The following is a 57,671-nucleotide window of genomic DNA, read 5'->3' as shown; positions in this document are numbered from 1 at the left end:
CCGTATCGATGGCCCATACTTCAGGGGTCAGTTCAATTTTTTTGATCTTTTCCCAGTTTCCGAGATGCTCATTGATGTTTTCTATCTCCTTTTCAATTCTTTCCTTTAATTCAGGGCTTTTGGCAATTTCTGCAGGAGTGGAACCAATATTCAGGTTATTTCTCATTGCCCAGTTTTTAGCAAACTCAAAATCAGGCTGTACCAAAGCACACGGCATTTTTTCACCGTCTCCCACTACCATGATCTGTTCAATGAATTTTGAAGCTTTTGCCTGGTTTTCAATTGTTTGAGGAGCAATGTATTTCCCGCCTGAAGTTTTAAACATCTCTTTTTTACGGTCAGTGATCTGCAGGAATCCTTCACTGTCAACGTGTCCGATGTCCCCTGTTTTGAAAAAACCATCCTCCGTAAAAGCTTCCTTGGTTAAATCTTCGGCTTTAAAATATCCTTTGAAGATAGAAGGTCCTTTTACTGTAATTTCGCCATCTTCCTGGATCTTTACCTGGAGATTGTCCAACGGTCTGCCAACGGTGCCGATCTTCATTTTATCAAAGCTGTTTACAGAAATAACCGGTGAAGTTTCGGTTAAGCCATATCCCTCTAAGATAGGAATCCCCGCATTCTGAAACATCAGGTTTAATCTTGTGGACAGCGCTGCAGAACCGGAAACCAAGGTAATGATTTCCCCACCCAGACCTTCTCTCCATTTAGAAAACACCAGTTTATCTGCAATAATTCCCTGCAATCCTGAAGGTTTCGTAATTTCTTTTTTCTTGCTGATTAAATTTAATGCCCAGAAGAAGATTTTTGATTTCAGTCCGCCGGCTGAAGAACCTGTGTTATAGATCTTGTCATATACTTTTTCTACCAGTCTGGGAACAACACTCATATAGTGTGGTTTTACTTCTTTTACGTTTTCACCCATTTTTTCAATGCTTTCGGCGAAATAAACAGAAAAACCGTTATACTGGAAAAGATAAAAAAGCATTCTTTCAAAAATATGACAGATCGGAAGAAAACTCAGGACTCTTGTATCCTTATAATCCAGGCTTTTTTTCTTAGGGATTCTTGGAAGAGATCCCAATACATTAGAAACAATATTATGGTGGGTAAGCATTACTCCTTTTGGTCTTCCCGTTGTTCCGGAAGTGTATATAATGGTCGCCAGATCCTCAGAATTAATGGCATTGGAAAGATCTTCCACTTCAATCTGAGTGGAGTCGTCCTCCCCAAGATCCATAATTTCTTTCCAGTTGGCAGCTCCGCTTATCGTGTCAAAAGTGAAAATTCCTTGCAGTGAAGGGATATTGTGTTTTACCTTCATCACTTTATTAAGCAATTCTTTATCAGATACAAAACAATACTGTATTTCAGCATTATTAAATATAAACTCATAATCTTCAGGAGAAATACTCGGATAAACCGGAACGGAAACAACACCGATTTGGGAGAGTCCAAAATCCATAACCGCCCATTCCGTACGGGAATTGGTGGTGATCAGAGCAATTTTGTCTCCAGGTTTTATCCCCAGTTTTAAAAGTCCTCTGGATATTTTATTTCCCTGATTGATAAATTCCAGTGTTGAAGTTTTTTTCCACTCACCCTGATACTTAGTCACAAACATATCTGTTTTAGGAAATTTTTCCAAAGCATAGCGTGGAATATCGAATAATCTTTTGATTGTCATGATTTTTTAAGCAATTTTTAAAGAATTTTAAATATAAGCATTTTTTTTAATTGTAGTAATCAGAAATCACTAATTGACAATTAATTGAATGCCTGCCATAATATCAGGGACTTTTAACGATTATTTCTGTGAAAGTTTGAAACTGGCCACCTCTAACTTCCAATTCTATTTTCAGATTTCGTTAAAAAGTGTAAATTTACGGCTATCTAATTATTATTTTTTATGGACTTTAATTTATCGGAAGAACAGCTGATGATTCAGCAGGCTGCAAGAGATTTTGCACAAAATGAACTATTACCTGAAGTTATAGAAAGAGATCGCGATCAGAAATTTCCTACAGAACAAGTAAAGAAAATGGGTGAAATGGGGCTTTTGGGAATGATGGTAGACCCTAAGTACGGAGGTGCAGGAATGGATAGCGTTTCTTACGTTTTGGCAATGGAGGAGATTGCAAAGATAGATGCCTCTGCAGCTGTGGTAATGTCCGTAAATAACTCTCTGGTATGTGCAGGTCTTGAAAAATTTGCTTCCGAAGAACAGAAAGTGAAATATCTTACTCCTCTTGCCAGCGGAAAGGTAATTGGCGCTTTTGCATTATCTGAGCCTGAAGCAGGTTCTGATGCTACTTCCCAAAAAACAACCGCTGAAGACAAAGGAGATTATTATCTTTTGAACGGTATCAAGAACTGGATCACGAATGGAGGAACAGCTTCTTATTATATTGTAATCGCACAGACAGATCCGGAGAAAAAACATAAAGGAATCAACGCTTTTATCGTTGAAAGAGGATGGGAAGGTTTTGAAGTTGGAGTAAAAGAGGACAAACTGGGAATCAGAGGAAGTGATACCCATTCTTTGATCTTCAATAATGTAAAAGTACCGAAAGAAAACAGAATCGGAGAAGACGGGTTCGGATTCAATTTTGCAATGGCCGTATTGAACGGAGGAAGAATAGGTATTGCTTCCCAGGCTTTGGGTATTGCTTCAGGAGCTTATGAATTGGCTTTAAAATATGCTAAAACAAGAAAAGCTTTCAAAACTGAAATCATCAATCACCAGGCAATTGCATTTAAATTGGCAGATATGGCTACCCAGATTACTGCAGCAAGAATGTTATGTTTCAAGGCGGCGTTCGAGAAAGATTCAGGTAAAGATATCTCTGAAAGCGGTGCAATGGCTAAATTATACGCTTCCCAGGTGGCAATGGATACTACTATTGAAGCAGTACAGATTCACGGTGGATACGGATATGTGAAAGAATATCACGTAGAAAGAATGATGAGAGATGCGAAGATCACGCAGATCTACGAAGGTACTTCTGAGATTCAGAAAATTGTGATTTCCAGAAGCATCGCAAAATAAATTTAATATAAAAACGCACTCCTATGAAAAAAACTTTGTGGATCAGTCTCGGTGTAATTCTTCTTCTGATAGGTGTAACAGTATGGTATAAATACTATTTCGTCTTTGGAGAAGGGGTAAAATCCGGCTATCTGAATTATGCCATGAAAAAAGGCTATGTTTTCAAAACCTACGAAGGGAAACTGATCCAGGAAGGTTTTGGAAAAGGAAAAACAGGAACCATTACAAGCTATGAATTTGAATTTTCTGTAGAAGATCCTGAAATTTTTAAACAGCTGGAAACCAACAGCGGCAAAACTTTTGATCTTCATTACAAAGAATACAATGGAGCGCTTCCATGGAGAGGAAACACAAAGTTTATCGTAGACAAAGTAGTGAACATGAAATAGCGAAAGGCTCCCGATCGGGAGCCTTTCTTTTACAAACTACTTTTATAATAATCAAGCTGAATACATGATGCAGTCCTGCTGATAAATACAAGCTGTTTTAAATATACAAAGAAGAAGCTCCGCAGGGACCTGACTTTTATTAAAATAATATTAAAAAGCATCTTCAATGACCCTGTTTTATTGGGCATGATTATCCGTATTTTTTTTAGTCTTCTTTTTGTAAAAGTAATATCCTATTCCGCCGATCAGAAATAAAGGCCATAACGGAAGAATAAAAAGAAAGACCGAAGTAATCACATCCCAGCCCGATGAAACTGCCGCCAGTGATTTTTCGCCGAAAGTTTTAGGTTCTTTTTCATACGCTGACTTATCAGTAAGAGTTACGGTTATAGTGCACAAAGTATTCTCTTCGTAGCTGTTTCCGGAAACCTGTATATTTTTAGTCTCAACATCACCAATTTCACTCAGGTCATTCATTAAGCTGTCAAAATTACGGATAGGAACTTTAATGTCCATATAATATACCCTTTGGCTGTTTTCTTCGTAAGATGAGCTCCTGTTAGCAGCTTCAGCAGTATTATAAGAAAGCTCTTCACTTTTTACATAGCCATTGTTTTTTACAGTTTCTTCTTTGACAAGTTCTTTTACCGTTTCCGCGTTATCCGCTTTTACAGAAAGAATACCTGTTTTTACCATTTTATTTTTAAGCTCATAGCTGTCATTCCGGGGCTTGTCTTTGTACACGATCCTGGTTTCTTTGATCACTTTCGGAGCCGGGACATGAACAACGATCTTCTCAGCCTTTTTCTCTGTTGAATCTTTTTTCTCAATCTTCGATTCCAATTTTGTTGAGGCAATTTTATCGGTTAAAGAATCTACCATCTTAGAAGTATTTTCTATTTTCTGCTGAATTTCGCCTTTGGCATCCTCAAAATCTTTTATTCTGACGTTGGCCGAGTCCAGAACTTTATCCGCGGTATTGTTGATAGAATTGACGGTTTCATTCACCGCTGCGGCAGTGCTGTCTGTGGCATGTAAAGTGTCTTCTATCCTGGATGTTGCCGCTTCCCCTTTTTTACACATAATAAACGTGCCTGACACGGCAAGAAGTAATATGAACTTTTTCATAACATTAATTTTTTTGATGAAGTAAAATTAGTGGCGGATGGAGCCATACTTTTGTAAATAGAAAGTATTCTTCTGGTAAAAATTTAAGAACTTAAAAATCAACACTTTGTAATTGTTTTACAAAAGATTTACAAATGAGTGTTATTTTAAATTTGTTTCTGAGATTATATTTTATAATTGCGAGTCTCCAGAAGATTTAGAATAAATGAGCTGCTTATTGTCTCGTTTTAAGAATTGTAGGTGTGGAAATGATAACAGAAAATAGTGTGTTTATGCCTGAAAAGTTTTTATATTTGTTATTATGGGTCTATTTATTAAAAGTTTTCTTTTTTTGAATTTTTTCGATTTTTTGCTGATTAACTGTGCTGATTACAAAAATATGGCGCAGATAAATTATCAGAATAAAAATCAGGATAAAGTAGAATTTACTGAAATCAGACGGCTTAATCTTAAAACGGATCTGAAAGAATATACAGTCATTACTTCCACAAAAGGAATTAAAGATCTGTACATGAACCTCAATGATTCAAAATATTCCAGATCAGCTCCGATTCCTGTTTTAGAAGAGGGAGAGTACTTTTTAGTCTTAAAGCCTACACTGAGAAAAATAAAGAACGGCGATATTGAAATTGAAAAACTGGAAACGAACACTTCCACACTTACCGTTTTTTATAAGGAAGTTGAAAGTCAGGAATACAAAGAGAAAAAACAATCCGATCCTATACTGATCGTGAAAATTACGGGGAGTCCCAAAAAAATCAAATTAACCATACAATAATATTATATAATGAAAAGAAAATTATTATTTCTGACAAGCCTCCTGGTCCTTTCAGGAACAGCCGCGGCACAGCAGAATACCTGGAACAGGGCCTCACAGAAAAGCGTAAAAGAAACAAGAGAAAGAGGCGTACGAACTGTAGACTATCAATTGGTCAGCCTGAATACTGAGGAGATGAAACATCAGCTTTCTCTGGCTCCGGACAGAAGTAGCCTTTCTTCAGAGAAAGGAATTCTTGTAAAATTCCCCAATGATCAGGGAACATTTGACACCTACGAAATATTTGAAGCATCTACAATGCATCCTGAACTTCAGGCAAGATATTCCGATATAAAGTCATATTCAGGGCAAAAGGTAGGGGACCCCACTACAAACATAAGATTTACTTATGATCCATATTTTGGACTGAATGCGGTAGTGAAAGGAATAAAAGGAATGTACTATATAGATTCGTATTCTCAGGATAACAAAGTTTATATGGTATATGACAGAAAGAATGCACTTTCTCAAAACCGTTTCGACTGTCTGTTTAAAGGAGATTCGCCTTTAATTGATCTCGCTCCCGACGTACATGGTAAAACAGTTGTAGACGGATTGATGCGTAAATACAGATTGGCTATTACTACAACCATAGAATATACAGCCTATGCTGCACAACAGGCTGGCGTAAGTAATGGAACGGATGCCCAGAAAAAAGCAGCTGTACTTGCAGCAGTTAATCTAGCAGTAGCACGTCTTAATCAGGTATTTGAAAATGAAATTTCAGTGTCTTTACAACTCGTTGCTAATACTGATCAGTTGTTTTTTATTGCTTCAGATACTTTTGATGCATTGGATGCCTATCAGATGATTGATGAGAATATTACGGTGACTAATAATGCAATTGGCGTCAATAATTATGATATTGGGCATGTATTTTTCCAGGCTGGTCAGGGTAACGATAATGGACTTGCTTATACACCTGCAATTTGTGGCAATGAGAAAGCCGGAGGTGTTACAGGTTCATCGGCGCCTGTAGGGGATCCTTTTGTTATTGATTTTGTTGCGCACGAAATGGGACATCAGTTTGGGGCCAATCACACTCAGAATAATGGCTGTAACAGAAATACAGCAACATCAGTAGAGCCGGGAAGTGCAAGTTCCATCATGGGATATGCAGGGATCTGTTCTCCAAATGTACAGAATAACAGTGATGCTTATTTCCATGCCGTAAGTATTCGTGAGATGTATACCAGAATTACAGGATCAGGAGGAAACTGCTCAGTGAATACAGCAACAGGAAATAGCGAGCCTACCGCAAATGCCGGGCCGGACAGAACAATTCCAATAGGAACTCCATTTGCTTTAACAGGCGTAGGCTCTGATCCGGATGGTGATGCCATTACCTATAACTGGGAACAAATTGATACCGGTGCTGCAACAATGCCTCCAAGACCTACAAATGCAATAGGACCTATGTTCAGATCGATGTGGGCAACAACATCTCCTACAAGATATTTCCCAAGACTTTCAACGATTATAGAAGGATATGATCCTACTATTATTATAGCTGCAAACTATAGATCGTGGGAAAAACTATCGACCGTAGCAAGACCTTTAACTTTCTCTTTATTGGTGAGAGATAATAAACCGGTTGGCGGACAGACTGGGCGTGATGATGTCCAGCTTACAGTATCTACAGCTGCCGGGCCATTTACAGTAACTTCCCAGAATGCAGGAGGAGTTGCCTGGAATGTAGGAGCCTCGCAGACAATTACATGGAACGTTGCCAATACCAACGCAGCTCCCGTAAATACAGCAAATGTAATGATCCTGCTTTCCAAAGACGGAGGACTCACGTTCCCTCATACACTTGTAGCGAGCACACCAAACAACGGTTCTTACACATTCAATGTTCCGGCCGGTTTAGGGACCAGTTCAACGGCAAGAATAATGATTAAAGCAATTGATAATGTGTTTTTAAATGTGAATACAACAAATTTTACCATCAATTCTACATTAGGAACCAGTGAAACTGAAAAAGCTGAAGAAGGAATAAAAATTTATCCGAATCCTTCAAAAGGAATCTTTACTATTGAAACCGAAGCAGGGAACGGTATTTCGTACACGGTATATGCAATGGACGGAAAACTGGTCAAGGCGGCTAAAGAGGTAAAAGGAAGTAAGATTCACGAAGAAGTTAACCTGTCTTTCCTTCCATCAGGGGTTTATATAGTTCAGGTAGAAAAAGACGGCCAAAAAATTTCTAAAAAGTTGATTATTAAAAAATAATTTAAGCTTTTGCTATAAAAATAAACCGTTCAATAATTCCATTGAACGGTTTTAATATTTACATTTGCTTATTAATATTTTCTGATGAAAAGAGTATTTTTGTTAATCTTTCTGTTGTTTCTGTTTGGATTTGGAGGCGGATCAGCCTGTACAAACCTTTCTGCCACAAAAAATGTTGTAGAAACAGAATCGGTAATGAGTAAAAATAATAATGAAATAAAATTTTCAGAAGTACGGAGACTGAATAAAAATATACCATTAAAAGAGTATACAATTTTGCAGTCTTTTGAGGAGACACTAAAATTATACAGTGTAATGCAGGATGAAAGGTTTTCCCGGTCACAACCAATTCCTACACTGTCTGAAAATGAGTTTCTTCTTGTGCTGAAACCTACATTGAAAACACAGCAATACGGTGATATTGAAATAGAGAAGCTAGAAGAGGAGAAATCTGTTTTAAAGGTTTATTATAAAGAAATTAATAACGAAGAATATTTATTGAATAAAGAAAAGAATCCCATACTGATTCTTAAAATAGAAGGGAAAGTTCCTTCAGGTGTTAAACTGATAACCTCTTAATTTATAAAAAATCAAATGAAGAAAAAATTACTTGTTCTGGGTACCTTACTCATGTTTTCGGCAGTGGGGTTTGCTCAAAAAAATCATTGGAAAAAGCTTGACTCAAAAATCACCACTGAGATTCGTGAAAGTAATGTAAGAATTACAGATTTTGTTTTGTTTAAACTTAATGTTAGTGAGATTCAAAGTCAACTTAAAAATTTGCCGGACAGTGACCTGCATTTGTCCCGAAAAGGAGTATTGCTGAACTTTCCCAACCTTGAAGGAGGTTTTGATACCTATGAGATTTTCGAATCATCAACGATGCATCCCGACCTTCAGAACAGATATTCTGAAATTCGGTCTTATACTGGCTTCAAAAAAGGGGACAAATCAGCAAGTTTAAAGTTTACCATAGATCCTTATTTTGGATTTAACGGTATGATCAGAAATAATCAGGGAATTTATTATATTGATTCTTACACAAAAGATAATAAGGTTTATAAACTTTATGACAGGAAAAATGCTTCATCTCCCGGTCAGTTTGAATGTCATTTTAATGGAGACAGCGAACAGAATGAATCAGCCTTAAATGTCCAGAAAACAGTTATTGACGCATTACATAGAAAATACAGGCTGGCTATTACAACAACGACAGAATATACTGCTTATATTGCAGGGCAGGCTGGTGTAGGTTCAGGAACGGATGCTCAGAAAAAAGCGGCGGTTCTTGCTGCTGTTAACCTGGCTGTAACAAGATTAAACGAAGTTTTTGAAAAAGATATTTCAGTAAGACTGCAGCTTATTCCAAATACAGATGCTTTATTCTTTATCAGTACAGATACTTTTAATACCCTGAATGCAGGCCAGATGCTTAACGAAAATATCACGGTTACGAATACCATTATTGGTGCTGCCAACTACGATATCGGACACTTATTCTTTCAGGCCAATGCAGGAAATGATAACGGTTTAGCAGCCACTCCTTCCATTTGCGGAAACAGTAAGGCGGGTGGAGTTACAGGGTCTGCAGTTCCGGTAGGTGATCCTTTTGTCATAGATTATGTAGCCCATGAAATGGGACACCAGTTTGGGGCAAACCATACCCAAAATAATAGCTGTAACAGAAACACACCCACATCAATAGAGCCGGGAAGTGCAAGCTCTATTATGGGATACGCCGGTATATGTCCTCCAAATGTACAGGCCCACAGTGATGCTTATTTCCATGCAGTAAGTATTGCAGAAATGTATACCAGATTAACTACAGGTTCTACTTCTAACTGCGGCGTTAAAACGCCAATTGCAAACGCAGAGCCAATTGTAAATGCCGGCACAGATAAAAGCATACCGAAAAGTACACCCTTTATGCTGACAGCAACTGCAACAGATGCGGATAATGATGCTCTTACGTATACCTGGGAACAAATTGATTTTGGGGCTGCAGCTATGCCACCCCAGCCGGTAAATGGAGTGGGGCCTCTTTTTAGATCTGTAACGCCTACAGCATCACCTTCAAGATACTTTCCCAGACTGTCAACCATTGTTTCCGGCTATGATCCTGCCATTGTAACTCCTACAGATGTAAAAGCATGGGAGAAACTTGCTTCCAGAGGGAGAGATCTTAATTTTTCGGTTCTTGTAAGGGATAATAATTCTCTGGGAGGGCAGACAGGACGCGATGATGTGAAACTTACCGTTGTGGATACTGCGGGACCTTTTGTGGTTACCTCACAAAACACAGCAGGAGTTGTTTGGAGTGAAGGTCAGTCCTATGCAATTACATGGGATGTTGCCAATACAACAGCTGCACCGGTTAGCACTTCTAATGTAACGATCCTGTTGTCAAAAGACGGCGGTCTTACTTTCCCGACTGTTTTGGTCCCAAGCGCCCCTAATAATGGTTCTTATAATTATACTGTTCCGGGCGGCCTTGGAACAATTTCTAATAATGCCAGAATCATGGTGAAAGCTGTGAATAACGTATTTTTAAATGTCAATTCGCAAAATTTTACAATTAATTCATCAGCGGTAGTAAATCCCGGAGGTGGTACCCCAGGAACAGCTCCTATAAGAATATACAAGGGTCTGATGATATATCCGGTACCTTCAAATGATGGTTATGTTTACATTAAAGCTGATTTTCCTAGGCAGATCCCACTGCGTCCTTACGTGATTACTTACGAATTATTTTCAATGGATGGAAAACTGATTGTTCCTAAAAAAACCAAATATATATTTGACCAAGATCTGGAACAGATTAACTTAAAACATTTGCCTACTGAATCCTATATGATTCATGTTACTGTAGATGGAGAGAAAATTGTTAAGAAATTAATGATGATACCTAAGTAGTTCATTCAAATAGATTCTATAAAAAAACCGTTCAGATGAACGGTTTTTTGTTTTTTATTCAATTAGTCTTGTTGAAATTCACTGATAAAATGCAGTTTTACATTCGGGAATTTTTCCTGTGTCATATGAATCGTAAATGAAGAATCTGCCAGGAATACAAGCTGATCATATTTATCTCTGGCAAGGAATCGCTGTTTCAATCTTGCAAACTCCTTAAACTCATCAGATTTTTCATCGGCTTCCACCCAGCATGCTTTGTGCATTGAAAGAGGCTCATAGGTACATTTTGCACCGTACTCGTGTTCCAGACGGTATTGGATAACCTCATACTGAAGTGCTCCGACGGTTCCAATGATCTTTCTGCCGTTCATTTCAAGGGTGAATAGCTGGGCAACACCTTCATCCATGAGCTGGTCAATACCTTTGGCCAATTGCTTAGCTTTAAGCGGATCACTGTTGTTGATATAACGGAAATGTTCCGGAGAGAAGCTTGGTACCCCTTTGAAGCTCAGCTTTTCACCTCCCGTTAACGTATCACCGATCCTGAAGCTTCCTGTATCATGAAGACCTACAATGTCTCCGGGGAAACTTTCATCTACAACCTCTTTTTTATCAGCAAAGAATGCATTCGGGGAAGAGAATTTCATTTTTTTGCCTTCTCTTACCAACAGGTAATTTTCATTTCTTTTAAATGTTCCCGAAACAATTTTTACGAAAGCAAGTCTGTCTCTGTGCTTCGGATCCATATTCGCATGGATCTTAAAAACGAATCCTGTAAAGTTATTCTCTTCCGGTTTTACAAGACGTGTATCGCTTTCTTTAGGCTGTGGCATAGGAGCAATTTCAATAAATGCATCCAATAATTCACGCACTCCAAAATTATTCAAAGCCGAACCGAAGAAAACCGGCTGTAAATCACCGTTCATATATTCTTCACGGCTGAATTCAGGATAAACAGATTGTACAAGCTCAAGCTCATCTCTTAGGTTTTGGGCTGCTTTTTCACCAATCACTTCATCTATGGAAGGATCATTGATGTCATCAAACTTAACCGTTTCACCGACTCTCTGTTTCTTTTCTTCCAGGAACAGCTGAATGTTGTTTTCCCAGATATTATAAATTCCCTGGAAATCACTTCCCATACCAATAGGAATAGACAGTGGAACCACTCTTAATCCTAGTTTCTGCTCAACTTCATCCAAAAGATCAAATGCATCCTTACCTTCACGGTCAAGTTTATTGATGAAAACAAGCATCGGGATGTTTCTCATTCTGCAGACCTTAACCAGTTTTTCAGTTTGTTCCTCAACTCCTTTTGCAACGTCAATTACGACGATCACAGAGTCTACGGCTGTTAAAGTTCTGTAAGTGTCTTCAGCAAAATCCTTGTGACCCGGTGTATCCAGAATGTTGATCTTGTGGTCTTTATATTCAAAAGCCAATACGGAAGTCGCAACGGAGATCCCTCTCTGTCTTTCGATTTCCATAAAGTCGGAGGTAGCTCCTTTTTTTATTTTGTTGGACTTTACTGCACCGGCTTCCTGGATAGCGCCCCCGAAAAGAAGTAATTTTTCCGTAAGGGTTGTCTTTCCGGCATCCGGGTGGGAAATGATTCCGAAAGTCTTTCTTTTTTGTATTTCTTTGATTAAGTCTGACATAGTGTATTTTGAAGTTGCAAAAATCGGGATTTTTTATGAGGTTTCAAATAAATTACAGGAATAAATGGATGATAGTTGGCTGAAGACAATCTAAGTTATTTATCTATCCTGTGAGTTTCCAGGTTGAAGTACTCGGCCGTACGTTGCCCTATTGTAAGTTCCGGACGGAAGGTTTGGATGCCGTATAGAAAATGACGGTAGAGTTCAAATTTGTTTTTGATGTTGAAAGAATTGTTATTCAGATCAATACTTTCTTCCATAATTTGACCTGTTTTATTTTTTTTAAAGATCCTCAATGTTATTCTGAAAGAAGGCTGGGAATGAATTCTGTGGCTGATATCAGGGAAATATATATCGTTGGAGTGATGCAGCTCAGAATACAGTGTTTGGTGAATCATCTCATGCTGTATATTATAAACAGATACACCGTTTTCATCGATGATTATTCTTCGGAAATACTTCTTCTTGAAATTGACCATTAAATAAATCAAAAAAAGACAGCAGAAAACGAGGCCGATTTCAGTAAAAAGGAGAATGAAAAAACGGGAAGGTCTATATTCCAGATCATTCATAAAACCAGATCCGGAAATTTCACTGAAGAGAAGAAAGATGACTACAGCTACGGAAATAATGACCAGCCAGATCAGACTGCCGGCTAAATACATCATTGGCCGGTTGATCTCGGATTCCATTACTTTAAATTTCTCTTTCATACAGAAGGGTTGAAATAAAATTCATTTTTGCGGTGATTCAGATGAACAGGCGAAAATAAGTATTTCCTTTTTTAGTTGCTTAAGGCTTTCAAAAAAATTATCTTTGTTTTTACAAACTTACAGAGAAAAGTATGGAGAATAGCAGGTATCCGAAGTTTACCTTTACGTGGATCGGCGGTCTTGTTTTACTGGCAGGATTATTTATAGGAACAATGGCTGTTTCTTTTTTCGGCAGTTTCTGGAAAATTGCTTTTAAGATAAACCTCGAACTGAAAGACTGGTTTCTGATGGTAACTAATGCAGCAGGTTTTTTGACTGCTATTGCTTTTTTCGATTTTTTCATCGTCAGACCTTCAACAGGAAAAAAACTGAACTTCAGCTTCTCTCCGACGAATTTTTCTACCTACCTCCTGATATTTCCTATGATGTTGGGAATGATGTTCATTTCAGAATTTATAACATCGCTTATTCCTACCACAGGGCCGTTTTGGGGAAAATACTATGAGTTTTTCTCAAAGCTTATGGAACAGCTGACCTTTGAGCCGGTTATCATGATCATTATGACGGTGATTATGGCCCCTGTTTTTGAAGAGATTATTTTCAGGGGAATTATTCAGAAAGGGCTTATCAATAAAGGAGTAGATCCTCGGAGAGCTATTTTTTATGCGTCCATTATCTTTGGACTGGTTCATGCCAATCCATGGCAATTTGTAGGAGCAGTATTGCTGGGAGGCGTACTGGGACTGGTATATCATAAAACAAAATCCCTGTTGCTGCCAATGCTGTTGCATGGGTTCAATAACCTGTGTTCTTCATTGCTGGTTACTTATACCAAAAGCGAAAGTTTTGCAGATGCCTTCAAAATTTCCGAATGGGTTATTCTGGCTGTTGGCATTGTACTTTTTTCTTTATTTTACTATCTTTTTATGAAAAAGTATAAAGTACATTACGCTGAAATTTAATGAAAATTTGTGATAGAAATCAGCCGTAGTAAATGAGACGGACAAAATGAATATAGATATGGAATTATTAGTTGCCACACACAACGCACACAAAAAAGAAGAGATCCAGCAGATCCTGGAAAATAATTTTACAGTAAAAAGCCTTACCGATTATAATATTCATGAAGAAATTGTAGAAGATGGCGACTCTTTCAACGCAAACGCATTGATCAAAGCAAAATACTGTTTTGAAAAAACCGGGATTCCCAGTTTAGGTGATGACAGCGGCCTTGCTGTTGAAGCTCTGGATGGCAGACCCGGAATTTTTTCCGCACGTTATGCAGGAGATCATGATTTTGCTAAAAATATCGAAAAGGTTTTAGGCGAGCTCGAAGGTCAGGAAAATAGAAAAGCCTATTTCATTACGGTTCTATGCTATTATGATGAAAATGGAGCCCGTTATTTTGAAGGAAGAGTGCACGGAAATTTACTCACAGAAAATAAAGGACACAAAGGCTTTGGATATGATCCTATCTTTGTTCCTGAAGAATATGACAGGACTTTTGCAGAAATGAATCCTGAAGAAAAAAACAGAATCAGCCACCGCAAACAGGCATTGGATCTGTTTCTGGACTTCCTTAAAGTAAAAGACTAATTAATTCTATGTTGGTCAGTATTTAAACTTAAATCTAAAAGATATGTTTAAATTTTCTGTCGTACATTTGTTACAATAAACTATTGATTTGAGTACTTATTTAACGATATTAGGCTTTAATTCAGCTATTCCGACCATTAATTCTTCACCCACGGCACAGCTGCTGGAAATGGAAGAAAGACATTTTCTGATCGATTGCGGAGAAGGAACCCAGGTACAGCTGAGAAAAGCAAAAGCGAGATTTTCAAAGATCAATCATATCTTTATATCCCATCTTCACGGCGACCACTGTTTCGGTCTTCCCGGTCTTATTGCCTCTTTTCGTTTGCTTGGAAGAGACACTCCTCTGCATGTTTATGGTCCGAAGGGAATCAAAAAAATGCTGGAAACCATCTTTACCATTACAGAAACACATCGTGGTTTTGAAGTGGTTTACCACGAGCTGGACAAAGATTATTCAGAAAAGATCTACGAAGACAGCAGGGTAGAAATATATACCATCCCACTGGATCACAGGATATACTGCAACGGTTACCTTTTTAAAGAAAAACCGAAAGACAGACACCTGAATATGAAGGAAATCGCCAAATACAGCGAAATAGAAACCTGTGACTACCATAATATAAAAGCAGGAAAAGATGTTGTGCTGAGCGATGGGTATGTCCTGAAAAATGAAGTACTGACCCTGGATCCGGCGCCTCCTGTTTCCTATGCTTTCTGCAGCGATACCCGGTATCTTGAATCGGTGCTCCCGATCATTAAAAATGTAACGGTTCTGTATCACGAATCCACCTTCCTGCATGATCTGAAAGAAATGGCAGACTATACCGGACATTCAACGGCACTGGAAGCGGCAATGATTGCCCAGAAAGCCGAAGTGGGAAAACTGATCTTAGGACATTTTTCAAACCGGTATGCAGACCTTACCGTATTTACGGATGAAGCCAGAAATGTTTTTCCCAATACCTTCCTGCCAAAAGCATTGGAAAGTGTAAAAATTTAAAACCGGTATGCTTAATTTTGAAGAATTAAAAAGCTTTTTGAATGAAAAAGCGGATCAGTATAACAGCCTGGATTTTATTGAAGATGATCCTATACAGATCCCGCACCGTTTTACTCTAAAGCAGGATGTAGAAATTGCCGGATTTCTGGCAGCCACTATTTCCTGGGGTAACAGGAAATCAATCATCAAATCTGCAGATAAGATGCTTGATATCATGGGGAATTCTCCATATGATTTTGTAATGAATTATTCTGAAAAAGATCTGGAGATTCTTGACGACAAAAGTATTCACAGAACTTTTAACGGACAGGATTTTGCTTATTTCATCAGGCAGTTCAACAAGATTTATAAAGAAAATGAGAGCCTGGAAAATTTATTTACAGTAAAAGATCAGGAAACTAATTTTCAGCATGCTATTGAAAGATTCAGAAGCCGTTTTCTGGAACAGGAGAAGCACAGAAGCCACAAACATATCAGTTCGCCGTATAAAAACTCTTCCTCCAAAAGAATTATTATGTTTCTGCGGTGGATGGTGCGAAAAGATAAACATGGCGTAGATTTTGGTATTTGGAAAAATATAGATCAGAAATATCTTTCGATCCCGTTAGATGTACATACGGGAAATATTTCCAGAAAGCTGGGGCTGGTTTCCAGAACACAGAACGACTGGAAAACCGTGGAAGAACTGGATGTAGCCATCAGAAAATTTGATGAAAAGGATCCGGCTAAGTATGATTTCGCTCTGTTTGGGCTTGGGGTGACCAAAGAACTCTTATAAACAACACTAAGAAAGGATGAAAAAAGAAACTGAAAAAATAGACGCTTTAGAAAAAATTGCGAACGGCATTACGTGGTGGGTGGGCTCTATCCCGTCACTCATCGCTCATACTTTATTTTTCACCACCTCATTTCTTTTACCAATGCTCAATATTGTTGAGTTTGATAAAATGCTTCTGATCCTTACAACGGTAGTTTCTCTTGAGGCCATTTATCTGGCTATTTTTATTCAGATGTCTGTGAACAAGAGTCACGAAAAGATTGAAGACATCCAGGAAGACATCGAGGAGATCAGCGAAGATATTGAAGACATCCAGGAAGACATCGAGGAAATCAGTGAAGACATTGAAGAGATCAGCGAGGATATCGAAGAGATTAATGAAGACATTGAAGATATCCAGGAAGATATTGAAGAAATCAACGAAGATGAAGATGAGGAAGACCATAATGAAAGAGCCAAGAATGTGATTCTGAAGAGTAATGTCAATTCCAATAAGAATGAAATCAAGGCGTTAAAAGATATCATCAGCCAACTTCAGACAGAGATAGACCAGCTGAAAAAGGAATAACATCAATGATAACTGAGAGAAGTTTTCAAAAAAATAAAGGCAGACTAATTTTAGATCTGCTTTTTTTATGCTTACTGCCAGTTTGTAAAATTAAATCCTACTAATTTTGTGGAATATGTAATTATAAAATAAATTTATTATTAATATAGGTGTTAAAATTATTGAATTGACTTTAAAAGAGTGTTTTTTATTGATATTTTTGTTACATTTGAACAAATAAAAATAAAATGTTCAATTATAGACTGAATAATTACTTTTTAGTTACGATGTTTCTATTGGCTTCTGTTTCCGCATTTTCCCAGAAAGTGAACAGAAAGCCACAACCCGAAAAGTTTAGTGCACAGAGTAAAAAAGCCGGGGCATTTATTGATGTAAATGTACCTACTTATGCACCTTCCGCGTTTACCATAGATCAGCTGGTGAAAAACGTACTGATTTCCGGAGGGTCTGTCTGCTCGGCTCCCAATGTGAGCAATGTAACCATATCCCCCAACCAGCCGCCAACAGATACGGAAAGAGCATGGGGATATTTTCATAAAGGAACGACTAATTTTCCTTTTACTGATGGAGTGGTGCTTGTTTCCGGTAAAGCGCGAAGAGCTGGAAATGCCCTGGAAGCATCCACATTAAGCGATATTGTTCCGGGAGCCGGGATGAATGATCCGGATCTGGTGGCTGCTATCAATCCGCCGGATGACCTTAAAGATGTTGTGTCTCTGGAATTTGATTTCGTTCCGAACAGCAATCAGGTGAAATTTAATTATTTATTTGCTTCAGAGGAATATACAAGCGGATTCCCATGTGGTGACTTTGCAGACGGCTTTGCGCTTCTTCTGAAAAAAGTAGGTGATCCAACCTATGAAAATTTAGCCGTTCTTCCCAACGGAGCAGGACCGGTAAGTGTTCTTAATATTGTACCCCTGGGAGTAGGATGTGATGGTGAAACCATTAATGAGCAGTACTTCGGCGGATTGAATACCACGAATATTGAAACCAATTTCATAGGGAGAACAATCCCTCTTACAGCAGTGGCTACGGTTATTCCGGGAGAGACCTATCATTTTAAAATGGTTATGGCAGATGCCGTTGATAATAGTTATGATTCTGCCGTATTTCTGCAGGGAGGGTCATTTGACATCGGAATGACCATCGTAGACGGTAACGGAAATCCATTGGGGGAAACCCTGAATATGTGTGATAATACACCACAGACTTTAAAGGCACAGGTATCAGCGGTGCCGGGAATGACCTACAAATGGTACAAAAACGGCGTAGTTATTCCTAATGCAACCAGTGCCGTATATATTGCCACTTCACCGGGAGTATATGAAGTAAGAACTTTTGTGGGTGGAACAGAATGTCAGAAAGCCAGCATTACCATTATAGGAGGAACCTCTCCAACGGCTCAAAATGCAACACTGAAGCTCTGTGCTACTCCTACTCTGAGTACATTTAACCTGGAAGACGCTAAACCACAGATAAGCACAACACAGGGGGCAGTATTTAGTTTTTATGCCAATCAGGCAGATGCACAGGCCCAAAACAATAATTTCATCACGAATCTCACCAATTATAATGGTACCGATGGACAGGTTATTTACGTAGTTGTTTCCAATGGTGCATTTTGTAGCAAAATAGTGACTCTGACGTTAAGAAGAGAAGAGACACCTGTTGCCCAGATTACCGCTCCAAGAATGAGGATCTGCGAAGGAGAATCTCTGATATTAACCGCTGCAGGCGGGGTAACCTATCAGTGGGGAGATACTTCTTCTACAGGAGGAGTAAGAACGGTAAGCCCAACCCAGACAACAACCTATACAGCATATGCCATTGGTGCACAGGGCTGTAAATCTCTACAACCTGCATCCATTACCATTGATGTAGTTCCGGCTATCGTATCCACACTGAAAGGAGGGCAGATCTGCGAAGGAGATATGATCCTTTTAGACGCCGGATCCGGACCTGGATATACCTATGAATGGAGTACAGGTGAGACTACTCAGGGTATTACCGTATCAACTCCGGGTGAATATACCGTAATGATCAGTAATGGAGTTTGTTCTAAAGAGTTTAAAACCCAGGTAATACGTGCTGTAGTTCCCGAAATCATAAAAGTTGAATACAGCGACAACGGAACCATGGTTCTTACAGCAACCAATCCTAGTAATGGGGTATTGGAATATTCTGTAGATGACGGCTTTACATGGCAGTCTTCCAATGTATTTTCCAATGTTCCTAAAAATACAGTAATATCTATCCGTGTCAAAGTGAAAAATACCAGCTGTGTAGGATTCCTGGAGTATTTTACATTTGTCATGAAAAACGTGATCACACCAAACGGAGACAATGTAAACGATATCATTGATTTTAGCGGAGTAAGCAGTTACAAAGATTTCCAAGGTTTTGTTTTTGACCGTTACGGAAGGGAAGTGTTTAAAGCCGGAAAAACAAGGCCGTATTGGGATGGCTATTTCCAGGGGAAACGTCTTCCTACGGCATCTTATTGGTATCAGGTAACCTATCAGGATCCTGCCAGTAAACAGACGGCAGTGAAAACAGGATGGATTCTTCTTAAAAACTTAGAATAATCTTTTATAGAATTTATAGAAAGGCTGGCATATTTGTCAGCCTTTCTTATTATTTTCAAATAAAGCAAATTTATATTGCAGAATAAATAAACTTGTATTAGTGATAATGTAAATTGTGTTAAATTAAGTTTCAATCAAAAAAAATAGTATTTTTGTTTAAAATACTATAAAATGTTAAATAGGAGGATTGGAAATTTATTTTTGGCGTTATTTTTTGCATTCATCGGCAGTTTGGTTTTTGCTCAAAACACAGACAGAGCAGCGATACCTGCAAAAAAAGCTAACGCCTCCTCTATGAAAGCAGGTGTTTTTATAGATGTAAATACACCCAATTATCCGGAGTCCAGCTACAGCATTACACAGCTCGTAAAAGATGTATTGATTTCCGGAGGAGCATGTTCTACGTCCAATGTAAGTAACGTTACTGTTGCTCCCAATTTATCAGTAAATGATCCTGGCCGAAGCTGGGGATTTTTTAATAAAGCAAACACAGCTTTTCCTTTTGCAAAAGGAATTGTTCTTTCCACAGGATACGCTGCAAAAGCAGGAAATAGTTATCAGGGAGTTTTAAGTGACAATCTGAATACTTTAGGAGATACAGATCTGGCTACGGCTTTGGGTATCAATAATGGTGAACTGAGAGATGCTACCTACATAGAATTTGATTTTGTTCCGGCTTCTACAGAGGTTACATTCAGATACCTGTTTGCTTCCAAAGAATATGCTCCCGGGTTTCAGTTTGCTTGTACCAAATCAGACGGATTTGCTTTGCTGTTAAAAAAAGCGACTGATCCTACCTATACCAATCTGGCAGTACTTCCCGGTGGAGCAGGCCCTGTGAGTGTGACTAACATACATCCTGCAATTTCTGGAACTTCTGGCTGTGGCCCTATAAACGAACAGTATTTTGCAGGAATAAATAATCCGATTGTTGAAACTAATTTTGACGGACGTACCATTCCTTTGACCGCAAAAGCGACTGTAATTCCCGGTCAGACCTATCATTTCAAAATGGTCTTGGCAGATTTTAGTGACAGGAGTTATGACTCAGCAGTATTTCTGGAAGCGGGCTCATTTGATATTGGTGTGAAAATTCTGGATCCTGCCGGAGTGCAGCTTCCTGATACGGTTTATATGTGCGATAATGCACCTCAGACATTTACAGCCTCTGTTCAGGTTCCTAACGTTACTTATCAGTGGTTTTTAAATAATATTCCTATTCCTGGCCAAACCGGACCTAGTTATACCGCTACGCAGCCGGGAGTATACAGTGTTCAGGTATTTATCCAGGGAAACACATGTCCGGGAACAGGAACCATTACAGTAGTGGGAGGGACTTCCCCTACTGTACAGAATGCGACCCTGACGGCCTGTTACGCTCCTGGAAATGCAACCTTTAATTTACCTTCTGCGGAAGCTTCTATAAGTACAACGCCTGGTGCAGCATTTACATATTACTTAAACCAGGCAGATGCACTTGCCGGAAATGCAAATACCATTCCCGGCCCTACAGCCTACTCAAGTCCGGGAGGACAAACAGTATATGTTCGCGTTAAAAATGGCTTCTGTTTCAAAGTAGCTGAATTACAGCTGGTAAAAGCACCCCAGATGACTGCATCAATTTTGCCGCCTGCGGTATTAACGTGTGCCAGCTCGGAGACTACTTTAGATGCTTCAGCTTCTGTCTATCCTGCAGGATCTACTTTTAACTGGACTACCACGGGAGGAAATATCGTTTCAGGAGGAAATACATTAAATCCGGTTATCAATGCTCCGGGAACGTATACTTTAACAATATCAAAAACTTATCAACCGGGACCCGTTACCTGTACCGCTGTTGCCAATGTTACCGTTACAGGAGACAGTGCTCCGCCTGTTACAGGACTTACAGCAAGTAAAATACAGATATGTAGTGGTGAATCGGTAACTTTAACAGCATCAGGAGGTGCCACCTATACTTGGACGGGCCTTCCCGGGACAGGTAATACTCAGACGGTATCACCTACTGCAACTACCACATACACCGTAACTGCTGTAGGGGCCAATGGATGCGTATCGCAAAACCCGGCAACAATTACGATTGAAGTTTCGCAGCCAATCACTGTACAGAACGCCACCTTGCATAAATGTTATGCTCCGGGACTTACCTATGACCTGACAACTGCCCAGAGCCAGATCACTTCTGCAGGAGCAGGTGTTACTTTTACCTATTATGTCAATCAGGCTGATGCTCTTGCAGGAAATGCTAATTTTATTGCAACGCCAACAACCTATTCACCACCGGGAAATCAAACTATATATGTATTGGTGAAAAACGGAGGATGTCATTATGTGGTTTCCCTTCAGTTACTGAGAACAGCTGAAACAACACTTACGATAGCAGCACCGCAGGAAATAACCTGTACTACACCTCAGGTTACACTAAATGCCTCAGCATCTGTAGTGCCAGCAGGATCTACTGTTGCATGGACAGCAGCGGGAGGTGGAAATATAGTTTCAGGGGCCAATACGCTTAACCCTGTAGTCAATGCAGGAGGAACTTATACACTTACAGTGACCAATGTATCCCAGCCGGGAAATCTAAGCTGTACTTATACGGCAACAGTTACTGTAACACAAAATACAACATTACCAACGGCTAGCGTTGTATCCTCACAACCTAGAATATGTCTTGGCGAGTCAGTAACATTGACTGCTTCGGGAGGTGTCACCTATAACTGGACAGGCCTTCCAGGGAACGGAAATACTCAGGTAGTTTCGCCAACGGTTACTACGGTATATGAAGTATTTGCAGTAGCGGCTAACGGATGTGTTTCTGCAACTCCGGCAACAGTTACTGTAATAGTTGGACCGCCAACGGCAGGTATATCTGCATCCAAATCAAAGATATGTGTTGGAGAGTCTGTTACCCTTACAGCTACCGGAGGAATTACCTATAATTGGGTAGGCCTTCCCGGAAACGGAAGTACTCAGGTGGTTTCGCCAACAGTTACTACGGAATACTCAGTGTATGCATTGGGAGGTAATGGCTGTAGCTCTGTACTGCCTGCAAAAGTAACCATCGAAGTGGTGCCGGCTATTGTATCTACATTAGAGGATGTATATGTGTGTGCCGGAGATACAGGCGTTCTAGATGCCGGTGCTGGTACTAACTATACTTATCTGTGGAGTACAGGAGCAACGACTCAAACTATATCTACGAATGTTCCCGGAACGTATACCGTTACCATCAGTAATGGAGTGTGTTCTAAAACGTTCACTGGAAAATTATTAAATCCTGATCTTCCTCAGTTTACAAATATAGTATATGATAATCATGTGCTTACCCTTACAGCAAGCAATCCTACAGGAGGTGAATTGGAATATTCAATAGATGGAGGTGTGGTATGGCAGTCGTCCAACATATTTTATAATGTCTTAAATAATACAAATTACCATGTGATGGTAAGGGTAAAAGAGGCCAATTGTAGTACTTCACTGGATTTCTTCACGTTTGTAATCAGTAATGCTATAACTCCTAATATGGATGGAGTAAATGACACAATAGATTTCTCAGGACTCAGAGGCTATAATAATTTTGCGGCATCAGTTTTTGACCGGTATGGGGCAGAACTTTTCAAAGCCACTAAAACCGATGCTGTCTGGACAGGTTCTTTAAAAGGAATGAATCTGCCTACAGGCACTTACTGGTATAAAGTACAATGGGAAAATCCTGCCAGCAAAAAACTCGAACAGCGATCAGGCTGGATATTGCTAAAAAACAGAAACTAATAGATAAACCTTCCATATTTGGGAGGTTTGTTTTTTTTATGTTAAAAAATTTATAAAAAATATAGGATATATTTAGAAATAAATTAAATTTGTTGAAACAAAAGTATTATGCGAAGAAATCTACTATTCCTTTTATTTTTCTTAGTCGTTTCGACATTTTTATATTCACAAGCAGACGGACCCCGGAAACCTCCCAAAGACAAGCCAGCCGGATCAGTTACTCAAAAAGCAGGTAATTTTATTGATGTAAACACTCCCGGATATGCAGAATCCAACTATTCCATTACGCAGCTGGTAAAAGATGTTTTGATCTCTTCCGGAACAAATACTTGTGTAACACCTACTGTATCCAATGTAAAAATTACACCCAACCATGCTGTGACAGATGCCGACAGATCATGGGGATATTTCCATAAAGGAACTACCAATTTTCCTTTCAAAGACGGAATTGTACTTTCTACGGGAAAAGCCAGACGGGCAGGAAATGGATCTGAAACCAACCTGAGTGACAATAATGGCGGAGGTACAGATTCAGACCTTGCACAGGCTATCGGATCTACCGGAACCCTGACTGATGGCGTTCTTTTGGAATTTGACTTTGTCCCAACAACATCACAGATCAAATTTAATTATATTTTGGCTTCGGAGGAATACTCCGGCTCATTCCCATGTCAGTATGCAGATGCTTTTGCCATTTTGCTTAGGCCGACTTCAGGAGGACCTTACCAGAATATGGCAGTGCTTCCGGGCGGTGCCGGTCCTGTAAGTATTACCAATATTCACCCGTTAATTCCTGGAAGTAGCGGCTGTGCAGCGGTTAATGAAATGTATTTTGGAGGATATAATACAGCCAATATTGAAACCAATTTTGAAGGAAGAACAGTTCCTCTTACTGCAACCGCAACTGTAGTGGCAGGGCAGGAATACCACTTTAAAATGGTTGTTGCCGATTATGCACCGGGAAGCTTTGAAGACCATGGGTGGGATTCTGCTGTATTTCTGGAAGGAGGATCATTTAATATCGGTGTAGAGCTTCTGGATCCCAGCGGTGCTACATTACCCTCCGAAATCAATGTTTGTGATAATGTACCACAGGTGATCACAGCGTCAGTAAGCGACCCCAATTTACTATATCAATGGTACTTAAACGGAGCTCCGGTAACTGGTGCCACTACGAATACGATTACGGCCGTACAGCCCGGAACATACACCATTGAAGTAAGTGTTCCCGGAAATCCTTGTCCGGGTAAGGCAAGCATAGAAATTCATGGGGGAACCACTCCGCAGGCCCAGGATGCTACACTTTTACTGTGTTCTACACCGGATATTACCACTTTTGACCTGACGAATGCTATGCCGTCAATAAGTCCGACACCGGGCGCTGTATTCAGATTCTATGTAAATCAGGCGGATGCTGTGGCTCAGAATGCTAACTATATTCAGAATATTTTAAATTATAACGGTACAGACGGGCAGATTCTTTATGTGGTAGTGTCAAACGGAGGCTTCTGCAGCAAGATGATAGAATTGACTTTACAAAAGGAAACTACGCCTAAGGCAGGTGTGAAATCTTCCAGAATTAAAATATGTCCGGGAGAAACAGTAACCCTGACGGCTGAAGGAGGTGTAACGTACCAGTGGGTTAATTTCCCGGGGACAGGCAATACACAAACCGTAACTTTACATCAGACGACAACATTCTCTGTTTACGCAGTGGGAACAAAAGGATGCCGTTCTTTAAACCCTGCTACCATAACAGTAGAGGTTACACCGGAGATCACTTCTCCCTTAAAAGATGTGGAAATGTGTCTGGGTGACCGTGTTACTTTAGATGCCGGGGCAGGGCCTAACTATAAGTATTTGTGGAGTACAGGAGCTACAACGCAAACCATTACTGCAGACAGCTGGGGTATTTATACTGTGGAAGTGGATAATGGATTCTGTAAAAAGATCTTCACCGCGAAAGTAGGAGGTGCTGCTACTCCTTATGTGACGGCAGTGAACTATGAAAGTGCTAAAAAAACAGTGACGATTATTGCCGAAAATCCTATGATGAACAATACTCCAAGTACTTTAGAATACTCTATCGACAATGGAATCATCTGGCAGGAGTCTAATGTTTTCACAGGCCTTTTAGACAATACAAATTATACCGTATTGGTGAGAAGAGTGGGAACCCATTGTGTAGGAACCTTTGATTTCTATACCCTGCAGATCAATAATATCATTACGCCTAATGATGATGGTATAAATGATGTTCTGGACCTTACAGCATTGGTTGGATTCAAAAATTTCACCGGATCTGTTTTTGACAGATATGGTGTGGAAATGTTCAGATTCTCTAAAGAAAAACCTGTATGGGACGGAACAGTAGGTGGAAAAAGACTTTCTACAGCAACTTACTGGTATAAATTTAATTTCGAATATCCTAAATCAAAAATTCAGATGAACTGGTCCGGATGGATCATGCTTAAGAATCGTGAGTAAGATAAAATCATATATAAAAAGCCTTTCAAGTGAACTTGAAAGGCTTCTTTATTTTTTTGGAATGATTACTTATTGATTTTGTTTCCAGAGATTGGCAAAACCTATAAAATCCAGGACACTCAGCTCTTCTGCTCTTTTGTCTAAGAATTCATGGGTCTTTAAAGCTTCAGGAATATTCAGTACTTTCAATGAGTTGGAAAGCTTTTTTCTTCTTTGGTTAAACCCTGCTTTTACGATCTGCTTAAAAAGAACCTCATTTCCGGCCAGGCCTTCTTTTGGATTCCTTGTCAGCCGGATGACTCCTGATTTTACTTTCGGAGGCGGATTAAACACATTCTCATGAACTGTAAACAGGTAAGATACATCGTAATATGCCTGGATCAGGACAGAGAGAATACCGTAATCTTTAGTTCTGGGCACTGCCGCTGTTCTTTCTGCAACTTCTTTCTGGAACATTCCCACCATCTCAGGGATCTGCTGATAATAATCAACGATCTTAAAAAGAATCTGTGAAGAAATGTTATAAGGAAAATTGCCAATAATGGCAAGCTGCTCACCATTGATAAAATGGAAGTCCTGTTTCAGAAAATCTCCTACAAAAGTATTTTCTGTAATCTTTGAATAATTCTTTTTCAGGTATTCAATAGATTCGGTGTCTATCTCTGCCAGATAGATGGTCTGTTCTTTTTCAAACAGATATTTGGTAAGGACGCCCATTCCGGGACCTACTTCCATGACATTTTTATAGTCTTCAAAACTAAGACCTTCCACGATTTTTCTCGCGATATTTTCATCTGTCAGAAAGTGCTGTCCAAGATGTTTTTTTGCTTTTACACTCAAAGTTTTTTATGATTTTATTAACAATGATTTTCTTTATTTCGTCCCAAATTTCGGAAGATTTTTTCTAATTTAGCCAAAAATTTTAATATTAATGGCTAAATCTGTAGATGAGTTTAATAAGAAAAGGCTTCGGTCAAGCAATATTACAGTCGTAATAAGTATCGCATTAGTGTTATTTTTGTTAGGGTTGATGGGGCTTATTTTAATTAATGCCCAAAAGTATTCTGACTATATTAAAGAACAGCTGGTGGTGAATGCTTATTTTGATGAAAACTACGATGCAAAAGATTCTGTAAAGATTGCAAAACTAGAGGAGGAAACTTTTAAAAAGGTACAGACCTTAGCTCCTGTGAAAAAAGCCACCTATATCTCACGGGACATGGCGGCTAAAGAAGCCAAAAAAACAATGGGGATAGACAGTGATGCGCTTTTTGAGGAAAATATTTTCCCTTCGTCTATCGAAATTGCACTAAAGCCTGAATATGTGGATCCGGCAAAAATTGACGGGGCAATTAAAGTAATTAAAGCTGTTCCTGGTATTATAGATGTTAAGAACGACAGTACTTTGATGGTGGATGTTTACAATAACCTCAGCCGAATTCTGAAATGGATCCTTGGATTCTCTATTCTGTTTCTTGTCCTGGCAGTAGTGCTGATCAATAACTCCATCAGACTCAAAATATTCTCCAAAAGATTTATCATTAAAACCATGCAGCTTGTTGGAGCAAAAAGAAGATTCATCCTTAAGCCGTTTATCATTGAAGCCATTATTTTAGGGGCTATCGGATCTGTAATCGGTCTTCTGGCACTGGGAGGAGTCTGGTACTATTTTACGAGCCAGATTGGTTCCGCCTTCGTACAGGATAACACCCAGTACTTCTGGCTGATTGTTTTAGTGCTTGGTGTAGGAATTTTTATTTCTGTTTTAAGCACCATTTTCGCTACTTGGAGATTCTTAAAATCAAACGTTGACGATCTATATTATTCTTAATAATGAGCAAAAAAACAAATAAATTTGCCGCTTCAGAGTTTGGCAATGAAACCGAAGTACCACAGGAAGGTACCTTTTACTTCGGACAGCAGAACTTCAAGTGGATGCTGATAGGGCTGGCTTTTATCGTAGTAGGTTTCCTGCTGATGATGGGGCCGGATGCTAATACAGTAGATGGTAAATTTGATCCTAATTCATGGAATGACGGTATTTTTTCCATCCGCAGGATCAGAATTGCACCACTGTTCATAGTGATAGGCTTTGGAATAGAAGTTTATGCTATTTTAAAAAGAAAATAAATCAATACATTCTTTATTTAGAGATTAAAGGGTTAAGGAATTTAGAAAGACTTTCTACATTTCAGAATCTTTTAATCTTTAAATTTTTTATATACACAAAATATGGATTTAATTAAAGCAATCATTATTGCTATTATTGAAGGGCTTACAGAGTATCTTCCTATTTCTTCTACGGCACACATGGGATTTGCAGCGAACCTTTTGGGTCTGCAGGATGATGAATTTCTGAAAATGTTTCAGGTGTCCATTCAGTTTGGTGCTATTTTATCCGTTGTAGTAGCATACTGGAAAAAATTCTTTGATCTGAAAAATCTCCAGTTTTACTATAAACTTGCTTTTGCAGTAGTTCCGGCACTGGTGCTGGGCTATTTATTTGATGATAAAATTGAATCTGTCCTTGGAAATCAGATTGCCATTTCTTCAGTACTTGTATTGGGAGGTGTGGTGCTGCTTTTCGCAGACAAATGGTTCAAAAATCCTACCATTGACGATGAAAAAGGGATTACCATAAGAAAAGCAATCACAATAGGCTTCTGGCAGTGTCTTGCGATGATGCCGGGAACCAGCCGCAGTGCAGCTTCTATCATTGGAGGAATGTCTCAGGGATTAACAAGAAAAGCCGCTGCAGAATTCTCTTTCTTCCTGGCGGTTCCCACCATGCTGGCAGTAACGGTATATTCTGTTTTCCTGAAAACATGGGGTAAAGAAACCGGAAATCCTCAGAAAGGATATGAAATGATTATGGCATCTCAGGATCACATTATGATCTTTGTAGTAGGAAATATTGTTGCCTTTATCGTGGCGTTGATCGCTATTAAGGCATTCATCGGAGTACTCAACAAATATGGCTTCAAGCCTTGGGGCTGGTACCGTATCTTTGTAGGAATTGCTTTATTGATCTATTTCTATTTCTTTAAATAAACCTATGAAAAGTAATATTTTAAAGATACTGGCTTTTTCCGGCCTGATTGTTTCCTGCGCTCCGGCACATACGCTGTTCGTAAAAAATAACACAGGAGAAAGAATAGAATTTTTCGTTGAACTGAAAGAGAAAAACCTTGCTGAAGATCTATTGATCTGTAAAGAGCTTGTCCCGGACGAAAAACTGGATCACAAACCTTTTATGGAATATTCCAGAGAGGGAAAATGTTACCGTCAGAAAATTACAACTCTTAGTAAGACCAGCTATAAATTTAATTTACCTGAAAATTATACAGTGAATATTGCTCCCAATAATTCGGTATATCCTTTTCAGAATATATACTACTTCATTGGTGATAAAAAATGCTTTGTCAATGTAGAAAACGGGCCTGATTGCAAGCAGAAGGTCAATAAGCTGCCAAGCTTGGTAAGTATCACCGAAATTTTAGAATAATGACAGCTGAAGAACTGCAATCAGGATATGTATTTTTATTGGACAAACCTTTGGACTGGACTTCTTTCCAGGCTGTCAATAAAATGAAGTATAAGCTCAAAAGAGAGTTTAACCTTCCCAAGAAATTTAAAATAGGCCACGCCGGAACTTTAGATCCGAGAGCAACAGGCCTGCTTATTGTCTGCTGTGGAAAATTCACAAAGAAAATTCCTGAGATCCAGGATGCTCCGAAAGAATACTGGACAGAGATCAAAATAGGAGTTCAGACCGAATCCTATGATACGGAAAAGCCTGAAATTCTTCATCAGGATATTGCTCATATTACGGAAGAGCAGATCAAAGAAGCTCTTGAAAAATTTGTTGGGGAAATAGAGCAGAAACCACCTGTGTATTCAGCAATAAAGATAGATGGACAGAGAGCCTACAATCTGGCGAGAGCAGGAGAAGAAGTTGAAATGAAATCCAGGAAGACGACAATCTTCTATCTCAAGGATATTAAAATTGATCTCCCTTTGGTCAGCTTTACAGTGGGATGCTCAAAAGGAACCTACATCAGAAGTCTTGCTCATGATATCGGGCAGGAGCTGGGAGTGGGGGCTTACCTTACACAGCTCAGGCGGACAAAGATCGGTGAGTATACCATTGAAAATGCAACAACTGAGTTTTTAGAGAATGAATATAAATTTGAAGGTTTATGATAAAAAATTTCTTCTTGTTTTTAGGGCTCTTATCTTCTGTTACCTATTTCTCACAGGAAACAGAGACTAAAAAAGCTAAAATGGATTTTTACTTCAATCCTTCACTCAATATCGGCTATAATCTTCAAAACAGAGATAATCAGTTTACGAATTCACAGTATATCGAACCGAAACGGATTGGCAAAATAACATACGGCATGACGGCGATTGGAGGTTACAATTTTCTTCCTAACTTTGCACTCGGGACCGGATTAAAATACAGCTTTATAGAAGATAATTACCATCTGGTATACTGGATGATCCAGCCGAAGATTATATTCTCTCCCGGTGACCGTCCTTTTTATATTGATTTAAATTATGGAAAGCAGCTCAATCATTCGGCGATTTCTGATTCCGAATTTTGGGGAGCAAGATTGGGAATTATGGTTTCTTACTCAAAAAGACTGAGCCAGGAGGGTGGGATTACTTTTGAAGGATATCAGTTGAATGGTAAGTCCAATGGTTTCTTCATCGGATTGAGTTATGGAATTACTATTTTCAGCAATAAAAATTATACAGGTTACGGAGAAGATTAATGGAAAAAACACGCATCAATAAATATTTATCAGAAGTCGGCTTTTGTTCAAGAAGAGCTGCTGATAAACTTTTGGAAGAAGGAAGGATCACAATTAACGGCAAGGTCCCGGAAATGGGAACAAAAGTTTCTGATGAAGATCTTGTGGAGGTAGATGGAAAACCGATCCGCGAACCTCAGGATAAGCCTATTTATATCGCTTTTAATAAACCTGTGGGCATTGTCTGTACTACAGATACCAAACGCGAGAAAAACAATATCGTTGACTATATCAATCATCCGAAAAGAATTTTCCCGATCGGAAGACTGGATAAGCCCAGTGAAGGACTTATTCTTTTGACCAGTGACGGTGATATTGTGAACAAAATCCTCAGAGCAAGAAATAACCACGAAAAAGAATACATTGTACGGGTAGACAAACCGATTTCGCCCAAATTTCTTGATAAAATGAGAAATGGAGTGCCTATCCTGGATACCGTCACCAAAAAATGTGAAGTGGAAAGGATAGATGATATGACTTTCCGGATTATCCTTACGCAAGGACTGAACAGACAGATCCGCAGAATGTGTGAATTTCTCGGTTATGACGTAAAAAAACTGAAACGTATCCGTATCATGAACATTAAACTGGATCTTCCGGTGGGAAAATGGCGTGATCTTACGGAAGAGGAATTTAATACCCTCAACAACCTTCTTTCTGATTCTATCAAAACAATCGATTAAGATAATATCATTAATAATAAAAGTAAGCAGGAAATATTTTCCTGCTTACTTTTTTATATCTTTTTTGTTAAACAAATTACAACTTCTATTTCCGGATAATCTATCTGAAGAAAAATAATAGACAATATTTAAAATGTTACTGTTTAATAATACTCACACATTGGTGTAATATTTTTAGTTTGTTAGTGAAAATATATTATATTTATAATAATAACTATTAAAACTAAAAAACCATGAAATTAAAATTTAATCTGCTTTCTCTTGTTATTTTAATAGCATTTTCTAATTGTCAAAATGATAACCATAATTCAGATCTTCCGCATGATTCTTCTTTTTACATTGACTATAGAAGTTTGAAAGGATTACCAGATGGAATAGCCGTAATTGAACTGGATCCTGAAGCCCCAAATTTTGGACATATCAGCAGCAAACTAGAATTGGGCGTAGGTGTCCTGCCTCATCATCTTTATTATAATCAGGGTGCAAACAAACTATTTACCACTGCTTTAGGAGGGAGTTATCTTTACCAGATAAAAACGGAAAAAGATAAAAACGGACAACCCAAATTAGTTAATGCAACGCCTATTGATACAGGTGAGAATACAGTAGGCGAAAATTTGTTTTTTACCAATGATGGAAGATATTTTATGACTTTTATGGGAGGGGCAGGAGGACCAAAAGATGGGAGTATAGGTGTTTTTAACGCCAATAACAACCAGCTTATCAAAACTATTAAAGCACCGGTTCAAAGCAATCCCAATCAATTTATTATGTACCCGCATGGTATTTCTGTTAATGAGGAAAAAGGAATCATGATGGTCACCTCAACCATTCACCCGGATCTTACTACCGGAATGGGAAATACGTGTACTTTATTAGATATGAATACCTATGAATTAAAAGAGACCTATCTGGTAGCAGACTCACAAACGGATATGTCAAGTCCTGTCGAGGTTCTGTTGCTGCGTGGAAAATTTCCACAATATGCCCTTGCAACGACAATGCTAGGTGGTGATATCTGGATTGCTCCATACAATGCTGCCACCAAGAAGTATGATGCTTTTAGTAAAATATTTGAAGGAAGTACACAGGGATTAGGCTGGGCACTCGAAATGTACATTGATGATAACAGCAAGCTTTATGTAAGTTTTGCAGATCCTGGAAAAGTTTTGGTTTTTGATATCAGTAATCTTCCCCAACTAAAGCTTTTAAAAACCCTTACCGCAGATAAAGGAGCACATCATATGGTTTTCTTTAAAACCAAAAAAGGAAAAGAAGTTGTAGCAGTCCAAAATAACCTGTTGAATATTCCTAACTTAAACTCCGGCACCATCAGTGTCATTGAAATCGAGACCGGAAAAACATTGGGTACCGTCGATTTACGGACAAAATATGGAATACTACCCGAATCAATTGAAGGAACCAATGGTCCCGGCAGCTACATGCATCACTAAAACTTAAGTAATATGTCTGATCAGAAACTATCCAAAACTGCCGTTATTGTTTTGGGTAGTTTTACTATAGGTTTCCGCTTATTTTAAATATAATTTCATTCTCTCTTCATACTCAGGCTTTAATTTTAAAAGCTTGAGTATTTTCTTATCATCCGTGTAGGTAGTCCGGTAGAATATGATCTTATCCGCAGAATATTTGAAGTAGGGATGATCTTTCAGCCATTCTTCAGGGGCTTCTGTTAAAGAATATTTAGGAACATTTGAAATATCCAGCGGAGCAATAGAAATTAATTTTTGAACCAAATTTTTATCAATATTATAGGTGTCTAAAATTTGTTGTTTATTGACAAAACCTCTCAGCTTTCTTCTGAAACCGATCATAGATCCGGCACTTTTTTCATCCAGACCAAATTCCAGCAACTGCTTGAATGTGATCATATTTAAATCAATTTTTGAAAAATCAGTTTCCTGTTTTTGAACCAGATTCGTATTCGGATTGAGTTTTATATAAGGACTTAATTCCTGAAACTTTTCCGGAGAAATAACAAAACATTTCTTTATATCTTCAGGTGATTTGAAGCTTCCTCTGAGATTTCGGTCCCTGTAATTGATAATCGTATTGGCCTGTTTTTCAGAGAACCCTAAACCTTTCCATCCATCCAGATCTAAAGTATTAGGGTCAAATGAATGGTATTGAATGGTGGGTTTTATAGCGTACTGATGACCGGACTTTCTAAAATTATCAGGTGTTTTTACCGGAAGCAGTATATAGGGCTCCAGCTTGCTGTAATTTTCTGAAGAGATGATAAAACATTCCTTGAATTTTTCCTTACTTACGAAACTTCCGCCCAGATAATTCCTGTATTTTAATATAGCTTCAGCCTGCTTTTCACTGAAACCCATCTTCATCCATTCCGAAGCAGAAAGACCATCAGGATTGAATTTTTTAGAAACATAAATTTCCTTTTTATCATTAGTTTTAAACTTTTCAAAGTGGCGGTCTTTACCGTTTTCAGGAAGTAGAATGAAAGATTTCAGCTCAGTGAATTTTCCCTCAGAAATTGCATAGCATTTTTTGAGCTGCTCTTTTGAAGTAAATTCACCTCCCACAATTTTTTTGTAATTCAGGATCGTAGAGACCTGCTTTTCAGAAAATCCTAAATGCATCCACTGTTTTGCATCCAGATCATTAGGATCAAAATCAGTCAGGTTGAGAGTGGCAGAACTTTCCGTAATGAATTTTACCTCAGGAAAATCTTCTTTCCCCCGGCTGGTATATTTCTGAAAAGCCAAAAGGACGATCAAAAGCATTCCCATGAATGCCAGTTTCTGGTAATAATTTTTTCTCATCATCAAGTAAACTTATCAATAAAAACAAGCCGAAGCAATGATGAAAAGCAGAAACGGTAGTTTTATCAAGTAAATTCAATACAATTACTTGATAAAATAAATTGAAATATATTCTATGCTAAAATAATTTTAAGGATACTTAAAATCAACAAGTTACATTGTTGTGGAAAGTACTATAGCGAAATGCCGAAACAGGAACAGAATCTGCTCCAAAATAGAAATTCTAAAAAAAATATAAAATTATTCGGAATCTCTGTCCGCCAGTGAAGCCTTGAGTTTCTGAAGTTCAGCTTTTATAAATTCAAGACGGTCAATGATGGTAACGGTTTCAGAAATTTTACTGTTGGTCGTCAGAGCAATCCTTGCTCCATCCAGCGTATAGCCTTTTTCCTTGACCAGATGGTAGATCATCTGCAGGTTTTTGATATCTTCAGGAGTAAAGTAACGGTTTCCTTTTTTGTTCTTTTTAGGCTTGATAATAGGAAATTCCTGCTCCCAATAACGTATTAATGAGGTGTTTACATCGAAAGCTTTTGCAACCTCTCCAATGGAATAATACAGTTTGTCAGGTAAATTTATTTTCATTGTTACAAATCCTAAAAGCCAAAGATAAAAATTTTTTAACCTCGGATGCAAATTATACAGCTTCTATTCATCTATTCCAGATAATATCAAAAATTTCCGGATAAGGAATTGATTAAAACCTGTCTTTTTATGAAACTTGTTTTTTTTCTCTTTTTACAGTACTTTTATACAATAACTACGCCTGCATATTATCAGTAATGAATTCTATCTCCGTTCTTCATATTGACCTTTTCCAATCCGGCAGAAATACTTCCCATTTTTATTTCAATACGATGAAAGAACATCTGGTGGTAGGGCACCGGCATATTGAAAAGCCCCACCGGCACGATTTCTATGCTGCTGTCCTTTTTACCAAAGGCCAGGGGATTCATGAGATCGATTTTCAAAAATATGATGTTTCTGAAGGTAGTCTTTTCTTTCTCTCACCCGGACAAATCCACAGCTGGGAGCTTTCAGAAGATATTGACGGGTATATTTTCTTTTGTTCGCAGGAGTTTTACGAAATGCATTATGTGAATCAGAAACTAAGAAACTTTCCGTTTTTCGGTTCCGTGTCTTTTCCCAGGAAACTGCAGCTGGATCCTGATGAACGGATAAAAAACAAAGCATTATTTCACGAGTTGGGAAGAGAGCATCAGTCACAGAACCTTATGAAAGAAGGATTGATTCTTTCACTAATGTCTCATATTTTTATTAACTCAGCAAGGCTGTTTTCAAAAGAAATTGACCGTCATGATTCTTCCGCGAGTCTTTCTTATTTTAAACATTATCAGGATTTTGAAAACCTGATAGAACAGCATTTTACTGAACAGAAATCAATCTCTTATTATGCATCATTGTTAGGAATTACGCCCAAACACCTGAACAGAATAGCACAGACCGTGGTTCAGAAAACAGCAACCGATGTTATTACAGAAAGAGTTGTACTGGAAGCGAAAAGAATGCTGATGTATCTTGATGAAAGCCTTGTGGAAATTGCTTTCAGACTAGGCTATGAAGAATATTCCTACTTTGTAAGAGTATTCCGGAAATGCTCCGGAATGACTCCTACTCAGTTTATGAGAAAATACAAGGTTTAAAATTTTAAATTTAAAAGAAAGAGAGATAACGACCGAAGCTGGGAGTTTAGCAAAATCCTTAATATCAATTTCATATCGCCTGTCTCCAGTCTGAAATCTGAGTCTAGATTCTCCCTACAACAAAAGTTTAAACGGTCCTTCAAATGTTGTCTCAAAAGAATCCAGCATTTCTCCTTTTTCATCAAAAACACCAATCACCATATTCTGTTTCGAAAATTTAATATCATCTTCCGGGAATGTAATATTGATATTTCCTTTCAGGATCTCGTCACCTTTCAGAATGATCTTTTCAGAGCCGAAATGAGTGATCTCTGCATGAGCAGGACTCATTACTTTAATAGTCAGGGTCTTCTTCTCGTTGGATTTATTTAAAAGCGTATAAATAAACGTATTCGTGATCTTACCGTCTTTAATAAAGAACGTGGAGCCTGCCGGTTTGATGAATTTAGCTTCCATAGATCCGCGGTCATACATTAAGAATCCCAAAAACCCGATCAGCAGAGCTAAAAATACTGTGGTAGCTTTCATTCTTGAGGTAAACTTAAATGTTTCCCGGTTTTCAATTTCTGCTTCCGTTGCATAGCGGATCAGTCCCTTTGGAAGACCTACTTTCTCCATTACCTCATCACAGGCATCGATGCAGGCTGTACAGTTGACACATTCCAGCTGCTGTCCGTTTCTGATATCGATTCCTGTAGGGCACACCACAACACACTGATGACAGTCTATACAGTCTCCTTTTCCTGTGGCTTTACGGTCTTCATTGTTTCTCCATTTTGAGCGGTTTTCACCTCTTTTGAAGTCATAATAAACATTAATGGTCTGCTTGTCGATCAATACGCCCTGAAGTCTTCCGTACGGACAGACCAAAGTACAGACCTGCTCGCGGAGCCATGCGAAAACAAAGTAAAACGTCACCGTGAAAAATATCATCACAAGGAATTTCATAGAATGCTCTTCCGGTCCTTCCAGCATGATCCGGAATACCTGTTCGTATCCTACAATGTACATGAACATGAAATGGGCAATGATTAGTGAGATTAATGCAAAAACAGACCACTTCAGGATTCTTTTTCTGATTTTTTCAGCATTCCATTCCTGTCTGTCCAGCTTCATCTGCTTATTTCTGTCACCTTCTATCAAATATTCAATTTTTCGGAATACCATTTCCATAAAAAGTGTCTGTGGGCACAGCCATCCACAGAATATTCTTCCGAAGACTACCGTAAACAGCATAACGAAGATCACGGAAGTTACCGCTCCCAATGCAAGAATAAAGAAATCCTGCAGGTAAAAGGGCTGTCCGAGGATGAAAAACCTCCTGTCGATCACATTGATCAGAAGAAAAGGATTGCCGTTGATCTTTACAAATGGAAGTCCGAAAAATATAGCCAGCATGAGAAAACTTGCGTAGTTCCTGTAGTTGGTATACTTTCCTTTTGGCTTCCGGGGAAATACCCATTTCCTTTTCCCCGTTTCATCCATGGTTCCTACTGAATTTCTAAACGTCTCATTTTCAAATTCTACAAATTTGTCGCTGCTTGATTCTGCACTCATTGCGGTACTTTTGTTAAGTTAAAAAGTATTAAGGTGATATTTTGAGGCTGGATCAAACTGTTTTTTCAGTCAGTTTTTAAGAGGAGAAAATAGTGTTGATCTTACCTTAGCAAAGGTCCGGATAAAACTATTTTTCAACTAATACCATCTGCTTCAAAAATAGGACAATTAAGACATTTTTGTTTTGGATTTTATTATATCAATTTGAGTAAATATATTGGGAGGTTATAACTGATATTGTAACTTGCAGTGTTTAAATAAATGGAGAATGAAAAAGATAGGTCAGATAAGCGTAATTGGTTTGGTTTTCGCATTGGTAAACTGTCAATCAGTAAATTATAACAAAATGTTTTATGAAGGTGTACACCCGGAGAAGATTTCGGATCAGTTCAGTTTTACAGAAGGACCGTCTTCGGATCAACATGGAAATGTTTATTTCACTGATCAGCCCAACGACAAAATCTATTATTGGGACTGGAAAACCAATAAAATTATAGAGTTTTTAGAAAAAACGGGCAGGGCAAACGGTACTCATTTTGATAAGGACGGAAATCTCATTACCTGTTCTGATGATCAGGGTGAGATCTGGAAAATTTCAAAAGATAAAAAAGTAGAAGTGATCCTGAAAGGTTTCCAGGGAAAAAGACTGAACGGACCTAATGATATCTGGAATGATTCATCCGGCGGAATGTATTTTACAGATCCTTTGTATGAAAGGGATTACTGGGAGGGTTTTAAACAGGAAATTTCTCATAAAAGCCTTTATTACAGGTCCAAAGAAGGCAAAACGGTTAAGCTTGAAACTTTTGTACAGCCCAACGGAATAGTTGGAAGCGAAATATTTAAAAAGCTTTATGTTTCAGATATCGATGCCGGGAAAACCTACGTTTATGATATTCTTGGTGAAGGAAAGCTTTCTGAGAAAAGACTGTTCTGTGAAATGGGCTCAGACGGTATGACCCTGGATAAACACGGAAATCTTTATCTGACAGGAAAAGGAGTTCATATTTTCAACCGCCACGGGAAAAAGCTTTATCATGTTCCTATTGAAGAAGACTGGACGTCTAATGTAACTTTTGGAGGGGAAAATAATGATATTCTGTTTATTACGGCCTCTAAATCTGTTTACAAGCTGCCTACTAAAGTAAAGGGAGTGAAATAAATGTCATGGCGACGCCGTAGCGACGAAGCAATAACTAATAAATAAGAGAAGTCCAAAACGGGCTTCTCTTAATATTCTTAAAAGCTTAAATACTAACTTAATGGTTCACATTAGTAAGCCACTTCCATTTTTACTTTCTTGCCCTTCAGTTTTTCATTGCTTAATTTCTTCAGAACAAAGCTTACTTTATTTCTGGAAACCGCAACATAAGAAGTAGTGTCTTTCACTTCAATGATACCGATATCTTCTTTCTGAAGTTCACCTTTTTTAATAAGATACCCTACAATATCCACTTTATTCACTTTATCTTTTTTTCCGGCACTGATATAAATCGTCTGGAAAGGCGTTTTCTCCGGAACTTTATTAAATCCTGCTACGCTCTCTTCCGGTGTATTGCTTTTAATGAATGGGAAATTTTCGTCCTCAGTCATGATCAGGTAAGCAAAACCTTTGGCATTCATTCTTGCTGTACGGCCGTTTCTGTGGATGAAAGCATCTTCTTTCGGAGGAAGCTGGTAATGAACAATGGATTCTACTTCCGGAACATCAAGACCACGGGAAGCCAGATCTGTAGTGATTAAAATTCTCGCAGAATCATTCCTGAATTTCAAAAGGGCACGTTCCCTTTCATCCTGTTCCATTCCGCCGTGGAAGGTTTCTCTGTCGATTCCTTTTTCAGCTAGAAGGTCAGAAATACGGTCTACAGCTTCACGGTGATTGCAGAAAATCAATGTTCTTTTGTTCCCGATCTTGCATATTAAATTAAAAAGGGTGTCCAGCTTCTCTTCAGAAATGGTCATTACTTTTCGTAACTGAATATCCGGTTTTACTTCGCTTAATTTTAGAAAATCTATGATCTTTTCATTTTTTAAGCCTGTAAATTTTGGAATTTCATCCATCGCTGTTGCTGAGGTTAAAATTCTTTGGGAAAGGCCCGTCAGTGAACCGGAAATGTATTCCATATCTTCATGAAAACCTAATTCCAAAGCCTTATCAAACTCATCCAAAACCAAAGTTTTAATCGTTTTGGGATCAAAGTTGTTGTTTCTCAAATGATAGGTAACCCTGCCAGGGGTTCCGATCAAAACTGCCGGAGCTTCAATTAAATTATTGACTTCAATTTTTTTATCATGACCGCCGTAGCAGACAGAAACTTTAAAATCTGTTCCCATTGATTTAAAAACCTGTTCAATCTGTAATGCCAGTTCTCTTGCCGGAACTAAAATCAATGCCTGGATTCCTGAAGCATCCTTTTTAAGGTTTCGAAGAACAGGAAACAAAAAAGCAAGTGTTTTTCCTGAACCGGTAGGAGACAGCAAAACAACATCCGTATTGTTTTCAGTCGTTTTATATGTTGATTTCTGCATCTGATTCATATCCTGAATCTGCAGCTTTTGATAAATTGATTCTAATTCCATTTTGCAAAGATAATGAATTTAGAGAGCAAGTTTGGAGTCGGGAAGTTTGAGGGTCTTAGAGTGGGAGAGTTATTGAGTTACGGTTAGGAGTATGAGAGTGAAAGAGTCTTAGAGTTAATGGGTTTGAGGGTTTCTGGTTTGGGAATTCAAGTTCGAGTTTTAGAATTGAAGGATGTACATCCAGAAATATTGAATAAAGGACAAATATCTGGTGGCTGAGGCACCCGAAGCCACCAGTAGTCATATGTAGTATCTCATGTCTGAAATCTAACGTCTAGCTGCCATCTATTTCAATCTGCTCAGCATCTCTTTTCCCCTTAATAAAGTCACAGGATAAGCTTCATCAGGATTGGTTATAGCTTTTTCATAAAGCCCCTTTGCTATACTTTTATTTCCTTGAGTCATATTAATAAAACCTGACATTTCGTACATAAAATTACGGAGTTTGAGATCTTTTTCTTCTTTGGCTGACAGATATTTTAAAAGTTTTTCAGCGGAGGTGAGCCTGTTGTCTTGGTATGGTTGGATATCGTATCCATTAGGTTTGCTGAACCAGTAATCCCACATGGCGCCATTATTGTGCTCGTTCCATGAATATTTAATAAGCTGAAGGGCAACTTCCAGTAAAGCGGGATCCAGGTTTTTATTTTTCGGATCTGCTTTTTCGCTTTCTGCAATATACCGGTCGATTGTGCTTTCCGTGCCTTTATCCTGCATTTCCTGAAAAATAGATTCTTTAAGATATAAGGAATGATTCTTGGAAAAGCTTTCATAGGCAAATGAAGCAGGAAAATGATCGGCAAGATTTTCTATGTGGTAGCCTTTTTTCAGTTCAGATTTTAAATCAATTTTATAGGCCGTATTGTAATCGTGAAAGAGATAAACATAAATAATTCCTTTTTTGAGATCGCAGATCATAGAATATAAAGTGTTCAATTCTCCTTCCTGATGGGTTTTGTCCAAAATGTTTTTCAGGAAATCGATATTGTTTTCCTTAGAACCGGAAAGCATTTCATTGGCAATATCAGGTCTTCTGCATGAAAGTTTTCCATTGATCATATTACAGTTTGAATTCACCTGGAAATCGCCTTTCTTTTCTATGATGCCTCCGGGAGTGATGACGATAGAATTTCCCTCTTTATCGGCTAATAAAACTTTAGCAGATATTGCATAATCGTATTGCTTAAGGATGACCATAGCTTCTTTTACCGTTTTGCATTTCCCTAGTATTTCCCACATCAGATCGCCTTTATAAGGGTTTTTCAGATTTAATTTACTTAGATCATAGTTAGCCGCAGCAAAATCATAAAAAAGTCCGTATTCGTTCATTGCAGCAGCAGCCTGCATATCGGGAGCTCCAAAACAAACGGATCCGTAACGGTCTTTGGTAGCAGGATTGTACCAGATCCTTGTAAAAGGAGTAACATCATCTTCATTAGCGGCTGCAAATGTTTCTCCTCCTCTTGAGCAGGAAAAAATAGTACAAGCTTGTATGGTGTTGTGATATGAAAGCAAAATGATTAAAACTGAAAGAAATATTTTATACATAACTTTGACTGTTAGAGAGTTTGATTTATCTCAGGCTCTTCTGTTAAAACAATTCAGCTGGCAAATGTATTACACCAGGCTTGGATTTCTATTTGATTTTTACAATAAGAAACTACGGTGAAAATCCATTGTTAATATTAAAAAATAGTTGTATCTTTGCACCCACTTTTTGTGTGAAAGGTTTGAAAGGTAAATTATTAAAAATTAATTACTTCCGTATTTTTTAGATCCACATTTATTCAGACCATTAAAAAAGAAGGAATACAAATTTTATTAGAAAATGTCAAAAGAGACAAATTCAGCAGAGGTTTTATTAAACCAAAACGTAGCACCGGAACAATTTGATTGGGATTCATTCGAATCAGGTCTTGATGCAGATGCTAGAAAAGAAAAGAGCGATTTAGAAGAAATCTACAACGGATCTCTTAGCAGTTTAAATGATAACGACGTTATCACTGGTAAAGTTGTAAGATTAACGGATAAAGAAGCTATCGTAGACATCGATTTCAAATCAGAAGGTGTTATTTCTCTTAACGAATTCCGTTACAACCCAGGCCTGAAAGTAGGTGATGATGTTGAAGTAATGGTAGACAGAAGAGAAGACAAAACTGGACAATTACAGTTATCTCACAGAAAAGCTAGAACGCTTAAAGCTTGGGATAGAGTAAACGAGCTTCACGAAACTGGAGAAATCGTTAACGGTTTTGTTAAGTCTAGAACTAAAGGAGGTATGATCGTTGACGTACACGGAATCGAAGCATTCTTACCAGGTTCTCAGATTGATGTTAAGCCAATCAAAGATTACGATCAGTTCGTAGGTAAAACTATGGAGTTCAAAGTTGTGAAAATCAACCCAGAGTTCAAAAACGTAGTAGTATCTCACAAAGCATTGATCGAAGCAGATATCGAAGGTCAGAAAAAAGAAATCATTGCTCAGCTTGAAAAAGGTCAGGTTCTTGAAGGTACTGTTAAGAATATTACTTCTTACGGTGTATTCATTGACTTAGGAGGTGTTGATGGATTGATCCACATTACAGACCTTTCTTGGTCTAGAGTGAACCACCCATCTGAAATCCTTGAGGACGGACAGACTGTGAAAGTTGTTATCCTTGATTTCGATGATGAGAAAACAAGAATCCAGTTAGGTATGAAGCAATTAGAGGCTCATCCTTGGGATGCTCTTTCTGCTGACATGAAAGTTGGTGACAAAGTAAAAGGAAAAGTAGTAGTTCTTGCTGACTATGGTGCATTCGTAGAAATCGCTCCAGGTGTAGAAGGATTAATCCACGTTTCTGAAATGTCTTGGTCTACTCACTTAAGATCTGCAGGAGACTTCGTGAAGGTAGGTGATGAAGTAGAAGCTGAAGTATTAACACTAGACAGAGAAGAAAGAAAAATTTCTCTTGGTATCAAGCAGTTATCTAAAGATCCATGGGAAAATATCGAAGCTAAGTATCCGGTAGGATCTCAGCATGTAGGAACTGTAAGAAACTTCACTAACTTTGGTGTATTCGTAGAGTTAGAAGAAGGTATCGACGGATTAATCTACATCTCTGATCTTTCTTGGACTAAGAAAATCAAGCATCCATCTGAATTCTGTGCAGTTGGTGATAAATTAGATGTGGTAGTTCTAGAACTTGACATCCAGGCTAGAAGATTATCTCTAGGTCACAAACAACTTCAGGAAAACCCTTGGGATAAATTCGAAACTAAATATGCTGAAGGTACTATCCACGCTGGTAAAGCTGTAGAAGTTCACGATAAAGGAGCTTCTGTACAGTTTGAAGACGTAGAAGTAGAAGCTTTCTGCCCATCAAGATTATTAGAGAAAGAAGATGGATCTAAAATCAAGAAAGGTGAAGATGCTCAGTTCAAAGTAATCGAATTCAACAAAGAGTTCAAAAGAGTAGTAGTATCTCATACTGGTATCTTTAGAGACGAAGAGAAGAAAAACGTAAGAGAGTCTTCTAACAACAGATCTAATAATACATCTTCTTCAAACAACGAAGAAAGATCAACTCTTGGAGATATCGATGCATTAGCAGAATTGAAAAGAAAAATGGAAGAAGGTAAATAATCCTTGATTCATTTATAATATTGAGCCGCTCATTTGAGCGGCTTTTTTTTGTTTTAATTTAGATTTTCAGCTCAAAATTAATCCTGACGATACCAGATGCTTTTGTAAGAAGATTTACAATAGCCAATTACGGAAATGATAAAAGCTGTTGATAATGGGTTTTCTTGAATATTATTTTATTCGTTAAATAATTTTCAAAAAACAGAGTTTATTACGAATTATTTGTGAATTAGCGGCTTTATTAGTAAAAATGAAAAAAATAACTCTACCTCTTTTATTTGCTGCATTCGCAGTGTTTCCTTCTGCTTTATTTTCACAAGATAACGAGAAGCTGGTTAAAGATTATATTTCTCAAAATAAGATCAGGGAATATAAAAAGAACGACCTTACCAATTTCATCATTGATAATATTGATCATTCAAAATCAATGAATGGAGAAGTTGTGAAGTTCTTGCAGACCTATAACGGCCTTCCGGTATACAGTTCTGTAGGAACAGCTCTGGTTCAGAATAACAGGATTGTCTATTATACAGATAATTTTGTAAAGGATTATACTGCATCTACATCACAAAACGCTGTAATCACAAAACATACAGCCCTTCAGAAAATCGCTGAAGAACTGAAGAATCCTGACATTGCTGATTTTACTATCCTGGAATATCTTGAAAAAAGTAATAAACGGGCAACATCAGCAAATCAGAGACTGGTTTATACCAATGACGGAAGTGGTAATTACGTCTGGCGTATGAGTATACTCTGGCAGAACCTAAATCCCCGAATTATTGGAACATTTTAGTGGATGCAAATGACGGAAAGATATTGGTGAAAAATAATCTGACTTTATCATGTAATTTCCACCCTGAAGCGTTCTCTTCAGACGCCAATCATAACCATGCTGATCATTTTGAGAATACACTGATGGGTCCTCAGAATCATATAGCTCAAAACAACGCGCCTTTATTTGTTCCTGATAATGCATCGTATAATGTATTTCCTATGCCGACAGAAGCACCTACTTTTGGAGCAAGATCAATTATCAGCAATCCATGGGTACTGAATGCTTCTCCTGAAGGATGGCATTCCGACGGGACTACCCATTATACGGTTACAAGAGGCAATAATGTTTTTGCATATGAAGACGTTGCAGGAACAGCCTTAACGATAGCCCCTCTATATTTGCCGGGAACTCCTGCAGAAGGTGGAGCAACAAGAAATTTTAATTTCCCTTTCAATATTAATGACCTGCCTGTAAACAACAGGAATGCTTCCATTACCAATCTGTTTTATCTGAATAATAGAATTCATGATGTTTTCTACCAGTTTGGATTTACAGAATCTGCCAGAAACTTCCAGCAGAATAACTTTGGAAAAGGAGGAGTAGACGATGACTCCGTGTATGCTGAAGCTCAGGATGGAGGGGGTACAAACAATGCCAACTTCTCTTCACCTCAGGAAGGTTATAATCCAAGAATGCAGATGTATCTTTGGTCATCTGTAGGAAGAGTGTTTTTTTATAATGCACCGGGTGCAGCTGTTACCCGTACGCCGGGAGCAGGAACTGCACAGTTTGGCAACCCACTTACTTTTACCGGAACTACCGGAAATGTTAAGTTGTCACCGGTTTTGGACGGTTGTACAGCCTTACCGGCAGGATCACTTGCGGGAAATATAGGCTTGGTGGAAAGAGGAACATGTGCTTTTGCCATTAAAACAAAAAATCTTCAGGATGCCGGTGCTGTCGCAGCTGTGATTTATAATAATCAGGCCAACGGTGCTACTTTGAGTAATATGTCAGGAACAGATGCAACAATTACTATTCCATCAGTACTTATTGCTTATTCAGAAGGAGAATATATCAAAACACAGCTTTCCGCAAATACAACGGTAAACGTTACATTAAAATCGAATATGACACCTGATGGAAGTTTTGATAACGGGATTGTAACCCATGAATACGGTCATGGAATTTCCAACAGAATGACAGGTACAGGATATGCATGCTTAAATTCAAATGTAAGTAAAGAACAAATGGGAGAAGGATGGTCGGATTTCTTTGCATTGATGCTGACCAACAAGGCTGGTGATAATGCAAGTGTGGCCAGAGGTATGGGAACTTATGTAGGCGGACAGGCAATTACGGGTTCCGGAATCAGGCCTGCTAAGTATTCACCGGATTTTACAGTCAACAATTATACTTACGGAAGAACAAATGGTATGGAATATACCAATCAAGGCAATCTCGTACCGGATGTACACTCCATTGGATTTATCTGGGCAACGATGCTTTGGGATCTTCATTGGAAATATGTTGCAAAATATGGTTATTCTTCAGACGTACTGGCCAATACAACGAACGGAAGTTCAAGAGTATTACAGCTTGTTACGAATGCTTTGAAACTCCAGGCATGTAATCCTAGCTTCGTTGAAGGTAGAGATGCTCTCCTGGCGGCAGAACAGATAGTTACCCAAGGACAGGATAAATGTATGATCTGGCAGGTTTTTGCCAAAAGAGGCTTAGGTGTGGGCGCATCAGCAGGGCTTAAGAACAATATCAATGATCAGGAGGAAAGCTTTGCTTTACCAGCTGAATGTGCAGTGCTGGGTACCGAAGAAGTAAAGTCTGCTAAGGAAAATCAAATTTCTATCTATCCAAATCCTACTAAAGATGAGTTTTACATCAAATTCCCAAGCAGTACTATTGGAAAAGTAAGTCTGGAAATTTACGATATGTCCGGAAAATTAGTGTCTTCAGAAGATAAGATTTCACCGGATGCTAAAAAGGCGGTTTCTACAAATAACCTGGCAAACGGAACCTATATGGTGAAAGTTAAAGGCCTTGGTTTCGAAGCGGCTTCTAAAGTAATCGTTAAGAAATAATAATTACATCTATCAACTATAAGGATCGCCGCAAGCAAAGCTTGCGGCGATTTTATTTATCTATCATACCGATGCTCCGGTATTTCAATTATTATATTGTAACTTTGCAGGCTGAAAAAAAATTATGAAGAAGAAAAATATACTCAAGGGAGTTTTATTCGTAGGGATTGGGGCCAGTATATACGGAATGCTGGCTACATTTGTTAAAATGGCTTATCATGATGGCTACACCACTTCAGAAGTCACTACTTCCCAGTTCTTGCTGGGACTGATCGGACTTTTGATCCTGAATTTTATACAGACCATTACATCAAAACAAAAGCTTTCATCACCAAGTTCCAAAGAAGTGAAGATGCTGATGATTGCAGGAACATCTTTGGGATGTACCAGTTTATTCTATTATATTGCAGTTCAGTACATTAATGTTTCCATAGCCATCGTGCTGCTCATGCAGTCAGTCTGGTTCAGTGTCGTTGTAGAAAGTATCATAGCAAAGAAACTGCCCAATGCCAGAAAAGTAGTTTCTGTGATCATTGTTCTGGCAGGTACTATACTGGCTACAAATCTGATTAATATGGATATTGAGCTCGACTGGCACGGAATCTTCTGGGGATTAATGGCGGCAGCTTCCTATACCATGACCATGTTTACATCCAATACGCTGGCTACGCATCTGCCGGTATTCAGAAAAAGTATCATTATGCTTTGCGGAGGAGCAGTGGTCGTGATCGCTTTCCTGTTTTTTGCTCAGATTGGACCTATGTATTTTGACGGATTAAAATCATTATATCTCAATTTTACAGAAAATACAGAACATATCCACTCGTTCAATTATTCAATATTCTGGACATACGGATTTGTACTCGCTTTATTTGGAACTATTATTCCGCCTATCTTATTCAACATTGGTTTTCCAAATGCAGGACTTGGGTTGGGAAGTATTGTTTCATCATTGGAACTGCCGGTTTCAGTAACTATGGCCTTCGTTTTACTGGGTGAAAAAGTCTTACTGGTGCAGTGGGTAGGGATTGTTCTTATTCTTTTTGCCATTGTTCTGATGAATCTTCCTGCAAAAAAAGAACTGAAAGTAGTAGAAGCAGCTTAAAAAAATAATCATAAATAATATTAAAAACCGTTTCTTTTGAAGCGGTTTTTTTAATTTTAATATTTCAAATATAGTTTGCTATGAAATATTTCAGAAAGGCAGTGGCAGTTATCATGCTTTCTGCAGTACCGACCTTCCTATTTTCGCAGATAAAACCCCTGGATGCGATGCTATCGGAGTATCAATATCCTTACGAGGTTCAGTTTATAGACTTAAAGTCTCAGAATAATGACCTTAAAATGGCTTATATGGACGTACAGCCACAGAAGCCTAATGGAAAAACCATCATGCTTCTCCATGGAAAGAATTTTAACGGAGCTTATTGGGAAAAGACGGCAAAAGATCTTTCAGATAAAGGGTTCAGGGTCATTATTCCGGACCAGATAGGATTCGGGAAATCTTCTAAGCCTCACAGTTACCAGTTTTCTTTTTCACAGCTGGCCGAGAATACCAAAGCCATATTAGATAAATTGGAAATTGATAAAACTATAGTGCTGGGACATTCCATGGGCGGAATGGTTGCCGTGAGATTCACACTGCTTTATCCTGAAAAAGTTCAGAAGCTGATTCTGGAAAATCCCATTGGCCTGGAAGATTATAAAACCTTTGCGGCTTACCAAACCATAGATCAGGCCTATCAGTCCGAGCTTAAAAATACCGCTGAAACCTACAAAGCTTATCAGCTAAAATTTTATTACGATAATAAATGGAAAGATGAATACCAGCCGTGGCTGGATCTTATTGCCGGCTGGACCCTGCATAAAGATTATCCGCAGGTCGCCTGGGATGCTGCTCTGACTTCCGATATGATTTACAATCAGCCTGTCTGCTATGAATTTAAAAATATAAAAACACCTACATTGCTTATTATAGGAACGAGAGACAGAACGGCAATAGGAAAAGACAGAGCACCCAAAGAACTTCAGCCCAAAATGGGGCAGTACCAGGAATTGGGGAAAAAGACACAGCAGGAAATTTCAGGATCAAAATTAATTGAACTTGAAAATGTAGGACATCTTCCACATATAGAAGTGTATCCTAAGTTTTTTACGGTTCTGTATGATTTTATTAAGTAAGGTTATGGTTGGGAAGGATAGTGAGCTGATCATTTTTTCTGATATTGATGTCTTATAAAAGCTGAATTTTTTGAAAGTTTAGACCATTTAGATACTGATTAGATTTTCAGTGATATAACTCATGCTTAGTCGAATCAATGAAATTGATTCCTTCTTTGCCAACTCAATATAGCGTTCTCATTTTTTCCTTTGCGTTTAAAAATCAAAATAGGAATAATTCAAGAACATACGCCTTATCTCTGAAAACCCGACGATAGCTACTATTTCAAAAAATAAAAAGAGACTACCTGAATAGATAGTCTCTTTTTGTATGTATTGTTGTCTGAATTACTTTTTCTTGTAAGCAGCATCCTTGATTCTAGCTTTTTTACCTCTAAGGTCTCTGAAGTAATAAATTCTAGACCTTCTAACTCTACCTCTTCTGTCAACTTCAATTTTCTGAAGTGCAGGCATGTTGATAGGGAATACTCTTTCTACACCTACATCACCACTCATTTTTCTGATTGTGAATGTTTTTGTAGCGCCAGTACCTCTCAATTGGATAACGGTACCTTTGAAGAACTGAGTTCTTGTCTTTTGTCCTTCTTTAATTTCGTAATACACAGTAATTGTGTCTCCTGCTTTGAATTCAGGGAAATCTTTTTTAGTAATGTACTGGTCTTGTACGTACTTTAATAAATCCATTATTAATAAAATAAAATGTTAAAGCTAAGCAACTTACACGTTCTTCGTCAGAGGTTGAATAACAGGTCGCAAAGATACAAAATACTTTTTGATTCTACCAAATAATTACTGTACTAAAAACTATAATTTTTTTGCTCCGAATTTACTGTAAAGTTAACAGTTCCTTTAAGTTCCCATCAGGCACAGTTTATATAGGAAGCCTACTTTTGCCCGAAATTAAAATCAGATATTATATTTTTTAATGATTTGATTCACAAATCGAAATAAATCTCTACAAAAGTAAACTATTTATGAAACACTATTTCTTCTTTTTCTGTTTTGCCGTCCAGATGGCCTTCGGGCAGACGCTGTTTCCCTATCTCCAGAATCCGGCACCGAATTCGATGATCGTTAACTGGAAGACGGCTTCTAATAACGAAACAACCGTGATCTACGGATCATCACCTGCTAACCTGAATGTAACGGTTACGGGAACAACCAACATTTTCTCTGATACAGGCTATAATAACAACTATTATTATCACACGGCAAAGATCGCCGGACTGCAGCCCAACACCAAATACTATTATAAAATAAAGACCGGGACTACAGAATCTGCGGTTTATAATTTCAGAACGCTTCCTCTGCCTGGTCAGGCTGCTACTGCAGATGGGAAAATACGTTTCCTGATTATGGGTGACAACCAGATCAAGGCGGAACCGAGGTATGATACCCTTACCCTGAATGCCTTCAAAAAACTAAAGCAGAAATTCGGAGCCAATTCTGATCCTTCTGATAATATTGCACTTACTTTTATGGTGGGAGACCAGGTAGACGTAGGAACACTGGACCATTATGAGAATGTTCATTTTAAAAAGAACATCAAATTATCACCGTATCTTCCTATTCAGACCACGGTAGGAAACCATGAGACTTACGGAACTCTTGGAATGAATTCTTATTATGCCCATTTCTATATCGATGAAATTAAATATAAAAATATTTTATCAGGAAACGAGAATTATTACGCGCAACAAGCTGGAAACGTTCTGTTTGTAAGTTTAAGCTCTGAACATACAGGCACCGCACAGCAGACTTGGCTTTCCCAGATTCTGAATGAAGCAAACAGTGATCCTACGGTAGACTGGATCATTTCCTTAAGTCACAGACCTTATCAGGCAGAGCAGTACGTAGGAGATATCTCTACATGGGTAAGAAACAATGCAGTGCCTTTATTGACGACTTCCAGTAAATATTTAATGCACGTTGGAGCTCACCATCATTTATATCACAGAGGTCAGCTGAAAGATACCCCGAATTATCAGATTATTTCCGGAGGTACGGCATGGGATCAGTATTGGGGAATGTCTAATGAGCAGGATTTTGATGATGTACAGAAAACACTGCCAGACTGGACCTATCAGATCGTGGAAGTAGATGTACCGACCGGAAAAGTGGATATCGAATGCTACTCAATTGGTGGGGTCTACAACAAGAAGCAAAACGAATTAGTAGATACTTTCCACAGGTATAAAAACCAGCCAAAACCTTCGAAACCTTCTGTTACCAATACTTTTTCGACATCAGTAACGTTACCTTTGACTCTTAACGGAAGTGCTTTTGCATCATCCAACGGAGAGCTCCTGAATACAACACAGTTCCAGATCAGTAAAGCGGCTAATTTCTCAGTGATTGAAAAAGAATTTTACCGGGATTATGAAAACTGGTTCGGAAAAGACGGAAACGGTACACCGGATAAAACGAAAAACTTAAACGCCGGACTTGACATTACAAAGGCAACTATTGCTGCGAATTCTATTTCAAACGGAACCTATTATGTAAAAGTACGTTACAGGGACAGAAACCTGGAATGGAGTGACTGGAGTGAGGTGAAACAGTTTGAGGTGACCGGAAGTGTGGTCTCCAATCCTACCTTTACATTAGATAAAACGGAATATACACAAAGCGAACCCATCACAGCCACTTATACCGGAGGACCTGGAAATCAGCAGGACTGGGTGGGAATTTATAAGAAAGGGCAGACGCCGGCAGCAACAACATCTCAAAGTTACCTTTATACCAACGGACAGACAGCCGGAACAGCTGTTTTCACGAATGGTCTGGCGAATAAAGGTCAATATTTCGCAGGTTTCTTTGCTAATGGAGGTTATACTGAAATTACACCGAGAAAAAGTTTTTACGTAGGACCGAAAGTACAGCTTCAGACCACTGCAGATACCTACCCGGTAGGAGGAACGGTTGTCGTTAATTACAGCAACGGACCGAATCTGGTAAAAGACTGGATCGGGATTTATAAGATGGGGCAGACACCTGGAACCAATACTTCTATCAAATGGAGCTATGTGTCAACACCTTCAGGAACATTGAATTTTACAGGTCTTCCGAAAGGATATTATTATGCCCAATACTTGCTTGAAGACGGGTATACGGGAATAGGAGACAAAGTATTCTTTAAAGTAGGGGATATTGTTACTGAATTATGGATCAACAAACCTGTTTATACACTAGGCGAGAATATTACGGCCTCATGGACGGATTCTCCCGGAATTATCAAAGACTGGTTAGGAATTTATCCTCAGAGTGTTCAGACACCGGATGATAATTTTGTTTCCTATACTTACTTCGACGGGGTTACCCAGGGGACAAAAACAATCCAGGGAACAGCGCTTCCTACAACGCCCGGTAATTATTATATGGTGATGTTTACCAATGACTCTTATACAGAAGTTTCAAACAGAAAGCAATTCCAGGTTACTTCCGGAACATTGGGAACTGATGAGGTGAAAAGTACAGAGAAAAATGTAGTTATATATCCGAATCCAACGAAACCAGGTGAGCCTACATTCATCAAGAGTGATTACCCGATTGAGAAAATTGAGCTGTTATCTGCATCAGGACAGCTGTTGTATGAATCAAAAAATATCAACAACCAACGTTTCTCTCTGGTGAATGAAAATCTTCCCAAAGGAGTATATTTTGTGAAAGTACACACAAGAAAACTGTTTACTTTAAAACTGGTGATAGAGTAAATAACAGCAACATAAGAATAGAAAAAATCGGCCATTATAAATGGTCGATTTTTCATTAAAATTTAGAAAATATTTTAAAAATCATACAGAAGATCATCTTCCTGGATGGTTGTACTCAAAACATTATAAATATCCTGCTCCTCAGCCTCTGCAAGGATCTTTGAATCCTGGATGAGCTTTCCTTCAGTATTATAGATTTTTAACAGAACCCACTTTCCGCTGCGCTCCATTTCCTTTAATCCGGATTCCGCTTTATATTTAATTTTTCCAGTCTGAAGTGCCCCGTTTTTTACAACAGCTTTGTTGCCTGCTTTCCCTTTCACATACTGTACAATCTGAGCCGTAAATCCTTCAGTTTCTTCCAAAGGCTGTGTATAGGTGTAAATTAAGCCGCCTTTATCATCATAAACCGTCGCATCATATCCGTTCTGCTTTGCATTCAGTTTTTTCTCGTATTTTATTTTTTCATCTTCCCTGAAAGACTTCGAAAGAACCAGTATGCCGTCTTTATACTGCTGTTCGCTAAGCTCTTCATACAAAGTACCGCTGTAAGGCATATCATCTTTATAGGTTAAAGTGCCCTTCAGTCTTCCGTCCGGATGATAATATCTGATCTCCTGTATTACGTCATCCTTTAGTATTTTCTCAGATGATAGCTTTCCATTCTCATCAAAAGATGTATTCATAATGACCGAGCCGTTTTTATAAACATCGATGGCAGAAAACCCCGTCAATTCATAGTTGAACTGATAATCCTCACCATCTGTAGGCTTGTAATAATCAGATTCCTTATCGTAAGCATAGATTAGATTTCCTATTTTCTTCCCGGTTTCATCATACGTAGTTTTATAGCCGTCTTTTTTATTTTTTTTCTCCTCCTGCAGGATCTTTCCGTTTTTAGAATATATAATGCTTTCTTTTACAGTTCCGTCACTTTTATATTTCTCAATTCTGGATACCCTCATCGGATTATAATAATATTCTACCAATACATTATCACCAGAGCTTCCTCCTTTATTTGTCCCGATTTGCTTCCCTTTGTCACCGTAATACTTAGTTTCGTATTTTCCGTTACTGTCAGCAGTGGTCTCATAGCGGATTCCTTTGATATCCTCGTCATAAATAACAGTTTTAAAGCTGTCACCGCTTTCATAAGTCGTAATGCTGTTATGGAAAAATGAATTCTCCGGATCCTTATAGGTGTAAACTTTTCCTTTAAAAGTACCGTCTTCCTTGTAAATCAGATCGTCTAACGGTCTTCCTTTCTCATCAAATGTCTGAGATGGGCCTGTCTGCTTTCCCCCTGAAAATGTTCCCGTATTTAATACTTTACCTTCCGGGGTATACCAGGTCACCTTACCTTCATAAATCTCACTGCCCGGGGTGGCATCCGAAGCAAGGCCTTCCATCTGAAGCTTTCCGTTTTTATAAAAATCTTTGATTAAGATAAGCTTTCCTTTATTCTCAGTTTCCCGGTAAAACTCCATTTTATCCTGAGTTGTTTTTTCCCAGTTTTCGTCAAAATAGATCTTCTCCTGTGCACCTGCACTGATGCTGAGAAACAAAGCAAGAATCGCTGACGTAAATAATTTTTTCATGTTTTATTAAAGTTTTAAATGATTTTTAGTGATTGAAATTTAATAAGAATAAATATTCTTTGCAATCGAAAATGCAGAACAAAGAGGTGAGTTGCAGAAAATTTTTATACAATGTGTTTAACGAATTATTTTAGAATATCAACTGATAGAAAATAATATTCTTAACTGTCGGTTTTATTATGTCAAATATAAATCAATTTACTAAGAAATAAAGAAAATTTAAAGTATAAAAGACTCCGTGAAATCACGGTAATTTTCCTGCCGTTGCTTTTGTTTTTTTTCCTGAAAACAGGATTAATTTCGGCCTTAGGATATATGATAAAATTTATTAAATTTAACGGACAGAAAATCTAGTATTTCATGATAGATAAAAGAGTAAAAAATGCGAAAGAAGCCATCAGCGGAATTGAAGATGGAATGACCTTGATGTTGGGCGGGTTCGGTCTGTGCGGAATCCCTGAAAACTCCATAAATGCCTTGGTAGAAAGCGATGTAAAAGGCTTGACCTGTATTTCAAATAATGCCGGTGTGGATGATTTCGGATTAGGGCTGCTGTTACACAAAAGACAGATCACAAAAATGATCTCTTCTTATGTAGGGGAAAATGCAGAGTTCGAAAGACAGATGCTTTCAGGAGAACTGGAAGTTGAGCTTACCCCGCAGGGAACTTTGGCGGAAAAATGCAGAGCGGCCCAGGCTGGAATTCCTGCTTTTTATACGCCTGCAGGCTACGGAACGGAGATTGCAGAAGGTAAAGAAGTGAAAGATTTCGACGGAAAGCCTCACATTCTGGAGCATGCATACAAAGCAGACTATTCCATCGTAAAAGCCTGGAAAGGAGACCATGTCGGAAACCTTATCTTTAAAGGTTCCGCAAGGAATTTTAATCATCCCATGGCTGGGGCAGCAAAAATTACCATCGCAGAAGTAGAGGAGCTGGTAGAGCCGGGAACATTAGATCCCAACGAGATCCATATTCCGGGGATTATGATCCAGAGAATTTTCCAGGGTGAAAAATTTGAAAAGAGAATAGAGCAGAGAACAGTCAGAACAAAAGAATAAAGTTCTATTTTTTTGTGGTTAAAATATTAAAAAACAAAAGCGCTGAAAATATTCAGCGCTTTATTTATATTATGCTTCCGGTGAAATAAGCATTTTTCTTTCCCCGATCTGCTGACGCCACATAGCGTAATACAATCCTTTTTCGGCAATCAGATTATCGTGGGATCCCATTTCAATCACCTGTCCGCGTTCCAGTACATAAATTCGGTCTGCATGCATGATTGTGCTTAAACGGTGGGCAATAAGAACTGTAATCTGTTCCTTTTCTTTTGAAATGTCTTTTATGGTAGAGGTAATTTCTTCTTCCGTAATACTGTCCAAAGCGGAGGTTGCTTCATCAAAGATCAATAAATGAGGTTTTCTTAAAAGTGCTCTTGCAATGGCGATTCTTTGCTTTTCTCCGCCGCTCAGTTTCAGTCCGCCCTCACCGATAACGGTTTCGATACCCTTTTCAGCTCTTTCTAATAATGCTGTACAGCTGGATTTCTGCAAGGCAATTTCCAGTTCAGATTCTGTAGCCTTAGGATTGACAAAAAGAAGATTTTCTTTGATGGTCCCTGCAAAAAGCTGCGTATCCTGGGTAACAAAACCAATCTGATTTCTCAGCTCATCAAAATCAAATTCTTTTCCATTGATGCTATTGTAAAAAATATTTCCTTCCTGAGGTCTGTACAGCCCAACCAGCAATTTCACCAGTGTACTTTTCCCGGAGCCGCTTGGTCCCACAAAAGCAATGGTCTCCCCATTTTTAACATCAAAAGAGATATTATTTAAAGCTTTATACTGAGCCGACTGATGTTTAAAAGAAACATGTTTAAATTCCAGCTCTTCAATAGCCCCGATCTGTTTCGGATGGAGTGGCTTTTCTTCCACCTCTTTTTTCATTAAATTATCAAAATTGTAAAGAGAAGCCTCAGCCTCACGGTAAGAAATAATAATGTTCCCGATTTCCTGCATCGGCCCGAAAATAAAGAAGCCATAAAACATCAGCGAAAGGTACTGCCCTGGAGTCACAATATTTTTAAATATTAAAAGCAACAGGGTCATAGTGATCAACTGCTGAAGAAAATTGACCATCGTTCCCTGGATGAAGCTTAAAGAACGGATGCTTTTCACCTTTCTGAGCTCAAGCCCAAGAATCTTGTACGTATTGTTATTTAAACGGATCACTTCCTGATTGGTTAATCCTAAACTTTTAACAATTTCTATATTTCTTAAGCTTTCTGTAGTACTTCCTGCTAAAGCAGTGGTTTCCGAAACGATATTCTTCTGGATGCTTTTAATTCTTTTACTCAGTAAATTGGTAATAAATGCAATCAGAAAAATTCCGCAAATGTAAACAGGCATAATTGACCAGTGCAAACGGATTGCATACACGGAAACGAAAATAATACTCACTAAAATTCCAAAGAAAATATTAATAAAACTGGTGATGAACTTTACAGTATCTTCCCTTACTTTCGTTAAAATAGACAAAGTTTCACCACTTCTCTGATCCTCAAATTCCTGATAAGGCAATGCCATTGAATGCTTTAAGCCGTCTGTGAAGATTTTTGCGCCAAACTTTTGAGTAATCACGCTTACTGCATAATCCTGAAAGGCTTTGGCAATTCTGCTGACCATAGCTGTTCCGATGAGCAGCCCTAAAAAATAGAACACACCATGATAAATTCCGTCTCCGTACAAATATTGGTTCAGATTTCTGGGTAAAAGTTTTTCCTTATCAAAGAAATTGGGATGCGTTACCAGCTGATCCAGAATATTCCCTGTAATGGCCGGTGCAAATAAAGAAAAAACCTGATTAATGGTTGCCAATAACAAAGAAAGGATAATCAACCACTGGTAAGGCTTGAGGTATCTTAAAAGTATTTTCATTTTAATAAATAATGTTGCAAAATTAGAGATATTATTTTGACTTATGGTATTAATAATTTTGAATAACAAAGACCTTTTGTATTCAAGTGAAAAGAATTAAATTGCAGTCTAAGTTTTTATTATGCTTACAAAAGAACAAATTGCTAAAAGGATTTCAAAAGAACTGAAAGACCGTTATTATGTAAACCTGGGAATCGGAATCCCTACATTGGTGGCTAACTATGTTCCGGAAGGTATTTCCGTCGAATTTCAGAGTGAAAACGGAGTTCTCGGAATGGGACCTTTCCCGTTCGAAGGTGAAGAGGATGCTGATATCATCAATGCCGGAAAACAGACCATCACTATTCTTCCCGGAGGTTCGTTTTTTGATTCCGCCTTTAGTTTTGGAATGATTCGCGGTCAGAAAGTAGACCTTACCATCCTTGGAGCGATGGAAGTTTCAGAAAACGGAGATATTGCCAACTGGAAGATCCCCGGAAAAATGGTAAAAGGAATGGGAGGGGCAATGGACCTTGTTGCTTCCGCAGAAAATATTATTGTTGCCATGATGCACGTGAACAAAGCAGGAGAAAGCAAAATCCTGAAAAAGTGCAGTCTTCCGCTTACAGGTGTTAACTGTGTGAAAAGAGTGGTAACCGAACTGGCTGTACTGGACGTGACCCCAGCCGGATTTAAACTGGTGGAAAGAGCTCCCGGTGTTTCAGTGGAGCATATCGTAAAATCTACAGAAGCAGATCTGATCATTGAAGGGGAAATTCCTGAAATGCAATTTTAGATAAAATCAAAAACCTTGTCACCGACAAGGTTTTTTTATTGATTGTCTCGTCCTGAAAAAGGTTGACTATAAAACCATAAAAACAGTCATCCTTATGAATTTAAAAAAAAGATTCCTCCCTGTACAAGAATACAGTGAGGCGTTCAAAAGACAAGTTGTCTCCGAATATG

At 38.4% G+C, this 57,671-nt stretch carries 45 protein-coding genes (1 of these 45 running past the window's edge); 32 read left to right on the top strand and 13 right to left on the bottom strand.

Annotated features, from left to right (window positions below):
• A protein-coding gene (locus tag J4Q03_RS15385) for an AMP-dependent synthetase/ligase (protein ID WP_426049015.1) crosses the window boundary here: on the bottom strand, positions 1-1,687 show its 5' portion. The gene continues 92 nt to the left of window position 1, outside the view; the window shows 1,687 of its 1,779 coding nt (coding positions 1-1,687); it begins with the start codon at positions 1,685-1,687; its stop codon lies off the left edge, out of view.
• Positions 1,688-1,909: 222 nt separating this feature from the next.
• On the opposite strand from J4Q03_RS15385, the gene J4Q03_RS15380 reads away from it, so the two are divergent.
• Complete coding sequence (locus tag J4Q03_RS15380) at positions 1,910-3,049, top strand: acyl-CoA dehydrogenase (RefSeq protein WP_426049014.1); 1,140 nt, start codon at positions 1,910-1,912, stop codon at positions 3,047-3,049.
• Between the two features lie 23 nt (positions 3,050-3,072).
• Positions 3,073-3,438, top strand: a complete 366-nt coding sequence (locus J4Q03_RS15375) for a hypothetical protein (protein ID WP_034704893.1) — start codon at positions 3,073-3,075, stop codon at positions 3,436-3,438.
• Positions 3,439-3,615: 177 nt separating this feature from the next.
• Here J4Q03_RS15375 and J4Q03_RS15370 read toward each other — a convergent pair whose 3' ends face one another.
• Positions 3,616-4,566, bottom strand: a complete 951-nt coding sequence (locus tag J4Q03_RS15370; protein ID WP_426049013.1) for a DUF4349 domain-containing protein — start codon at positions 4,564-4,566, stop codon at positions 3,616-3,618.
• Positions 4,567-4,945: 379 nt separating this feature from the next.
• Here J4Q03_RS15370 and J4Q03_RS15365 point away from each other — a divergent pair, with 379 nt between their 5' ends.
• From J4Q03_RS15365 to J4Q03_RS15350, 4 genes are all read left to right on the top strand, one after another.
• The gene (locus tag J4Q03_RS15365; protein WP_426049012.1) at positions 4,946-5,344 is read left to right on the top strand and encodes a hypothetical protein; all 399 of its coding nucleotides are present in this window, start codon (positions 4,946-4,948) and stop codon (positions 5,342-5,344) included.
• 9 nt (positions 5,345-5,353) lie between these two features.
• The gene (locus J4Q03_RS15360; protein ID WP_426049011.1) at positions 5,354-7,615 is read left to right on the top strand and encodes a reprolysin-like metallopeptidase; all 2,262 of its coding nucleotides are present in this window, start codon (positions 5,354-5,356) and stop codon (positions 7,613-7,615) included.
• Positions 7,616-7,699: 84 nt separating this feature from the next.
• On the top strand, positions 7,700-8,194 hold the full coding sequence (locus J4Q03_RS15355) for a hypothetical protein (RefSeq protein WP_426049010.1): 495 nt from the start codon (positions 7,700-7,702) through the stop codon (positions 8,192-8,194).
• Positions 8,195-8,209: 15 nt separating this feature from the next.
• Positions 8,210-10,528, top strand: coding sequence for a reprolysin-like metallopeptidase (locus tag J4Q03_RS15350; RefSeq protein WP_426049009.1), 2,319 nt, complete (start codon positions 8,210-8,212; stop codon positions 10,526-10,528).
• A gap of 62 nt (positions 10,529-10,590) precedes the next feature.
• Here J4Q03_RS15350 and J4Q03_RS15345 read toward each other — a convergent pair whose 3' ends face one another.
• Together J4Q03_RS15345 and J4Q03_RS15340 are read right to left on the bottom strand one after the other, a co-directional pair.
• Positions 10,591-12,186, bottom strand: a complete 1,596-nt coding sequence (locus tag J4Q03_RS15345; protein ID WP_426049008.1) for a peptide chain release factor 3 — start codon at positions 12,184-12,186, stop codon at positions 10,591-10,593.
• Between the two features lie 95 nt (positions 12,187-12,281).
• The gene (locus J4Q03_RS15340) at positions 12,282-12,899 is read right to left on the bottom strand and encodes a hypothetical protein (protein ID WP_426049007.1); all 618 of its coding nucleotides are present in this window, start codon (positions 12,897-12,899) and stop codon (positions 12,282-12,284) included.
• 131 nt (positions 12,900-13,030) lie between these two features.
• Between J4Q03_RS15340 and J4Q03_RS15335 the strand changes: the two genes are divergently transcribed.
• The 8 genes from J4Q03_RS15335 (at position 13,031) to J4Q03_RS15300 (ending at position 25,690) form a co-directional block, all read left to right on the top strand.
• Positions 13,031-13,861, top strand: a complete 831-nt coding sequence (locus tag J4Q03_RS15335) for a CPBP family intramembrane glutamic endopeptidase (protein WP_426049006.1) — start codon at positions 13,031-13,033, stop codon at positions 13,859-13,861.
• 58 nt (positions 13,862-13,919) lie between these two features.
• Positions 13,920-14,495, top strand: a complete 576-nt coding sequence (gene rdgB / locus J4Q03_RS15330; RefSeq protein WP_426049005.1) for an RdgB/HAM1 family non-canonical purine NTP pyrophosphatase — start codon at positions 13,920-13,922, stop codon at positions 14,493-14,495.
• A gap of 88 nt (positions 14,496-14,583) precedes the next feature.
• Positions 14,584-15,498, top strand: a complete 915-nt coding sequence (locus J4Q03_RS15325) for a ribonuclease Z (RefSeq protein WP_426049004.1) — start codon at positions 14,584-14,586, stop codon at positions 15,496-15,498.
• Between the two features lie 7 nt (positions 15,499-15,505).
• Complete coding sequence (locus J4Q03_RS15320; RefSeq protein ID WP_426049003.1) at positions 15,506-16,276, top strand: TIGR02757 family protein; 771 nt, start codon at positions 15,506-15,508, stop codon at positions 16,274-16,276.
• Between the two features lie 16 nt (positions 16,277-16,292).
• On the top strand, positions 16,293-16,844 hold the full coding sequence (locus J4Q03_RS15315) for a DUF1003 domain-containing protein (RefSeq protein ID WP_426049002.1): 552 nt from the start codon (positions 16,293-16,295) through the stop codon (positions 16,842-16,844).
• A gap of 227 nt (positions 16,845-17,071) precedes the next feature.
• Positions 17,072-19,432, top strand: coding sequence for a choice-of-anchor L domain-containing protein (locus tag J4Q03_RS15310; protein WP_426049001.1), 2,361 nt, complete (start codon positions 17,072-17,074; stop codon positions 19,430-19,432).
• Positions 19,433-19,603: 171 nt separating this feature from the next.
• Complete coding sequence (locus J4Q03_RS15305) at positions 19,604-23,203, top strand: choice-of-anchor L domain-containing protein (protein ID WP_426049000.1); 3,600 nt, start codon at positions 19,604-19,606, stop codon at positions 23,201-23,203.
• 108 nt (positions 23,204-23,311) lie between these two features.
• On the top strand, positions 23,312-25,690 hold the full coding sequence (locus J4Q03_RS15300; protein WP_426048999.1) for a choice-of-anchor L domain-containing protein: 2,379 nt from the start codon (positions 23,312-23,314) through the stop codon (positions 25,688-25,690).
• Between the two features lie 69 nt (positions 25,691-25,759).
• Here J4Q03_RS15300 and rsmA read toward each other — a convergent pair whose 3' ends face one another.
• Positions 25,760-26,530, bottom strand: a complete 771-nt coding sequence (gene rsmA, locus J4Q03_RS15295) for a 16S rRNA (adenine(1518)-N(6)/adenine(1519)-N(6))-dimethyltransferase RsmA (protein WP_426048998.1) — start codon at positions 26,528-26,530, stop codon at positions 25,760-25,762.
• A gap of 91 nt (positions 26,531-26,621) precedes the next feature.
• On the opposite strand from rsmA, the gene J4Q03_RS15290 reads away from it, so the two are divergent.
• The 8 genes from J4Q03_RS15290 to J4Q03_RS15255 all read left to right on the top strand — a co-directional run bounded on the left by J4Q03_RS15290 (position 26,622) and on the right by J4Q03_RS15255 (position 32,644).
• The gene (locus J4Q03_RS15290; RefSeq protein WP_426048997.1) at positions 26,622-27,521 is read left to right on the top strand and encodes a cell division protein FtsX; all 900 of its coding nucleotides are present in this window, start codon (positions 26,622-26,624) and stop codon (positions 27,519-27,521) included.
• 2 nt (positions 27,522-27,523) lie between these two features.
• On the top strand, positions 27,524-27,820 hold the full coding sequence (locus J4Q03_RS15285; RefSeq protein ID WP_426048996.1) for a DUF3098 domain-containing protein: 297 nt from the start codon (positions 27,524-27,526) through the stop codon (positions 27,818-27,820).
• A 102-nt stretch (positions 27,821-27,922) separates the two neighbouring features.
• Positions 27,923-28,741, top strand: a complete 819-nt coding sequence (locus J4Q03_RS15280) for an undecaprenyl-diphosphate phosphatase (protein WP_426048995.1) — start codon at positions 27,923-27,925, stop codon at positions 28,739-28,741.
• 4 nt (positions 28,742-28,745) lie between these two features.
• The gene (locus J4Q03_RS15275; protein ID WP_426048994.1) at positions 28,746-29,195 is read left to right on the top strand and encodes a hypothetical protein; all 450 of its coding nucleotides are present in this window, start codon (positions 28,746-28,748) and stop codon (positions 29,193-29,195) included.
• Positions 29,195-29,893 carry a tRNA pseudouridine(55) synthase TruB gene (truB, locus tag J4Q03_RS15270; RefSeq protein WP_426048993.1) on the top strand — a complete coding sequence of 233 codons (699 nt, stop codon included), beginning with the start codon at positions 29,195-29,197 and terminating at the stop codon, positions 29,891-29,893. Before J4Q03_RS15275 ends, truB begins: the two co-directional genes overlap by 1 nt.
• Positions 29,890-30,468, top strand: coding sequence for a hypothetical protein (locus J4Q03_RS15265; RefSeq protein ID WP_426048992.1), 579 nt, complete (start codon positions 29,890-29,892; stop codon positions 30,466-30,468). Before truB ends, J4Q03_RS15265 begins: the two co-directional genes overlap by 4 nt.
• Positions 30,468-31,190, top strand: coding sequence for a 23S rRNA pseudouridine(2604) synthase RluF (rluF, locus tag J4Q03_RS15260; RefSeq protein WP_426048991.1), 723 nt, complete (start codon positions 30,468-30,470; stop codon positions 31,188-31,190). The genes J4Q03_RS15265 and rluF overlap by 1 nt, the downstream gene beginning before the upstream one ends.
• 233 nt (positions 31,191-31,423) lie before the next feature.
• Positions 31,424-32,644: a YncE family protein gene (locus J4Q03_RS15255; RefSeq protein ID WP_426048990.1), complete on the top strand. Its 1,221-nt coding sequence runs from the start codon at positions 31,424-31,426 to the stop codon at positions 32,642-32,644.
• Between the two features lie 78 nt (positions 32,645-32,722).
• On the opposite strand, the gene J4Q03_RS15250 is transcribed toward J4Q03_RS15255, so the two are convergent.
• Both J4Q03_RS15250 and J4Q03_RS15245 read right to left on the bottom strand, forming a co-directional pair.
• Positions 32,723-33,994, bottom strand: a complete 1,272-nt coding sequence (locus J4Q03_RS15250; protein ID WP_426049057.1) for a hypothetical protein — start codon at positions 33,992-33,994, stop codon at positions 32,723-32,725.
• 240 nt (positions 33,995-34,234) lie between these two features.
• Positions 34,235-34,579 carry a MerR family transcriptional regulator gene (locus J4Q03_RS15245; protein WP_034704939.1) on the bottom strand — a complete coding sequence of 115 codons (345 nt, stop codon included), beginning with the start codon at positions 34,577-34,579 and terminating at the stop codon, positions 34,235-34,237.
• Between the two features lie 197 nt (positions 34,580-34,776).
• Between J4Q03_RS15245 and J4Q03_RS15240 the strand changes: the two genes are divergently transcribed.
• A complete protein-coding gene (locus J4Q03_RS15240) occupies positions 34,777-35,658 on the top strand; it encodes an AraC family transcriptional regulator (RefSeq protein ID WP_426048989.1) in 882 nt (293 codons plus the stop codon).
• Between the two features lie 114 nt (positions 35,659-35,772).
• Here J4Q03_RS15240 and ccoG read toward each other — a convergent pair whose 3' ends face one another.
• The gene (ccoG, locus tag J4Q03_RS15235; protein ID WP_426048988.1) at positions 35,773-37,215 is read right to left on the bottom strand and encodes a cytochrome c oxidase accessory protein CcoG; all 1,443 of its coding nucleotides are present in this window, start codon (positions 37,213-37,215) and stop codon (positions 35,773-35,775) included.
• 268 nt (positions 37,216-37,483) lie between these two features.
• On the opposite strand from ccoG, the gene J4Q03_RS15230 reads away from it, so the two are divergent.
• Positions 37,484-38,377, top strand: coding sequence for an SMP-30/gluconolactonase/LRE family protein (locus J4Q03_RS15230; RefSeq protein ID WP_426048987.1), 894 nt, complete (start codon positions 37,484-37,486; stop codon positions 38,375-38,377).
• Positions 38,378-38,487: 110 nt separating this feature from the next.
• On the opposite strand, the gene J4Q03_RS15225 is transcribed toward J4Q03_RS15230, so the two are convergent.
• On the bottom strand, positions 38,488-39,795 hold the full coding sequence (locus J4Q03_RS15225) for a DEAD/DEAH box helicase (RefSeq protein ID WP_426048986.1): 1,308 nt from the start codon (positions 39,793-39,795) through the stop codon (positions 38,488-38,490).
• A gap of 285 nt (positions 39,796-40,080) precedes the next feature.
• A complete protein-coding gene (locus tag J4Q03_RS15220) occupies positions 40,081-41,343 on the bottom strand; it encodes a hypothetical protein (protein ID WP_426048985.1) in 1,263 nt (420 codons plus the stop codon).
• A gap of 280 nt (positions 41,344-41,623) precedes the next feature.
• On the opposite strand from J4Q03_RS15220, the gene rpsA reads away from it, so the two are divergent.
• The 5 genes from rpsA to J4Q03_RS15195 all read left to right on the top strand — a co-directional run bounded on the left by rpsA (position 41,624) and on the right by J4Q03_RS15195 (position 48,478).
• Positions 41,624-43,420: a 30S ribosomal protein S1 gene (rpsA, locus tag J4Q03_RS15215; RefSeq protein WP_426048984.1), complete on the top strand. Its 1,797-nt coding sequence runs from the start codon at positions 41,624-41,626 to the stop codon at positions 43,418-43,420.
• A 250-nt stretch (positions 43,421-43,670) separates the two neighbouring features.
• Complete coding sequence (locus J4Q03_RS15210) at positions 43,671-44,216, top strand: hypothetical protein (protein ID WP_426048983.1); 546 nt, start codon at positions 43,671-43,673, stop codon at positions 44,214-44,216.
• Entirely contained in the window at positions 44,159-46,297 is a 2,139-nt protein-coding gene (locus tag J4Q03_RS15205; protein ID WP_426049056.1) for a T9SS-dependent M36 family metallopeptidase, read from the top strand. The genes J4Q03_RS15210 and J4Q03_RS15205 overlap by 58 nt, the downstream gene beginning before the upstream one ends.
• A 124-nt stretch (positions 46,298-46,421) precedes the next feature.
• A complete protein-coding gene (locus tag J4Q03_RS15200) occupies positions 46,422-47,402 on the top strand; it encodes an EamA family transporter (protein ID WP_426048982.1) in 981 nt (326 codons plus the stop codon).
• Between the two features lie 80 nt (positions 47,403-47,482).
• Complete coding sequence (locus tag J4Q03_RS15195; protein WP_426048981.1) at positions 47,483-48,478, top strand: alpha/beta fold hydrolase; 996 nt, start codon at positions 47,483-47,485, stop codon at positions 48,476-48,478.
• Positions 48,479-48,805: 327 nt separating this feature from the next.
• Here J4Q03_RS15195 and rplS read toward each other — a convergent pair whose 3' ends face one another.
• On the bottom strand, positions 48,806-49,162 hold the full coding sequence (gene rplS / locus J4Q03_RS15190) for a 50S ribosomal protein L19 (protein WP_034704964.1): 357 nt from the start codon (positions 49,160-49,162) through the stop codon (positions 48,806-48,808).
• Between the two features lie 290 nt (positions 49,163-49,452).
• Here rplS and J4Q03_RS15185 point away from each other — a divergent pair, with 290 nt between their 5' ends.
• Entirely contained in the window at positions 49,453-52,191 is a 2,739-nt protein-coding gene (locus J4Q03_RS15185) for a fibronectin type III domain-containing protein (protein WP_426048980.1), read from the top strand.
• A gap of 74 nt (positions 52,192-52,265) precedes the next feature.
• On the opposite strand, the gene J4Q03_RS15180 is transcribed toward J4Q03_RS15185, so the two are convergent.
• Positions 52,266-53,789, bottom strand: coding sequence for a membrane-binding protein (locus J4Q03_RS15180; protein ID WP_426048979.1), 1,524 nt, complete (start codon positions 53,787-53,789; stop codon positions 52,266-52,268).
• Between the two features lie 360 nt (positions 53,790-54,149).
• Between J4Q03_RS15180 and J4Q03_RS15175 the strand changes: the two genes are divergently transcribed.
• Entirely contained in the window at positions 54,150-54,851 is a 702-nt protein-coding gene (locus tag J4Q03_RS15175; protein WP_426048978.1) for a CoA transferase subunit A, read from the top strand.
• A gap of 69 nt (positions 54,852-54,920) precedes the next feature.
• On the opposite strand, the gene J4Q03_RS15170 is transcribed toward J4Q03_RS15175, so the two are convergent.
• Positions 54,921-56,726 (bottom strand): ABC transporter ATP-binding protein, encoded by a 1,806-nt coding sequence (locus J4Q03_RS15170; RefSeq protein WP_426048977.1) that lies wholly within the window; start codon positions 56,724-56,726, stop codon positions 54,921-54,923.
• A 121-nt stretch (positions 56,727-56,847) separates the two neighbouring features.
• On the opposite strand from J4Q03_RS15170, the gene J4Q03_RS15165 reads away from it, so the two are divergent.
• Complete coding sequence (locus tag J4Q03_RS15165; RefSeq protein ID WP_426048976.1) at positions 56,848-57,501, top strand: CoA transferase subunit B; 654 nt, start codon at positions 56,848-56,850, stop codon at positions 57,499-57,501.
• Positions 57,502-57,671: the final 170 nt, after the last annotated feature.

The sequence above is a fragment of the Chryseobacterium sp. NFX27 genome, from assembly GCF_049887855.1.
Lineage (GTDB): Bacteria > Bacteroidota > Bacteroidia > Flavobacteriales > Weeksellaceae > Chryseobacterium.
Note: the sequence above shows the minus strand (reverse complement) of the source record. Positions and strands in the feature narration are given on the sequence as shown.

Coding starts and splice junctions, on each gene's coding strand:
- J4Q03_RS15335 (WP_426049006.1), top strand. CDS start 13,031: ATGGAGAATAGCAGGTATCCGAAGTTTACCTTTACGTGGATCGGCGGT.
- J4Q03_RS15210 (WP_426048983.1), top strand. CDS start 43,671: ATGAAAAAAATAACTCTACCTCTTTTATTTGCTGCATTCGCAGTGTTT.
- J4Q03_RS15300 (WP_426048999.1), top strand. CDS start 23,312: ATGCGAAGAAATCTACTATTCCTTTTATTTTTCTTAGTCGTTTCGACA.
- J4Q03_RS15265 (WP_426048992.1), top strand. CDS start 29,890: ATGATAAAAAATTTCTTCTTGTTTTTAGGGCTCTTATCTTCTGTTACC.
- J4Q03_RS15345 (WP_426049008.1), bottom strand. CDS start 12,186: ATGTCAGACTTAATCAAAGAAATACAAAAAAGAAAGACTTTCGGAATC.
- J4Q03_RS15185 (WP_426048980.1), top strand. CDS start 49,453: ATGAAACACTATTTCTTCTTTTTCTGTTTTGCCGTCCAGATGGCCTTC.
- J4Q03_RS15275 (WP_426048994.1), top strand. CDS start 28,746: ATGAAAAGTAATATTTTAAAGATACTGGCTTTTTCCGGCCTGATTGTT.
- rpsA (WP_426048984.1), top strand. CDS start 41,624: ATGTCAAAAGAGACAAATTCAGCAGAGGTTTTATTAAACCAAAACGTA.
- J4Q03_RS15220 (WP_426048985.1), bottom strand. CDS start 41,343: ATGTATAAAATATTTCTTTCAGTTTTAATCATTTTGCTTTCATATCAC.
- J4Q03_RS15170 (WP_426048977.1), bottom strand. CDS start 56,726: ATGAAAATACTTTTAAGATACCTCAAGCCTTACCAGTGGTTGATTATC.
- J4Q03_RS15280 (WP_426048995.1), top strand. CDS start 27,923: ATGGATTTAATTAAAGCAATCATTATTGCTATTATTGAAGGGCTTACA.
- J4Q03_RS15360 (WP_426049011.1), top strand. CDS start 5,354: ATGAAAAGAAAATTATTATTTCTGACAAGCCTCCTGGTCCTTTCAGGA.
- J4Q03_RS15370 (WP_426049013.1), bottom strand. CDS start 4,566: ATGAAAAAGTTCATATTACTTCTTGCCGTGTCAGGCACGTTTATTATG.
- J4Q03_RS15195 (WP_426048981.1), top strand. CDS start 47,483: ATGAAATATTTCAGAAAGGCAGTGGCAGTTATCATGCTTTCTGCAGTA.
- rdgB (WP_426049005.1), top strand. CDS start 13,920: ATGGAATTATTAGTTGCCACACACAACGCACACAAAAAAGAAGAGATC.
- J4Q03_RS15230 (WP_426048987.1), top strand. CDS start 37,484: ATGAAAAAGATAGGTCAGATAAGCGTAATTGGTTTGGTTTTCGCATTG.
- rplS (WP_034704964.1), bottom strand. CDS start 49,162: ATGGATTTATTAAAGTACGTACAAGACCAGTACATTACTAAAAAAGAT.
- ccoG (WP_426048988.1), bottom strand. CDS start 37,215: ATGAGTGCAGAATCAAGCAGCGACAAATTTGTAGAATTTGAAAATGAG.
- J4Q03_RS15290 (WP_426048997.1), top strand. CDS start 26,622: ATGGCTAAATCTGTAGATGAGTTTAATAAGAAAAGGCTTCGGTCAAGC.
- J4Q03_RS15315 (WP_426049002.1), top strand. CDS start 16,293: ATGAAAAAAGAAACTGAAAAAATAGACGCTTTAGAAAAAATTGCGAAC.
- J4Q03_RS15375 (WP_034704893.1), top strand. CDS start 3,073: ATGAAAAAAACTTTGTGGATCAGTCTCGGTGTAATTCTTCTTCTGATA.
- truB (WP_426048993.1), top strand. CDS start 29,195: ATGACAGCTGAAGAACTGCAATCAGGATATGTATTTTTATTGGACAAA.
- J4Q03_RS15175 (WP_426048978.1), top strand. CDS start 54,150: ATGATAGATAAAAGAGTAAAAAATGCGAAAGAAGCCATCAGCGGAATT.
- J4Q03_RS15165 (WP_426048976.1), top strand. CDS start 56,848: ATGCTTACAAAAGAACAAATTGCTAAAAGGATTTCAAAAGAACTGAAA.
- J4Q03_RS15225 (WP_426048986.1), bottom strand. CDS start 39,795: ATGGAATTAGAATCAATTTATCAAAAGCTGCAGATTCAGGATATGAAT.
- J4Q03_RS15240 (WP_426048989.1), top strand. CDS start 34,777: ATGAATTCTATCTCCGTTCTTCATATTGACCTTTTCCAATCCGGCAGA.
- J4Q03_RS15365 (WP_426049012.1), top strand. CDS start 4,946: ATGGCGCAGATAAATTATCAGAATAAAAATCAGGATAAAGTAGAATTT.
- J4Q03_RS15355 (WP_426049010.1), top strand. CDS start 7,700: ATGAAAAGAGTATTTTTGTTAATCTTTCTGTTGTTTCTGTTTGGATTT.
- J4Q03_RS15200 (WP_426048982.1), top strand. CDS start 46,422: ATGAAGAAGAAAAATATACTCAAGGGAGTTTTATTCGTAGGGATTGGG.
- J4Q03_RS15350 (WP_426049009.1), top strand. CDS start 8,210: ATGAAGAAAAAATTACTTGTTCTGGGTACCTTACTCATGTTTTCGGCA.
- J4Q03_RS15245 (WP_034704939.1), bottom strand. CDS start 34,579: ATGAAAATAAATTTACCTGACAAACTGTATTATTCCATTGGAGAGGTT.
- J4Q03_RS15310 (WP_426049001.1), top strand. CDS start 17,072: ATGTTCAATTATAGACTGAATAATTACTTTTTAGTTACGATGTTTCTA.
- J4Q03_RS15305 (WP_426049000.1), top strand. CDS start 19,604: ATGTTAAATAGGAGGATTGGAAATTTATTTTTGGCGTTATTTTTTGCA.
- J4Q03_RS15340 (WP_426049007.1), bottom strand. CDS start 12,899: ATGAAAGAGAAATTTAAAGTAATGGAATCCGAGATCAACCGGCCAATG.
- J4Q03_RS15380 (WP_426049014.1), top strand. CDS start 1,910: ATGGACTTTAATTTATCGGAAGAACAGCTGATGATTCAGCAGGCTGCA.
- J4Q03_RS15250 (WP_426049057.1), bottom strand. CDS start 33,994: ATGAGAAAAAATTATTACCAGAAACTGGCATTCATGGGAATGCTTTTG.
- J4Q03_RS15320 (WP_426049003.1), top strand. CDS start 15,506: ATGCTTAATTTTGAAGAATTAAAAAGCTTTTTGAATGAAAAAGCGGAT.
- J4Q03_RS15285 (WP_426048996.1), top strand. CDS start 27,524: ATGAGCAAAAAAACAAATAAATTTGCCGCTTCAGAGTTTGGCAATGAA.
- J4Q03_RS15180 (WP_426048979.1), bottom strand. CDS start 53,789: ATGAAAAAATTATTTACGTCAGCGATTCTTGCTTTGTTTCTCAGCATC.
- rluF (WP_426048991.1), top strand. CDS start 30,468: ATGGAAAAAACACGCATCAATAAATATTTATCAGAAGTCGGCTTTTGT.
- J4Q03_RS15255 (WP_426048990.1), top strand. CDS start 31,424: ATGAAATTAAAATTTAATCTGCTTTCTCTTGTTATTTTAATAGCATTT.